We start from the raw sequence: 56,552 nt of genomic DNA, 5'->3' as shown, positions 1-56,552 counted from the left end.
CTTCGGTTTCGGCCACCTTCGCATACTGCAGCGAACTCGACGGTGGCCACGTAGACCACGAGCCCATCCGGACGGATGGTCCGCCTTCGATTTTTGTGGAGGTTGTCGGGAAGCCCATTCCGAGCAAGGGGGGGCCGCCCGCCTCGGGTGGCCCCCTCACTTCACGCGCCGGTGACTCCGCGGTCAGCGCCCCAGCGCTCGGCGGCCGCGGCCCTGCGACAGCACCGGCAGGTTCTTCGCCGGCGCCTGGGAGCGCGTGTCCTCCTCAAGGCGCAGCGCGAGCGCAGGGCAGCGGCGCACCGCACGAATCGCCTTGGCCTCCGCGAACCGTGGCACCTTCGCCTGAGCGACCGTCGGGAAACCGTCCGCACCGAGTTCGAAGACCTCAGGAAGGATGTCCGCGCACAGACCGTGCCCCCGGCACAGCGTCCAGTCGACGTAGATCTTCTGACGGCTGCCGCCACCGTTGTCGTCGGGCTCCCCGCCGCCGGGGATGCCCGTGGGCATCTTGCCGTCCTCGAAGAGCGGCAGAACGCCCTCCACGGGCCGTCCGCAGCCGTTGCCGAGGACATGTGCGGCCAGGTCGTCGGTGAACGCCTTGATCGTCGACTCGAGGAACATCGCGGAACCGTCCGGGTGCGAGCACGCCCCGCGCCGCTTCACGTTCTTCGCGACCTGCTTCAGTGCCTCCAGGGCGGCCGGCCCGCCGCCGTTGAGGATGTCCTCCATGCCGCGCGCGGCCGCCGGCAGACCCAGGTAACACGGACCGCACTGGCCCGCGCTCTCCTCCGCCAGCCACTGGGCGACCCGCAGCGACTCGCCCAGCGGGCACGTCTCCTGTGTGATCGGCAGAATCGCGCCGGCGCCCAGCGCACCCCCCACCGCGTCGAGCGAGTTACGGGAGACGATCGCCTCGTTGACCGTGGCCGCGTCGATCCACTTGCCGTGGTATCCGCCGGTGAGCACACCCTGCGGCACCGGCGGGGCGCCGGCCAGCTGCAGCACGTAGCGCAGCGGCACACCCGTGGGCACCTCGATCACCATGGGGCGGGCGACGGCACCGGAGACCGTCAGCATGACGGTGCCCGGCTCGTCGTACAGGCCAGTGTTGCCGTACCGCTCCGGGCCGATACGGGCGGCGATCGCCAGCTGCGCGAACGTCTCCGCGTTCGACAGCAGCGTCGGCGCGCCGCCGACACCGTTCTGCGACGCACTGGTCTTGCGGCCGGGAGGGATCGCCGGGCCGCCGTCGATCGAGCGGATCAGCGACGCGGCCGCACCGGTGACCATGCGGACCGGATTGCGCTGGACGAACGCCTTCAGCGCCGAGCGGCGGCCGTTGCTCAGGCCGCGTTCGGCGAGCGCCTGCTCCATGGAGCGCTGAGTGGACTCCCGGGTGACGCCGATGACGAGTGTGCGGGCACCCAGAGCCTCGGCGCACAGCAGCGCGCCGTCCAGGATGAGGTGCGGAGCACGGTTGATCAGCACCGTGTCCTTGCGGCAGGCCGGCTCGTCCTCGCTGCCGTTGACGACGACGACCGGCCGCACACCGCGCTTGATCGCCGCTTCGGCGACCGAGCGCAGCTTCTTGTGGAAGGGGAACCCCGCGCCGCCGCGGCCCTTCAGGTTGATGCGTTCGGAGAGCTGCGCGAGCTGCTCCCCGCCCAACGGCTCAAGCGGCCCGTGCACCTTGAGGTGCATGGGCAGATCGAGTCTTTCGACAAGGTCGAAACCCGACGTGAGCTGCGGAAGACCGACCACGCGGACTTCTGGGACGTCGGGCAGGGCCTCGTTCACCTATAGCCTCCGGAAGGCGTGTTCCAAGGTTCGCCCGAACCCGGTGCGTCGAAGGACGACCCGGGCGCTGGTTCGTTGGCGGGACCGCTGTTGTATGTGTCATTCGAGTTGTACGTCCCATAGCGGGCGTTCGTCTCACCCGTGTCGTACACATCACGTCCAGCGGTTCCACCGGCGCCCGAATTGCCATAGACCGGGATGTTGTATCCGGTGTCCTGAAGCGGGTCGTACGCCGACGGCGGCGCTTCGCCGACCGGCGGCGGTGACGGGATCGGCCAGCTGCCCGAGGTGCTCGAGGGGCCGTCCATGCGGGGGACGGGCTGGGTGGACTGGACGTCCAGCCGCTCCATGCGTGCGGTCTGGCCGGCCGCGAACGGCGACTGCTGCTTCCCGGGCGCGTTCGTGGCCCGGTAGGCGGCCGCGAAGCCGGAGGCCGGCTCGGAGACGGGGGCGGCGGAGGGGAAGAGCGGGTTCGACTGCGTGGACATGGTGTCGGCGCGCGGAGCCCTGGGTTCGCGCTCGCGCGGGGTCTCGTAACCGGGCAGCCCGGACTCGCTCATCCGGGCACGGCTCGCGTCGAGATCGTTCATGCGGGACCGGTCCGCGTCCCCGAGGAGTGTGACGAGGCGGTCGGCGAAACGGCGCTTGAACGGGCGGGGGGCGGCACGCAGGACGAGGGCCGCCATGATTCCGGCCAGGCACAGCTCGTACGACACCATGAAGAACGTCTTCGCCGGGCGCCCCGCGAAGAGACCGTGGAGCAGGGCGAAGCACAGGGCCGGGTAGGCCAGCATGTGCATCGCCCGCCAGCGGGCCGCCACCACGGCGGGCGCGGCGAACTGGTTGCGCAGCGCGCCGGTGATGCCCACGAAAATCATCAGGTAGGCGGCCAGGGAGCCCATGCCGACGAGGGTGGCGCTGCCCGGATTCGCGCCGCCGCCTCCGGTGACCAGCCAGCCGAAGGGGATCAGGGCCGCGATCCAGTCGGCGTGGTCCAGCGCGATCTTCACCCCGATGTGCACGAGGAGGAACGCGATCGAGGCGACCGCGGTGACCCGGTGGATGGCCTGGGCCACGATCCGCTGGCGGATGTTGAGGAGGATGCGGTCCTGGGCCACCAGGCCCCAGATGCACGAGCAGGTGAGGCAGACGAGCGCCAGGACGCCCGCACCGAAGTTCAGGAACTGCTGCAGCCAGTCGCCTCCCAGGAGGACGACGACGGGTATCAGCAGCAGGACGACAGCGGACGCCACCCCGTAGGCCGAGCGGCCTGGCTTGGGAAGCGAGCTGTTACTACGACGAGGGTTCATGGGGGCAACTCCGAGCAGTTCGGGAAAGCGGTCCCGGTGCCGCAGCCTAAGTGGCGCCATACCGATCAGTACGAGGTTTGAGTTATTGCGTTGTTACCAAAGAGCGATGCCGTCCTTGCGGTGTCCCTTAGGGGACGGTACGCGAAGTAAATTTTTGAACCTGGTTCAACTCTCGTCCCGATGGTTGCCTTAGACGCACGTGTCAACCGTTGATACGTAAGCGCGTCGCAGCTTGCTCAAGGGCTGCGGTACCCTGACGCCATGCGTGCCGTACGCCTTCTGCTTAGCGGGCCGCGCTGATCAGTCCCGACCGCCGCACAAAGCGGCTGGCCGGCATCGGCGCGGCGTCCCCTCCTGTGTGAGGGGATTTTTCGTTTCTAGAAAGATCGCAGCCGCAGGCAGAGACGACCGATGGAGCTTTGAGGATCATGAGCGAGACGAACCCCGCTGCCACCGCCACGTCGGCGGAGGTCGCGCCGCACCGCTACACGGCTGCTCTGGCGGCCGAGATCGAGGCACGCTGGCAGGACTTCTGGGACGCCGACGGCACCTACGCGGCCCCCAACCCCAAGGGTGACCTGGCCGGCGACCCCGAGCTGGTCGCCAGGCCCAAGAAGTTCATCATGGACATGTTCCCGTATCCGTCCGGTGCGGGCCTGCACGTCGGCCACCCCCTGGGCTACATCGCCACCGACGTCTTCGCCCGCTTCCAGCGGATGAACGGCCACAACGTCCTGCACACGCTGGGCTTCGACGCCTTCGGCCTGCCCGCCGAGCAGTACGCGGTACAGACCGGCACCCACCCGCGGGTGTCCACCGAGGCCAACATCGAGAACATGAAGGCCCAGCTGCGCCGGCTGGGCCTGGGCCACGACAAGCGCCGGTCCTTCGCCACGATCGACCCGGACTACTACAAGTGGACCCAGTGGATCTTCCTGCAGATCTTCAACTCCTGGTACGACGACGAAGCCGAAAAGGCCCGCCCGATCTCCGAACTCATCGCCCAGTTCGAGTCCGGTGAGCGTGCCGTACCGGGGCACACGCGCGCGTGGAACGAGCTGACCGCCGCCGAGCGCGGTGACGTCCTGGGCGAGTTCCGCCTGGCCTACGCCTCCGACGCGCCGGTCAACTGGTGCCCCGGCCTGGGCACCGTGCTGGCCAACGAAGAGGTCACCGCCGACGGCCGCTCCGAGCGCGGCAACTTCCCCGTCTTCAAGGCCAAGCTGCGCCAGTGGAACATGCGCATCACCGCCTACGCCGACCGGCTGCTGGACGACCTGGACGAGCTGGACTGGCCCGAGGCGATCAAGCTGCAGCAGCGCAACTGGATCGGCCGCAGCGAAGGCGCCCGAGTCGATTTCCCGATCGACGGCGAGAAGATCACCGTCTTCACCACGCGCCCGGACACCCTGTTCGGCGCCACTTACATGGTGCTGGCCCCCGAACACCCGCTGGTCGACCGGTTCACTCCGGCTGCCTGGCCCGAAGGCACCCACGAGGCGTGGACCGGCGGGCACGCCACACCGGCCGAGGCCGTCGCCGCGTACCGTGCGCAGGCCGCGTCGAAGTCCGACGTCGAACGCCAGGCCGAGGCCAAGGACAAGACCGGCGTCTTCACCGGCGAGTACGCCACCAACCCGGTCAACGGCGAGCGGGTCCCCGTCTTCATCGCCGACTACGTCCTGATGGGCTACGGCACCGGCGCGATCATGGCGGTTCCGGCCGGCGACCAGCGTGACTTCGAGTTCGCCCGCGCCTTCGAACTGCCGATCGTCTGCATCGTCGAACCGACCGACGGCCGTGGCACCGACACCTCGACGTGGGAGAACGCCTTCGCCTCCTACGACGCGAAAATCATCAACTCGTCGAACGACGAGATCGAACTGGACGGTCTGCCGGTCCCCGAGGCCAAGGCCCGCATCACCGCGTGGCTGGCCCGCAAGGGCATCGGCGAGGGCACCGTCAACTTCCGGCTGCGCGACTGGCTGTTCAGCCGCCAGCGGTACTGGGGCGAGCCGTTCCCGATCGTCTACGACGAGGACGGCGTCGCCCACGCGCTGCCCGAGTCGATGCTGCCGTTGGAACTGCCGGAGGTCGAGGACTACTCGCCGCGCACCTTCGACCCCGAGGACGCCGACACCCAGCCCGAGACTCCGCTGTCACGCAACGCGGAGTGGGTCAACGTCACCCTGGACCTGGGCGACGGACCGAAGAAGTACCGCCGCGAGACCAACACCATGCCCAACTGGGCCGGTTCCTGCTGGTACGAGCTGCGCTACCTGGACCCGCACAACAGCGAGAAGCTGGTCGACCCGCAGGTCGAGCAGTACTGGATGGGCCCCCGCGAAGGCATGCCGCACGGCGGTGTCGACCTGTATGTCGGCGGTGCCGAGCACGCCGTGCTGCACCTGCTGTACGCCCGTTTCTGGTCGAAGGTCCTGTACGACCTGGGCCACGTCTCGTCGGCCGAGCCGTTCCACAAGCTGTTCAACCAGGGCATGATCCAGGCCTACGTCTACCGTGACGGCCGCGGCTTCCCGGTGCCCGCCGCCGAGGTCGAGGAGCAGGACGGCGCCTACTACTACCAGGGCGAGAAGGTCAGCCGGCTGCTGGGCAAGATGGGCAAGTCCCTGAAGAACGCGGTGACGCCGGACGAGATCTGCGCCGAGTACGGTGCCGACACCCTGCGCCTGTACGAGATGGCGATGGGTCCGCTGGACGTCTCCCGGCCGTGGGACACGCGTGCGGTGGTCGGCCAGTTCCGGCTGCTGCAGCGGCTGTGGCGCAACATCGTCGACGAGGCCACCGGTGAGGTGACCGTCACCGACACCGAGCCCGACGAGGAGACACTGCGCGCCCTGCACAAGGCGATCGACGGCGTCCGGCAGGACCTGGAAGGGCTGCGCTTCAACACCGCCATCGCCAAGGTCACCGAACTGAACAACCACCTGACCAAGGCGGGCGGCGCGGTACCGCGTACGGTCGCCGAGCCGCTGGTACTGCTGATCGCGCCCCTGGCTCCGCACATCGCCGAGGAACTGTGGCGCAAGCTGGGCCACACCGACTCGGTCGTGCACCGGGACTTCCCGATCGCCGACCCGAACTACGTCGTCGACGAGACGGTGACCTGCGTCGTGCAGATCAAGGGCAAGGTCAAGGCCCGCCTGGAGGTGTCGCCGGCCATCTCCGACGAGGAACTGGAGAAGGTGGCGCTGGCCGACGAGACGGTCGTGAAGGCGCTGGGCGGTGCCGGGATCCGCAAGGTGATCGTGCGCGCGCCGAAGCTGGTGAACATCGTCACGGGCTGACGTACCGGGCCCCTCCGGGTGGTCCCCTACGGGCAGGTTCGGGGTCTTTCTGGAACTCCGGGCCTGCCCTTTGCGTTTACCGTTGAAGAGCGCGGCGTCCCTGCCGGGCTCGGAGACGGTCGGGGCGGTCGGAGACGGTCGGGAGCGAGGAGGAGCATCGTGGAAGCAGTGATCGCCGTATTCGCCGTGCTGTTCCTGCTCTTCGTCGCCGGCGGGGCGTACATCACCTTCAGGGCGGTCGGCGCGGCCAAACGCGGTGTGGACCGCACGATCACGCAGGCCCGGCGCACGGTCGAGGACCACACACTGCGTGCCAAGTCCATGGTCCAGATCGGCCCGGCGGCCGAGATCGCACAGCTCCGGCTCACCCTGCGCACCTCGATGCGGGCCACCCAGGACGCCTTGCAGGCGGGAGCCGCCGAGGACGAGTCGCTGAAGGAGTCCCTCGGCCTCTTCGAGCGGCTCAGCGCACACGGGCACGAACTGGACGGTGAGCTCAGGCGCCTGGAGACCGAGCCGGACCGGGCCACGCTCGCCACGAGACTGCCCGAACTGCGGCGGCGGGCAAAGCGTGTCACCGAGTCCGCGGACGCGTTGCGCTGGGCGGCCCGCGACCGGGCCCGCCGGTTCGCCGACGACGATCTGGACACCCTGAGCACGCAGATCGGTGTCGAGGCGGACGCCCTACGGCACTGGACCCGGCCAGCCTCCGGGCCCGAGACCCCGCCGTGGCCGGAGGCGGCCCCGGGGCAGGAGGACCGTCAGACCTGGCCGGAGGCACCCCGGTCCGGCGCGGCCGGGGGGCCGACACCGTCCGCGATCACTCCGCCGGCCCCGCCGCGGGTGTACCCGTGGCACAAGAAGCCCCGGCCGGAGAGCACCACTTGACGCGGCCGGCCCCCTTCCGGCTGACCGGGGGCGGGCTGCCGCGCCCGGGCTACGCCAGGTAATCTCCAGCTCATGTCCCGCCATGTCGCGATCGTCACCGATTCAACGGCCTACCTGCCGCCGCGGACGATGGAGCGCCACGGCATCACCGCGGTTCCCCTGACCGTGGTCCTCGGCGACCGGGCGCTCGAAGAGGGCACCGAGATCTCGACCCGGTCCCTGGCCCAGGCGCTGCAGAAACGGCGCTCCGTCACCACGTCGCGGCCCAGCCCCGAGGTGTTCGCCGACACCTACCGGAAGGTCGCGGAGTCGGGGGCCACCGGCATCGTCTCGCTCCACCTGTCCGCCGAACTCTCGGGCACTTTCGACGCGGCGGTCGCCGCGGCCCGTGAAGCACCCGTCCCGGTACGGGTGGTGGACACCGGGATGGTCGCGATGGCGCTCGGTTTCTGCGCGCTCGCGGCGGCCGAGGCCGCCGAGACGGGCGGCACCGTGGACGAGGCCGTCGCGGCGGCCGAGAAGCGGGCCGCGGGCACCTCGGCGTACTTCTACGTCGACACCCTCGACTATCTGCGCCGCGGCGGCCGTATCGGCGCCGCTCAGGCCCTGCTGGGTTCCGCGCTCGCCGTGAAGCCTTTGCTCCAGCTGGACGGCGGCCGGATCGAACTCCTGGAGAAGGTACGGACGGCGTCCCGTGCCATCGCCCGCCTCGAGGAACTCGCGGCCGAGCGTGCGGGCGGCGCCGAGGTGGACATCGCCGTCCACCATCTCGCGGCCCCCGACCGGGCCGCCGCTCTGGCCGATCGGCTGCGGGCACGGGTGCCCGGGCTGGCCGACCTGCATGTGAGCGAGGTCGGCGCGGTCATCGGGGCGCACACCGGACCCGGGCTGCTCGGGGCGGTCGTCTCCGCGCGCTGACCTGTGGACGTGGGGCAGCAGCCTCGTCACGATCACTCGTCCGGGTGGCGAAGTTATCCACAACTGGGGCGTGTTCCACGGAAATCGAGCAAGATCATCGCGGATCGGTGGGAAGGCCGATCCTCGTCGCATGGCACTTCGATCACGCTCACACGAGACACACGCGACCAGCGGCCCGGGCCGGGGCCCCACTTCCGACGGCCGCACGCGACATCGCCGGTCCCCGGTCCGGGCCGGCGCCCGCCACCGTCCGGCCCCGGCGGACGAACTGCGCCGCCGGGCGGAACTCCTCTTCGGCGAGAGAGGAGTCACCGGGCCGAAACGGGAGCAAGCACCTCCGGCGGCGGCGACGGTGGCCGGCACGGGTTCCGCGGCCGGACTGACCGCGGCGACGAGCGTGCTGCGCACGGCCACCACCGGGATGCGCACAGCGGCGGCGGCGCTGTCGACGGCGGCGGCAGTGATGTCGTCCGCCCGCACCCTTGCCGGTGAGACCGGGGCCCGGCGCCGGCCGGCTCTTCCAGGGTTGCGGACCCGGCTGGGGGTAGCCGTCCGGGAACGGGTGCCGGTGTGGCTTCAGACACGCGTCGCCGTGGAACGCCGGGGCGCCGTTGCCCTCGGGGTGGTCCTCGTCGTGGCCGGGGCCCTGGCGCTGCAGCACTTCTGGACCGGCCGGACCGAATCCGTGAGCGCTCCGGAGGTGGTGCGCGCCCGGGCGCCGTACGAGAAGGACGAGCAGGCCGGGAAGGCCGGGAGGAACAACAGGAAGAACGGCCCGGCTGCCGGTGCCGGTACGGCCGCGGCGTCCGGTGGGACCGGTGGGACCGGGACGACGGGCGGGGCCGGCAGCGGCGAGATCGTCGTGGACGTCACCGGGAAGGTCCGGGAGCCGGGGGTCCACACGCTGCCGGCCGGGTCCCGGGTGACCGACGCGCTGCGGGCGGCAGGCGGGGTGCGGCCCGGTGCGGACACCGACGGGCTCAACCGTGCGCGTTTCCTCATGGACGGTGAACAGATCGTCGTCGGGGGGCCTGCCCCACCGGCCGGGGCAGGGCAGGCGGGCCAGGCCGGGCAGGTGGCAGGGGGTGCCGTGGCAGGAGCCGGTCCGTCGGCGCCGGTCTCCCTGAACACGGCGACCGTGGAGCAGCTCGACGCCCTGCCGGGAGTCGGCCCGGTCCTGGCCCAGCACATCGTCGACTACCGCACCCAGCACGTCGGATTCCGCTCGGTCGACGAACTCCGGCAGGTCAAGGGCATCGGTGACCGCCGCTTCTCTGATCTGCGGGACCTGGTACGGCCATGAGCCGGACGACCCGCGGCACCCCGCCGGCAGCCGTGACCGGTCGCCGGGCCGGGCTCGACGGCTCGGTTCGGCGACCGGGGATCGCGCACCCTCGTCAGGAGGGAACCGCCGACCTGCGGCTGGTGCCGCCAGCCCTGGCCGCATGGGCGACGGCGGCGCTGACGCTGGACCTGTCGCCGGGGTGGACGACCGGGATCGTCGTCGGCTGCCTGGCGGCCGGGCTGACCCTGGTGTGGCGCAGCCGGGCCGGGGAACGACCGGGAAACACCGTTGGCAACTCCTCGACCGCCGCCTCCGTCGACCCTCCGGTCACCCCCTCCGTCACCCGGCCCGCCAACCCCGCGCCGTCGCAGCCGACCTGGCGGCGGGCATCCCTCGGTGCCCTGCTGCTCTGCATCGCCGGAGCGGCCGCCTCGGCGGGGCTGCACGGGGCGGACGTGCGCCGGGGGCCGGTGCCGCAACTGGCCCGGGGGTACGCGACCGTGACCGCGGAGGTGGAACTCACCGGTGATCCCTGGGTCAGCAGGCCGCGGGTGCGGGGAGATCACGCCACGTCGGCCGCCGTGCTGGTGCGCGGTGAGGTGAGGCGGGTGGAGCGGGGCGACGGGACGGCGGAGACGACGCGTTCGCCGGTGCTGGTGGTCGTCGATCCGGGCGTGCCCGCGCCGGGTGGTGGCGGTCGGGCGCGGTGGCTCGGGCTGCTGCCCTCCACGCGGTTGCGGGTGACCGCGCGGCTGGCGGCGCCCACGGCCGGCGGGGACCGGGTCGCGGCGATGCTGCGGGTACGGGAGCGTCCTTCCCCGGTGGTGGTGGGTGAGCCGAGCGGACCGCAGCAGCTGGCCGGACGCCTGCGGGCCGGGCTGCGGAAGGCGACCGACGGGCTGCCCGAGGACGCGCGGGCGCTGCTGCCGGGACTGGTCGTCGGAGACACCTCCCGGATCACCCCCGAACTGGACGAGGCTTTCGAGGAGACCGACCTCGCCCACACCCTGGCGGTGTCGGGCAGCAACCTCACCATCCTGCTCGCCCTGCTCATCGGACCGCCGGGGCTGGCGCAGCAGGTCGAGCGGCGTGGGCTCGCCCCGCGTCTCGGGCTGTCGCTGCGGGCGACCGCTCTGTTCTCCTCGGCGCTCACCCTCGGGTTCGTCGTCGTGTGCCGCCCCGATCCCAGTGTGCTGCGGGCGGCTGCCTGCGGCGCCGTCGCCCTGCTGGCTCTGGCGACCGGCCGCCGCAGGTCCCTGATGCCGGCGCTGGCGGCGGCGGTGCTGCTGCTGGTGCTGTACGACCCGTGGCTGGCCCGTAGTTACGGCTTCCTGCTGTCCGTGCTGGCCACCGGATCGCTTCTGGTACTGGCGCCGGGGTGGAGCGAGGCGTTGCGGCGGCGCGGGGTGCCGGAGCGGCTGTCCGAGGGCCTGGCCGCGGCAGCCGCCGCGCAGGCGGTGTGCGGGCCGGTGGTCGCGGTGCTGTCGGCGCGGGTGAGTTTGGTGGCGGTGCCCTGCAACCTGCTGGCGGAGATCGCGGTCGCGCCGGCGACGGTGCTGGGGTTCGCGGCGCTCGCGGCCGCGCCGGTGGCGATGCCGGTGGCCAGGGTGCTGGCCTGGTGCGCGGTCTGGCCCGCCGGCTGGATCGCGGGGATCGCCCGGGCCGGGGCGGGGTTGCCGGGGGCGGGAGTGGACTGGCCGGGGAGCTGGGCGGGGGCGTTTGTGCTGGCCGGGGTCACGGTGGCCGTCGTGCTGCTGGGGCGGCGATTGCTGCGGCATCCGTGGTGGTGCGGGGCGCTGGGAGTGCTGCTGGTGCTGCTGGTGGTCCGGCCCGCGCCGCTGGCCCGGGTGGTCACGGGTTGGCCGCCGCCCGGCTGGCGGCTGGCGATGTGCGATGTCGGACAGGGCGACGCGACGGTGCTCGCGGCCGGCGCGGGCACGGGAGTGGTCGTCGATGCCGGGCCCGATCCGAAGCTGGTCGACCGCTGTCTGCGGGAACTGGGTATCACCCGCGTCCCGCTGGTCGTCCTCACCCACTTCCACGCCGATCACGTGGCCGGGCTGCCCGGGGTGCTGCGGGGACGTGAGGTCGCGCAGATCGAGACGACCGGGTTCGCGGAACCCGCGGACCAGGCGGAGTTCGTCTTCCGGGAGGCGGCCGCTCACCATGTTCCGGTCACGCGGGCGGTCGCCGGGGAGCAGCGCAGGACCGGGTCGCTGGACTGGCAGGTGCTGTGGCCGCCCCCGGATCCGGCACCGGAACCGGACGGCCCGAACGACGCCAGTGTCGCCATGCTGGTCCGCTCGGCCGGGCTGCGGATGCTGCTGCTCGGTGATCTCGAACCACTGGCCCAGCAGGAACTGCTGAGATCACCGGCGGCTGCGGAGCTGCGCCGGGTGGATGTGCTGAAGGTGGCCCATCACGGGTCGGCGTATCAGGATCCGCAGTTGATACGGCTGGTGGCGCCGAGGGTCGCACTCATCTCCTGCGGGGTGGACAACCCGTACGGGCACCCAGCACCGGGCACGGTGGCCGCGCTCGCGAACCTGGGGGCGGTGGTGCTGCGGACCGACCGGGACGGGGCGCTCGCGGTGACCGGTGGCGGCGGGCGGCAGGCGGGGGAGCTGAGAGTGGCGCGAGACTGAGGGCATGAACTCGGTTGACTCCGCCCGGATCGACGCCTACCTCCGCCGCCTCGGGACCGCCCGCCCGGCCCGGCCCACCGCCGAGGCGCTGCGGGAGCTGCATCTGCGGCACCTGCTGGCAGTGCCCTTCGAGAACCTGTCGATCCATCTCGGCGAGGAGATCGTGCTGGAGGAGGACAGGCTGCTGGACAAGGTGGTGGGTGCGGGCCGGGGCGGCTTCTGCTACGAGCTCAACGGCGCCTTCGCCGCCTTGCTCACCGCACTGGGGTTCCGGGTGACGCCGCTGGCAGGGCGGGTGTACGGGGAGGAGGGGCGGCTGGGTGTCCCGTACGGCCATCTCGCGCTGCGGGTGCGGACGGTGGACGGTGGCGAATGGCTGGCGGATGTCGGGTTCGGGACGCACAGCCACTACCCGCTGGCGTTCGCGGAGCGGGGTGAACAGGCCGACCCCGGCGGGACGTTCCGGATCACGGCGGCCGGGCCGGACGCGGCCGGGGTGAGCGGAGCGGGCGGCGCGGCGGGCGGGGGTCCGGACGCGCTGCGGGACGGGGCATCGGGAGATCTGGACGTGTTGCGGGACGGGCGGCCGGAGTACCGGTTGGAGGTCAGGCCGCGGGTGCTCGGGGATTTCACGGCCGGGGCGTGGTGGCACAGCACCTCCCCGGCGTCGCACTTCACGCAGTCGCTGGTCTGTTCCCGGGTCACCGAGGACGGAGGACGGGTCACGCTGGGCGGCCGGACGTTGACGGTGACGGCGGGCGACGGGACGCGTGAGGTGCGGGAGCTGGGTCGGGACGAGGAGGTGCTCGGCGTGTACCGGGAGCGGTTCGGGATCGCGCTGGACCGTGTGCCGACTGTGCGGAACCCGCTGGAGGAAGAGCGGAACGGCTAATTCGCCCTTCGGGGGATGACACGTCTCTACTGCCGCTTAGCGTGCCACTCATGGGTGGTTCCGGCGCATGTGCTGCATTCCCGTGATGTGGCCCCCTGTTGCCTCGAAAGCCGCATCAGTGATCGAATGTCTCTTCGGTAACGGATGGTGGCGAGGCGTACAGGGGTGGCGTGGATGTTCGGCCGCTTGATGGGAAACCGAACGAACCGGGTGCAGCGGACGAGCCCCCTCGCGGCGGTGCAGACTCCGCCGGACGCCGGGGTGTTGAGCTGCCGGGTGCTGGACCCGGTCAACGAACCGGTGACGAACGCGGAGTTCGCGGTCAGCGACACCACGGGGCGCACGGTGGTCAGCGGCGGCGCCGACCCCTACGGGTCGTTCGTGACGACCGTGCCCGCCGGGGAGTACCGGCTGGCGGTGTCCGCCGAGGGGTTCACGCCGTACCGGGCCACCGCGCAGGTCGGCGAGAACTGCCTCGCCTCGCTCGGTGACGTGACCCTCCAGGTCGCCGCGCCGCCGGAGCTGCCTTCGCCGGGGGACTGGGAGATCGAGCCCGCGCATTCCTCGATCGGCTTCACCGCCCGGCACATCGGACTGGCCCGGATCCACGGGCGGTTCAACTCGTTCGCGGGTGTGGTCCGGATCGCCGAGCAGATGGAGCGGTCCGCGATGCACGTGGTGATCGACGCCGCCGCCATTGACACGGGCGTCCGGATGCGGGACGACCATCTGAGGTCGGCGGACTTCCTGGACGTGCAGCGCTTTCCGACCCTGGAGTTCTACAGCGAGCGGTTCGTGCACAGGGGCGGCACGAGGTGGGGTGTCACCGGGGCGCTGTCCCTGCACGGTGTGACGCGGACGGTCACCCTGGACACCGAATACCTCGGGATGGGCAACGGCATGGAGGGCGAGGTGCGGGCGGCCTGCCGGGCCACGACCGAACTGCACCGGGACGACTTCACCGTGAGCTGGCAGACGATGCTGGCGCGTGGGATCGCCGTCGTCGGGCCGAGCATCCGGATCGACCTGGACGTGCAGATCGTGCCCGAGGGCTGAGCCGGCCGTCCGGATCGTCGTGGTGCGCGGCGGTGCCCGACAATGAGGCCGTGAGTGACGTGAGACATGTGCTGGTGCTGCCGGACCGGGACGCGGCGGAGGAGGCGGCCGAGGCGCTCGGGGAGCGGTTCGGGGTCGCCGAGGAGCCACGGCTGGTGCGGGACGCGCTGGCGGGTGAGGACGATGCGGAGGACGCCCAGTGGCTGGTGCTGCTGCGCGACGAGGACGAGCGGCTGGACCCGGCGGCGCTGGACGAGTTCGCGGGGAAGTGGGAGGGCTGGCGGGAGGAGCCGTGAGCTTCCGCTGCCCGCGAAGGCGCCGCTGACGGGCGTCCGGCCGCGCGGCCGCGTGTCAGTGGGCCGTGGGATGCTTGGCGCGATGGCCAAGAAGACTGCTGATGACGATCCGCTCGCCCCGGTGACCCTTGCCGTGGGGCAGGAGGACCTGCTGCTCGACCGTGCCGTGCAGCAGGTGGTGGCCGCCGCCCGGGCCGCCGACGCCGACACGGACGTACGGGACCTGACCCCGGACCAGTTGCAGCCCGGCACTCTCGCGGAGCTGACCAGCCCGTCGCTGTTCGCCGAGCGCAAGGTCGTGGTCGTACGCAACGCGCAGGATCTGTCCGCCGACACGGTCAAGGACGTGAAGGCGTATCTGGGGGCGCCCGCCGAGGAGATCACGCTCGTGCTGCTGCACGCGGGCGGGGCCAAGGGCAAGGGGTTGCTGGACGCGGCACGCAAGGCGGGGGCGCGGGAGGTCGCGTGCCCGAAGATGACCAAGCCGGCCGATCGGCTCGCGTTCGTCAGGGGCGAGTTCAGGGCGCTGGGGCGGTCCGCCACGCCCGAGGCGTGTCAGGCGCTCGTCGACGCCATCGGCAGTGATCTGCGGGAGCTGGCGTCCGCCGCGTCCCAGCTCACCGCGGACGTCGAGGGCACCGTCGACGAGGCGGTCGTCGGCCGGTACTACACCGGGCGGGCCGAGGCGTCCAGCTTCACCGTCGCCGACCGGGCCGTGGAGGGGCGTACGGCGGAGGCGCTGGAGGCGTTGCGCTGGTCGCTGGCGACCGGGGTCGCACCGGTGATGATCACGAGCGCGCTCGCGCAGGGCGTGCGGGCGATCGGGAAGCTGTCCGGGGCGAGGGGCGGCCGGCCCGCCGATCTCGCGCGGGAACTCGGGATGCCGCCGTGGAAGATCGACCGGGTGCGGCAGCAGATGCGCGGCTGGACGCCGGACGGGGTCGCGGTCGCGCTGCGGGCCGTCGCCGAGGCGGACGCGGGCGTCAAGGGCGGCGGGGACGATCCCGAGTACGCCCTGGAGAAGGCCGTGGTGACCATCGCGCGGGCTGCGCGGTCACGAGGGCGTGGCTAGGGCCTGTTGCGGAAGCCTCGCCTGTCGCGAGAGTCCTGCAGGCCGGCCGTGGAAGTCCCGTGTGTCGCGCGACGCCATGCACGCACTCTCGTCCCGCGGCGCGGGCCGGCAGGTGCCGGGGACGCGCATGACGAAGGCCCCGTCCGTCGCCCTGGGGAAGGGCGGGGGCGGGGCCTTGTCTCACAGCTGTCGAGTCCGTTCCCGCGTGGCGAACGCAGGCCGCGAACAGACTCTGGGTGCCGGTCGGGAGCGGATGAGAGAGGGCCCGCTCTGGGTCCTTCCGGCGGTCAGATCAGGGAAGAGGTTCAGCCCTGGAGGGAAGCGACCTTGGAAGCAAGCGCCGACTTCTTGTTGGCGGCCTGGTTCTTGTGGATGACGCCCTTGGAGACGGCCTTGTCGAGCTGACGCGCGGCAGCGCGCTGGAGCTCGGTGGCCTTCTGGACGTCGCCTGCGGCAGCGGCCTCACGGGCCTTGCGGATCGCGGTCTTCAGGGACGACTTGACGGCCTTGTTGCGCAGCCGAGCCTTCTCGTTGGTCTTGATCCGCTTGATCTGGGACTTGATGTTCGCCACGAATGAGCCTTTTCAGGTTCTGGTACGGGCCAGGAGTTCTCCGCACGACGAAGGCGTGGAGATGTCCGGATCCCTTACCGGTGTGTTTTCTGATTGACGTGCCTCGTGCTGAGAGGGCATGAGACACAGCTGCCCAGACTAGCAGTGGGGCGGCGGCCAGCCCAAACCGTGCCCCGGTCGCTCTCCATGGGACCATGGAGGCTACGTATCGATCCGACCCGAGGCATAAGGCGCCTCAAGAGACAGGACCCTGCGTGCCCGCGACCCCTAACAATGTGCCCGAGCCGAGCCGTACCGACCCGGCTCTGATCCGCAATTTCTGCATCATCGCGCACATCGACCACGGCAAGTCCACGCTCGCCGACCGGATGCTCCAGCTGACCGGTGTGGTCGAGCAGCGGCAGATGCGTGCTCAGTACCTCGACCGGATGGACATCGAGCGCGAGCGCGGCATCACGATCAAGTCCCAGGCGGTGCGTCTGCCCTGGGCCCCCACCGAGGGCCCGGACCAGGGCAGCACGCACATCCTCAACATGATCGACACCCCGGGGCACGTCGACTTCACCTACGAGGTGTCGCGGTCGCTGGCGGCCTGCGAGGGGACCATCCTCCTCGTCGACGCCGCCCAGGGCATCGAGGCGCAGACCCTCGCCAACCTCTACCTGGCGATGGAGAACGACCTCACGATCATCCCCGTGCTCAACAAGATCGACCTGCCGGCCGCGCAGCCGGAGAAGTTCGCCGAGGAACTGGCGAACCTGGTCGGCTGCGAGCCCGGCGACGTGCTGCGGGTCTCCGCGAAGACCGGTGTCGGCGTCGACGCGCTGCTGAACAAGGTCGTCAAGGAGATCCCGGCGCCGGTCGGTGTCGCCGACGCGCCCGCCCGCGCCATGATCTTCGACTCGGTCTACGACTCCTACCGCGGTGTCGTGACGTACGTCCGTGTCATCGACGGCCAGCTCAACAAGCGCGAGCGCATCAAGATGATGTCGACCGGTGCCACGCACGAGCTGCTGGAGATCGGGACCAACTCGCCGGAGATGCTGGCCGCGGACGGGCTGGGCGTCGGTGAGGTCGGTTACCTGATCACCGGTGTGAAGGACGTGCGGCAGTCCAAGGTCGGTGACACCGTCACCAGCCAGAACAAGGGCGCCACCGAGGCTCTGGGCGGCTACAAGGACCCGAAGCCCATGGTCTTCTCCGGTCTGTATCCGCTCGACGGCTCCGACTACCCGGAGCTGCGCGAGGCCCTGGACAAGCTCCAGCTCAACGACGCCGCGCTCGTCTACGAACCGGAGACCTCCGCCGCCCTCGGCTTCGGCTTCCGCGTCGGCTTCCTCGGTCTGCTGCACCTGGACGTGATCCGGGAGCGGCTGGAGCGCGAGTTCGGTCTCGACCTCATCGCCACCGCGCCCAACGTGGTCTACCGCGTGGTCATGGAGGACCAGACCGAGTACACGGTCACCAATCCGAGCGAGTTCCCCGAGGGGAAGATCAACGAGGTGTACGAGCCCGTCGTACGGGCCACGATCCTCGCGCCGACCGAGTTCATCGGCTCGATCATGGAACTCTGCCAGACCCGGCGCGGCACCCTGCTCGGCATGGACTACCTGTCCGAGGACCGGGTCGAGATCCGGTACACCCTGCCCCTCGCGGAGATCGTCTTCGACTTCTTCGACCAGTTGAAGTCGAAGACGCGCGGTTACGCGTCGCTGGACTACGAGCCCACCGGTGAGCAGACCTCCAGCCTGGTCAAGGTCGACATCCTGCTGCACGGCGACAAGGTCGACGCGTTCTCGGCGATCACGCACAAGGACGCGGCCTACGCGTACGGTGTGCGGCTCGTCGCCAAGCTGCGCGAGCTCATTCCGCGGCAGGCCTTCGAGGTGCCCATCCAGGCCGCCATCGGCTCCCGGGTCATCGCCCGCGAGACCATCCGCGCCATCCGCAAGGACGTCCTCGCCAAGTGCTACGGCGGTGACATCTCCCGGAAGCGCAAGCTGCTGGAGAAGCAGAAGGAAGGCAAGAAGCGGATGAAGATGGTGGGTTCCGTGGAGGTTCCGCAGGAGGCCTTCATCGCCGTCCTCAGCAGCGATGACAGCACGGGATCGGCCAAGAGCAAGAAGTAACCGCGGGTAACGATCGGCCGCGGCCGCAAAACAGGTGCAACAGGGGTCCGCCGTACGAAAGTGCGGCGGGCCCCTACGCGCCCGTAGGGTCGCTCTGCGTGGAAGATGCGGGGAAACAGACAGGCCGATGCCCCTTACGCACAGCCCGGCCGCGGCTTACTCTGATCCCTGCTCGATAGTTACTCGCGAGTTAAACAACCAGCGCGAGCCCCACCGTGAGTAAACCCAGCCGCACTGAGCCAGCCGCACCGTCGCGGGTCCCGGAGGATGTCGTGAGCGACACACAGACACTGATCGAGAACCGACCGCCGTCCGTGGCGGCCCTCTTCCTTGATCGGGTGACGGCCACACCGGACGCCGAGGCCTACCGCTACCCGGTACCCGCGGCCTCCGGCCAGGGCCCCGACGACTGGAAGTCGCTCAGCTGGGCGCAGGCCGCCGAACGTGTCTACGCCATCGCGGCCGGTCTCATCGAACTGGGCATCCAGCCCGAGCAGCGGGTCGCGCTGGCCTCCTCCACCCGCGTCGAGTGGATCCTCGCCGACCTCGGCATCCTGTGCGCCGGCGCGGCCACCACGACCGTCTACCCGCAGACCAACGCCGAGGAGTCGGCGTTCATCCTCTCCGACTCCGGCAGCCGGGTGCTGATCGCGGAGGACGCGGCGCAGCTCGCCAAGGCCGTCGAGAAGCGCGCCGGACTGCCCGAGCTCACGCAGGTCGTCGTCATCGACCCGGCCGGCGTCGAGACCGGTGACTGGGTGATCACCCTGCCCGAACTGGAAGCGCGCGGCGCCAAGTACCTGCAGACGCACCCCGAGCTGATCAAGGAGCGGGTCGGCGCGATCACCAAGGACCAGCTCGCCACGCTCATCTACACCTCCGGCACCACCGGCCGTCCCAAGGGTGTGCGGCTGCCGCAGGACAACTGGTCGTACATGGCGAAGGCGATCGCCGCGACCGGGCTGATCGGCAGCGAGGACGTGCAGTACCTGTGGCTGCCGCTCGCCCACGTCTTCGGCAAGGTGCTCACCTCCGGGCAGATCGAGGTCGGTCACGTGACCGCCGTCGACGGCCGTGTCGACAAGATCATCGAGAATCTCCCAGTCGTGCAGCCGACCTACATGGCCGCCGTGCCGCGCATCTTCGAGAAGGTCTACAACGGCGTCGCGGCGAAGGCGCGCGCGGGCGGTGCGGCCAAGTACAAGATCTTCCAGTGGGCGGCCGAGGTCGCCCGCGAGTACGCCAAGGTCACCCAGGACAACTTCCGCCGCACCGGCGCGGCGACCGCCCCCTTCGGGCTCGCCGCCAAGCACAAGGTCGCCGACGGCCTGGTCTACTCAAAGCTGCGTGAGGCGTTCGGCGGACGGCTGCGGGCCTGTGTCTCCGGTTCCGCCGCGCTCGCGCCCGAGATCGGCTACTTCTTCGCCGGCGCCGGCGTGCACATCCTGGAGGGCTACGGCCTCACGGAGTCCTCGGCGGCGTCCTTCGTCAACCCCGGCGAGGCCTACCGCACGGGCACGGTCGGCAAGCCGCTGCCCGGCGGCGAGGTGCGGATCGCCGACGACGGTGAGATCCTGCTGCGCGGCCCCGGCATCATGCAGGGTTACCACGGGCTGCCCGAGAAGACGGCCGAGGTCCTGGAGAGCGACGGCTGGTTCCACACCGGTGACATCGGTGAGCTGTCGCCCGACGGCTATCTGCGGATCACCGACCGCAAGAAGGACCTCATCAAGACGTCCGGTGGCAAGTACATCGCGCCGGCCGAGGTCGAGGGACAGTTCAAGGCGGTCTGCCCCTACGTGTCCAACATCCTGGTGCACGGCGCCGACCGGAACTTCTGCACCGCGCTGATCGCCCTCGACGAGCCCGCGATCCTGGAATGGGCCAAGGAAAACGGCCTGGACGGCAAGTCCTACGCCGAGGTCGTGGCCGCGCCGGTCACCGTCGAGATGGTCGACGGATACATCAGGCAGCTCAACGAAGGTCTCCAGAAGTGGCAGACCATCAAGAAGTTCCGGCTGCTGCCGCGGGATCTCGATGTGGAACACGGGGAGATCACGCCGAGCCTGAAACTGAAGAGGCCGGTTGTGGAGCGGGAGTACAAGCACCTCATCGACGAGATGTACGCCGGGACCCGGGAGGCCTAGTCCCAGGTGTCAGGAGGGGCGCGGTTCCCCGCGTCCCTCCACGGCGGGCGGTTCCCCGCGTCCCTTCGCGTCAGTGCGACTTGTTCTTGCTCAACAACTGCCGAAGTTTCCCGGCTTCTTCTCTTAGCGTCGCTACATCGACGGGTTCCTCTGACAACCGGTCCTCCATGACCGCCAACCGCCTGCTCAACTCGCCGAAATCGGCCTGTTCCCGTGCCAGCAGTGCCTCCAGCTGCTGGTTCTTGCGGTGCAGTTCCAGGAAGACGTTCACCTTCGCCCGCAGCACCCACGGGTCGAACGGCTTCGTCACGTAGTCCGCCGCGCCCGTCGCATAACCGCGGAACGCGTACCCCGTGTCCTCGTCCGCTCCCGTCAGGAAGATGATCGGGACGTCCTTCGTCCGGTCGAGGCGTTTGATGTTCGCGGCTGTCTCGAAGCCGTCCATGCCCGGCATGCGGATGTCGAGGAGGACCACGGCGAAACGACGGAGCAGAAGAGCCTTCACCGCCTCCTCGCCGGACCGCGCCCGGACCATCGGCTCGTTCAACGAGCCCAGGACGGCTTCCAGCGCGGTCAGGTTGTCCTCCATGTCGTCGACGAGGAGGATGCCGGCCCGCTCGTCAGCGATCATCGCTCCATCCGTTCGGTCGTCGGCCGTGCCGCCGCTCCCCGTGCCGTCGGGGCGTTCGTCCGGGGCGGTCAGGGCCCGCCGGCTCCCGTCTCCCGCGCCGCGTTGCGGTGTCGAAGTGAACGCCAGGCCCTGATCGCCCCGTGCGGCGGGCGCCGTGGCGAGCGGAGGGCGTCCTTCGGATGCTCGGAGTTGTTCCGGTTTCTGTCCGTCTTCGAGCACACGCGTAGCACTGTTCTCACTCATGGCGGCCCACTTCGGTAACTCGGTGCTTATGGGCGCAGCCAGTCTGTCACTCTGTCCGCATCCGTCGGGATGTATTCGTCCGAACTGCTCGGGGAGCTGGACATGGGGGCCATACCCACGCAACGGGAGACCGTCTCCCGGGTCCGCGAGGCGCCTGCGCGCGACGAGGCGCCCGCCGCCGCGGAAGCGCACGACAGTGCGGTCCCGCGCGCGCAGGGGTGCGCGACCCTTTCCGGAAGCCCCCTCGCGCCCGGTTCCGCCCGTGCGCTGGTGCGCGCCTCCCTGGACGAGTGGAGTGCCTGCGGACTGCTCGGCCGGGAACAGCAGCGGGTCGCCGAGGACGCCATGGTCGTCGTCAGCGAACTCGTCACTAATGCCGTGGTGCACGCGGGCACCGACGTGGAGATCGACTGGTGGCTCGAGCAGTCCGTCCTCGATGGGCGTGAGCTGCGCGAACGGCAGGAAGAGATCGCGTTCGTCGTCGAGGTGACCGATCACCATCCCTCCCGCGCCCCCCGCGACCACGCGGGCGAGACGCCGTACGAGACGCCGGAGTACGGGCGGGGGCTGCGGCTGGTCGCCACGCTCGCCGAGTCCTGGGGGGTGACGTACCGCACCGGTGCGAAGTCCGTGTGGGCGCGGCTGACCGGCCGTGGCGGCACCCTGCCCGACGAGCAGGAGCTGAGGGTCGCCGAGATCCTCGCCCCCGAGCCCCCCGCGCCGTCGGCCGCGCTCGACCGGGGGTGCCCGCACCGCCCCGAGCGGGACCGCAACTGGCTGAACCGGGGCGCCCTGACCTTTCTCGCGGAGGCCTCCGACCTGCTCGCCGGGCAGCTCGACGAGAACCTGGTGGCGGCCCTCACCGGCCAGCTGATCGTGCCCAGGCTCGCCGACTGGTGCGCGGTGTGGCTGGAGGACGAGGCGACCGTACGCGGCGGCTGGAACGACCCCACGGGAGCCGGCGGACCGCGGCTGGCACGCGTCTGGCACGGCAGTGAGAACCGCATCGAGGAACTGCGCCGGGCCCTGGAGAAGGATCCGCCGGGCGCGAAGGACGGCTTGCGGTCGAGGCCCGAGCCCTTCCCCTGGCCCGGCACGGCGCTCGGCCCGCAGGACGCCCACGGCGCGGCGCTCGCCTACCGGCTGATCGCGGGCGGCCGGCCGCTCGGCACGCTCGTCATCGGACGCTCAGGACCGGACGGTTTCCCCGACGAGATCACCGGGCTGGTCGAGGACTTCGGCCGCCGGGTCGCGCTGGCCATCGGCGCGGCCCGCCAGTACGCCCGGCAGGCCACCATCAGCGCCGTCCTGCAGCGGGGGCTGCTGCCCGGCGCGGTCGCCGAGATCCCCGGCGTCGCCAGTGCGCTCGTCTATGAGCCCTGTGACAAGGGCGGCCCCAGCGGCGACTTCTACGACCTCTTCCCGGCGAGTGACGGCCGCTGGTGCTTCGCCGTGGGCGACGTCCAGGGCAAGGGCCCCGAGGCGGCCGTCGTCATCGGCCTGGCGCGGCCCTGGCTGCGTCTGCTCGCCCGCGAGGGCTACCGGGTCGCCGACGTCCTGGACCGGCTCAACCAGCTGCTCCTCGACGACGCCACCGAGGCCGCCGACGCCGCCGCCCGTGCCCTGGTCGCCGGCGGCGGCCACCCGCTGCCGCCCGGTGACGGCCCGCAGACCCGGTTCCTGTCCCTGCTGTACGGCGAGCTGACCCCTCTGGAAGGCGGCGGTGTCCGCTGCACCCTCGCCTCCGCAGGGCATCCGCTGCCGCTGCTGCTCGGCCCCGACGGACAGGTGCGTACCGCCGCCGGGCCGCAGACCCTGCTCGGGGTCGTCGAGGACGAGACGTACACCAGCGAGACCATCGAGCTCGCGCCGGGCGACAGCCTGCTGTGCGTGACGGACGGGGTCACGGAGCGCCGCTCCGGATCCCGGCAGTTCGACGACGGGGACGGGCTCGCCCAGGCGCTGGCCGGCTGTGCGGGGCTGAGCGCCGAGCTGATCGCCGAGCGGATCAGACGGCTCGTCCACGAGTTCGGCGGCGGCCAGCCCGAGGACGACCTGGCGCTGCTGGTGCTCCAGGCGCAGTGACCGGACGGACGAGTGGTGCCGGTGCGGGACAATGGGGGACATGCCTTCCGCACTTCCCGACGGTGAACCGGTCCCGGACGACGGCGCGCTCCCGGCGTCCGCGCTGGTCGGTGCCGCCACCCGCCCCCTCGGGTTCTACCTGCACGTCCCCTACTGCGCGACCCGCTGCGGCTACTGCGACTTCAACACGTACACGGCGACCGAGCTGCGCGGCACCGGTGGGGTGCTCGCCTCCCGCGACAACTACGCGGACACGCTGGTCGACGAGGTCAGGCTGGCCCGGAAGGTCCTCGGTGACGACCCGCGCGAGGTGCGGACCGTGTTCGTCGGGGGCGGTACGCCGACGCTGCTGGCCGCCGGTGATCTCGTGCGGATGCTGGGCGCGATCCGGGACGAGTTCGGGCTCGCGGCGGACGCCGAGGTCACCACGGAGGCGAACCCGGAGTCCGTCGGCCCGGCGTATCTGGCGGCCCTGCGGGAGGGCGGCTTCAACCGGATCTCCTTCGGCATGCAGAGCGCGCGGCAGCACGTCCTGCGGGTGCTGGACCGCACCCACACGCCGGGCCGCCCCGAGGCGTGCGTGGCCGAGGCCCGCGCGGCCGGTTTCGAGCACGTCAACCTGGATCTGATCTACGGCACGCCCGGTGAGTCCGACGACGACTGGCGGGCCTCCCTGGACGCGGCGATCGGGGCCGGTCCCGACCATGTGTCGGCATACGCGCTGATCGTCGAGGAGGGCACGCAGCTGGCGCGGCGGATCCGCCGGGGCGAGGTGCCGATGACCGACGACGACGTGCACGCCGACCGGTACCTGATCGCCGACTCGGTGCTGGCCGAGGCGGGTTTCGACTGGTACGAGGTGTCCAACTGGGCGACCTCGCAAGAGGGCCGCTGTCTGCACAACGAGCTGTACTGGCGGGGCGCCGACTGGTGGGGTGCCGGGCCGGGGGCGCACTCGCACGTGGGCGGGGTGCGCTGGTGGAACGTCAAGCATCCGGGGGCGTACGCGGCGGCGCTGGCGTCGGGGCGGTCGCCGGGGGCCGGACGCGAGGTGCTGTCGGACGAGGACCGGCGGGTGGAGCGGATCCTGCTGGAGCTGCGGCTGCGGGAGGGGGTGCCGCTGGCGCTGCTGAAGGGGGAGGGGCTCGCGGCGTCGCGGCGGGCGCTGGGGCAGGGGCTGCTTCAGAGCGGTGCGTACGACGGGGGACGGGCCGTGCTGACGCTGCGGGGGCGGTTGCTGGCGGACGCGGTGGTGCGGGACCTGGTGGACTGATCGCGAGGACGTCAGGCGTCACCGCTGCCCGTGACGAAGTCGATCAGCTCCTCCACGCGGCCCAGCAGTTCCGGCTCCAGGTCCTTGTAGGAGCTCACGCGCGCGAGGATCGCCTGCCACACCGCGCCGGTGTTGTCCGAGGGCCAGCCCAGCGCCCGGCACACGCCCGTCTTCCAGTCCTGGCCGTGCGGGACGCGGGGCCAGCCGTCGATCCCCAGGGACGCCGGTTTCACCGCCTCCCAGATGTCGATGTACGGGTGGCCGACCACCAGGGCGTGCTCCCCGGTCACCGACTGGGCGATGCGCCACTCCTTCGTGCCCGGCACCAGGTGGTCCACCAGCACACCCAGCCGGGCGTCCGGGCCCGGTGCGAACTCGGTCACGATCGACGGCAGGTCGTCGACGCCCCCCAGGTACTCCACGACCACGCCCTCGATGCGCAGGTCGTCGCCCCACACCTTCTCGACCAGTTCCGCGTCGTGGCGGCCCTCCACGTAGATGCGGCCGACGCGGGCGACACGCGCGCGTGCGCCGGGGACCGCGACCGAGCCGGAGGCGGTACGCGAGGGGCGCGCCGGGCCCCCGGAGGCGGGCCGTACGAGGGTGACCACCCGGCCCTCCAGGAGGAAGCCGCGCGGCTCCAGCGGGAAGACGCGGTGCTTGCCGAAGCGGTCCTCCAGGGTGACCGTGCCCGCCTCGCAGCGGATCACCGCGCCGCAGAAGCCCGTGCCGGGTTCCTCCACCACCAGGCCGGGTTCGGCGGCCACCTCGGGCACCGGCTTCGGCTTCTTCCACGGCGGGGTCAGGTCGGGGGAGTACTGGCGCATTCGGATGACGATAGGAGAAGCGGATCCGGTGCGCCTACGACACGCCGAAACGCGCCGCCAGGGCGTCGCGTTGGGCCCGTACGAACGCCGCGTCGACCACCGCTCCGTGACCGGGGACGTACAGGGCGCGTTCGCCGCCGAGGGTCAGGAGGCGGTCCAGGGCCGCGGGCCACTGCGAGGGTACGGCGTCGGGGCCGGCCTGCGGGTCGCCGGACTCCTCCACCAGGTCGCCGCAGAACACCACCTCGGGGTCGCCGGGGACGAGGACCACGAGATCGTGGGCGGTGTGGCCGGGGCCCACGTTGGCGAGCAGGGCCTGGCGGCCGTCGCCGAGGTCGAGGGTCCACTCGCCGGAGACCAGGTGGCGGGGCGCGGGGAGGGCGTCGGCCGCCTCCTCGGCCTCCGAGGCCGGCAGGCCGTTGCGGACCGCGTCCAGGCGCAGCCCCTCACGGTCGTGCGCGAGGACGGCCTCCGCGCCCACCGCCGCGTACAGGTCCGCGCCCGCGAACGCCGCCGCCCCGAGGACGTGATCGAAATGGGGATGGGTGAGCGCGAGATGGGTCACACGACGGTCGGCGAGCGCCTGCGCCTGGGTGCGCAACCGCGCGCCCTCCGCGAGACTCGACCCGGCGTCCACCATGAGGGCCGGGCCCGCCCCGAGGACCAGCCCCGCCGTGCAGTCCCAGCCGGGCAGTCGGCACCGGCCGACCCCCTCGGCCAGTCGCTCCCAGCCCAGCTCTTCCCAAGTCACTGTCATACCGCGACGCTAGCCGCAGAACGCGACGGGTCCGCCTCGTCCCCGTACCGACCTTGCCCAGTCAGTACCCGTCGGCCGTACACTGGGCCGGGGATGCTGGCACTCGGGCTCGCAGAGTGCCAGACGAAAGACCCGAAAGGCCGCGGGGACGACTTTCTGGAGGTGTGGCGCGGGATGCTGAGTGAACGCAGACTCCAGGTGTTGCGCGCCATCGTCCAGGACTACGTCGGCACCGAGGAGCCGGTGGGTTCGAAGGCCCTGACCGAACGGCACAACCTCGGTGTCTCGCCGGCGACCGTCCGCAACGACATGGCCGCCCTGGAGGACGAGGGGTACATCGCCCAGCCGCACACCAGCGCGGGGCGGATCCCCACCGACAAGGGCTACCGGCTGTTCGTCGACAAGCTGGCCGGTGTCAAGCCGATGACCGCGCCCGAGCGGCGGGCCATCCAGAGCTTCCTGGACGGCGCCGTCGACCTCGACGACGTCGTGGCGCGCACGGTCCGGCTGCTGGCCCAGCTGACGCGGCAGGTGGCCGTGGTGCAGTACCCCTCGCTGACCCGGTCGACCGTGCGGCACGTGGAACTGCTCGCGCTCGCCCCCGCGCGGCTGATGCTGGTGCTGATCACCGATACCGGGCGGGTCGAGCAGCGGCTGGTCGACTGTCCGGCGCCGTTCGGGGAGGCGTCCCTGGCGGATCTGCGGGCGCGGCTGAACAGCCGGGTCGCGGGCCGCCGGTTCTCGGACGTGCCCCGGCTGGTGGAGGACCTGCCGGACGCCTTCGAGGCCGAGGACCGCGGTACGGTCACGGCGGTGCTCTCCACCCTGCTGGAGACGCTCGTCGAGGAGAACGAGGAGCGGCTGGTGATCGGCGGTACCGCCAATCTCACCCGCTTCGGACATGACTTTCCCCTCATGATCCGGCCCGTCCTGGAGGCTCTGGAGGAACATGTCGTCCTCCTCAAACTCATGGGCGAGGCGGGGGATTCGGGCATGACCGTACGCATCGGTCACGAGAACGCCTATGAGGGACTCAACTCCACGTCCGTGGTGTCGGTCGGTTACGGTTCGGGCGGCGAGGCACTCGCCAAGCTCGGCGTGGTCGGACCGACCCGCATGGATTACCCGGGAACGATGGGAGCGGTACGAGCGGTGGCACGGTACGTCGGACAGATCCTGGCGGAGTCGTAAGTGGCCACGGACTACTACGCCGTTCTCGGCGTGCGCCGCGACGCGTCGCAGGAAGAGATCAAGAAGGCCTTCCGTCGGCTCGCGCGCGAGCTGCACCCGGACGTCAACCCGGATCCGAAGACCCAGGAGCGGTTCAAGGAGATCAACGCCGCCTACGAGGTGCTCTCCGACCCGCAGAAGAAGCAGGTCTACGACCTCGGCGGGGACCCGCTGTCGCAGAGCGGCGGCGGGGGCGCGGGCGGCTTCGGCGCCGGTGGGTTCGGGAACTTCTCGGACATCATGGACGCGTTCTTCGGTACGGCGTCGCAGCGTGGGCCGAGGTCGCGGACGCGGCGCGGTCAGGACGCGATGATCCGGATCGAGGTCGAGCTCGACGAGGCGGCCTTCGGCACGACCAAGGACATCCAGGTCGACACGGCGGTCGTCTGCAACACCTGCAACGGTGAGGGCGCGGCGCCGGGCACCACCGCCCAGACGTGTGACATGTGCCGGGGCCGCGGTGAGGTCTCGCAGGTGACGCGGTCGTTCCTGGGTCAGGTCATGACCTCGCGGCCGTGTCCGCAGTGCCAGGGGTTCGGGACGGTCGTACCGACGCCGTGCCCCGAGTGCGCCGGTGACGGACGGGTGCGGTCGCGGCGGACGCTGACCGTGAAGATCCCGGCGGGTGTCGACAACGGCACCCGGATCCAGCTCGCCGGTGAGGGCGAGGTCGGCCCGGGTGGCGGTCCCGCCGGTGACCTGTACGTCGAGATCCACGAGCTGCCGCACTCCACGTTCCAGCGGCGCGGGGACGACCTGCACTGCACGGTGACGATCCCGATGACGGCGGCCTCGCTCGGTACGAAGGTGCCGCTGGAGACGCTGGACGGGCTGGAGGAGGTCGACATCCGGCCGGGCACGCAGTCCGGGCAGTCGATTCCGCTGCACGGCCGCGGGGTCACGCACCTGCGGGGCGGCGGCCGGGGCGACCTGATCGTCCACGTCGAGGTGACGACGCCCACCAAGCTCGACCCGGAGCAGGAGCGGCTGCTGCGGGAGCTGGCGAAGCTGCGCGGGGAGGAGCGGCCGACGGGGCAGTTCCAGCCGGGGCAGCAGGGATTGTTCAGCCGGCTGAAGGACGCGTTCAACGGCCGCTGACGGGCCGCGACATTTCTGGCATGTGCCAAAGCGGCGGCCGATTCGGTCTTGTTCGGAGGACGTGACAACATGCCGTCATGTCCTCCGCACTGACCGATCTCTGCCGCTTTCCGATCGTGCAGGCCCCCATGGCGGGCGGGGCCTCCGGTCCGCAGCTCGCCGCCGCCGTGTCCGAGGCGGGCGGACTGGGGTTCCTGGCCGCCGGGTACAAGACCGCCGACGGGATGTACCAGGAGATCAAGCAGCTGCGGGGACTGACCGGCCGCCCTTTCGGCGTGAACCTCTTCATGCCGCAGCCGGAGTATGCGGAGTCGGGGGCCGTGGACCTCTACGCGCACCAGCTGGCCGGTGAGGCCGCCTGGTACCGGATCGAGCTCGGAGACCCGGACAGCGGCCGGGACGACGGGTACGACGCGAAACTCGCCGTCCTCCTCGACAACCCGGTGGCCGTGGCCTCCTTCCACTTCGGTGTGCCGAGCCGCGAGGCCCTGGACTCCCTGCGCCGGGCCGGCACCTTCACCCTCGTCACCGCGACCACGGCCGAGGAGGCCCTCGCCGTCGAGCGGGCCGGCGCGGACGCGGTGATCGCGCAGGGCGTCGAGGCCGGCGGTCACCAGGGCACCCACCGGGACGTCCCCGAGAACGACGGCTCCGGGATCGGGCTGCTCGCGCTGGTCGCCCAGATCCGGGAGACCGTGAGCCTGCCCGTCGTCGCCGCGGGCGGGATCATGCGCGGCAGCCAGATCGCGGCCGTCCTCGCGGCGGGCGCGAGCGCCGCCCAGCTGGGCACGGCCTTCCTGGCCACCCCCGAGTCCGGCGCCGCCGACCTGCACAAGCAGGCGCTGACCGACCCGCTGTTCACCCGGACCGAGCTGACCCGGGCGTTCTCCGGGCGGCCCGCCCGGGGCCTGGTCAACCGTTTCGTGCGCGAGCACGGCCCGTACGCGCCCGCCGCCTACCCGGAGGTCCACCACCTCACCGCCCCGCTGCGCAAGGCCGCCGTCCGGGCCGGGGACGCGCAGGGCATGGCGCTGTGGGCGGGGCAGGGCCACCGGCTGGCCCGGGAGCTGCCCGCCGGGCGGCTCGTGGAGACCCTCGTGGCGGAACTCGCGGCAGCGTCGACAGCGTTGTCGACGCTGCCGACCAAGGACAAGGAGGAGGGGCGATGACAGCGCCCGTGTTCGTCGTCGAGCGGTTCCCCGCCGAGGGCGGCGGCCCGTACGTCCTGGACGGCCCCGAGGGGCGGCACGCGGTCTCCGTGAAGCGGCTGGAGGCCGGTGAGGAGATCGTGCTCACCGACGGCGCCGGACGCCACGCCGTGTGCGAGGTGATCGCCGCCGAGGGCAAGGACCGGCTGGTGGTGCGCCTGGGCACGGTTGCCGAGGAGCCCGCGCCCGCGCCCCGGATCACCGTGGTGCAGGCGCTGCCCAAGGGCGACCGCGGGGAGGTCGCCGTGGAGACCATGACCGAGGTCGGCGTCGACGGGATCGTGCCCTGGCAGGCCGCCCGCTGCATCACCCAGTGGAAGGGCGACCGGGGGCTCAGGTCGCTCGCCAAGTGGCGGGCGACCGCCCGCGAGGCCGGCAAGCAGTCCCGCCGGGTGCGCTTCCCCGAGGTCGCGGACACGGCCACCACCAAGCAGGTCGCGGCGCTGCTCGCGGGCGCCGACTTCGCCGCCGTGCTCCACTCCGACTTCGAGCACGACAGCGCGCCCCTCGCCACCGCCGAACTGCCCGCCGACGGTGCGATCGTGCTGGTTGTCGGGCCCGAAGGGGGCGTGGCCCGGGACGAGTTGGCGCTGTTCGAGGAGGCGGGTGCGCGGGCGTACACCCTGGGGCCTACGGTGATGCGTACGTCGACCGCCGGCACCGCGGCCGCGGCCCTGCTGCTGGGCCGCACCGGCCGGTGGTCCTGACCCGTACGACACCCGCACCGCACCCGCATGACCTCCTGGGGGAACGCGCCGTGGAACTCGCCCAAGTCCGGCTCCTGGTCACCGACTTCGCCGCCTGCTACCGCTTCTACTCCGAAGTGCTGGGGCTGAAGCCGCAGTCGGGGGCGAGTGAGGGGCCGTACGAGAAGTTCAGCCCGCACGCCGGGTCCGCGGGGATCGCCCTGCAGGACCGGGCGATGATGGCCGAGACGCTGGGCGAACTGGGGGACCCGGCGACCGGGCACCGTTCGCTGGTGGTGCTGCGCGTCGACGACCTCGACGCCTACTGCGAGCAGATCACCGGACGCGGCGCGGTCCTGGTGCACGGGCCGGCACCGATGACGCAGCGGATGCGGGTCGCCCACCTGAAGGACCCGGAGGGGAACCTGGTGGAGCTCCAGGAGTGGCTGCTGCTGCGCACCTGAAGGGTGACGGCTGCGAACACGTGAGTGGCCGTAAGCCCCCTACCGCCACGGCCGGGACGGTGGCAGGCTGCCCTCCATGGGGGCATTGAGGCTGATTTGGCGCCGGCCGCGCGGCAGCAGGGCGGCGGCCGTGGCAGGGCTCGCGGTGGTCGCCTTCGGCGGCCTGGTGGGCTGCCGGCCGAGCGACCTGAACACCGCGACCGTCGCGTACACCACCGACCAGACGGCCACCGCCGAGCTGAAACGGCAGCACGTCGACGTCAGTTGGCTCACCTGCACCGGCAGCTACGGCACGTCCGGGTCGTCCGGCTCGTCGGCGAAGACGCCCTCGGCGTCCGAGACCACCGTCGTCTCCGTCGACTGCAAGGGCAGGACCAAGGACGGGCGGGCCATCACCGTCACCGGGCGGGTCACCAAGGCCGTCAGCGGTGCCTGTGTGCGCGGGAGCCTCGTCGCGAAGGTCGGCGGCAAGGAGTGGTTCCGGGTGAACGGCCTGGGAAACTGCGATGCCACGCCCGGACCCGCGTACAGCACCTACCGGCCGCCCACCTACGGGCAGCGGCCCGGCCCCACCGTGACCGTGACCAGGACGATCTGGTGCCAGGGTGACCCCAAGTGCTGGCCCGTGCAGGGAAAGTGATCGCAAGCGGGCACCGGAAACACTCCCCGGTGCATAGGCTGAGCGGGTGACTCAGGGTGCAGCGACAGGACCGCGGTCCTACCTCCGATTTCCCCATGTTCACGGCGACCTGATCGCCTTCACCGCCGAGGACGACGTGTGGCTCGCGCCCCTCGACGGCGGCCGGGCCTGGCGCATCAGCGCCGACAACACGCCGGTGACCCATCCGCGCATCTCACCCGACGGGACCACGGTCGCCTGGACCTCCACCCGCGACGGCGCCCCCGAGATCCACACCGCCCCCGTCGACGGCGGCCCCGCCACCCGCCTGACACACTGGGGGAGTTCCCGCACCCAGGTGCGCGGCTGGACCGAGGGCGGGCAGGTCCTCGCGATCACCAGCTACGGCCAGGCCAGTCTCCGGCGCAGCTGGGCCCGTACCGTCCCGCTCGACGGCGGACCGTCCACCGTCCTGCCGTACGGCCCGGTCGGGCATGTCGCCCACGGGCCCGCCACCGTGCTGCTGTCCGCGCCGATGGGCCGCGAGGCGGCCTGGTGGAAGCGGTACCGGGGCGGTACGGCCGGGAAGCTGTGGATCGACCGGGACGGCGACGGCGAGTTCGTACGGCTGCACGCCGAGCTGGACGGGAACCTGGAGTACCCGGAGTGGGTCGGCGACCGGATCGCGTTCCTCTCCGACCACGAGGGCACCGGAGCGCTGTACTCCTCCCTCGCCGACGGCTCCGACCTGCGCAGGCACACCCCCCTTGGGGGCACCCCCCGCTCGAGCGAAGCCGAGAGTGGGGGAGGTTTCTACGCCCGGCACGCGGCGAGCGACGGCACCCGGGTCGTCTACGCCTCGGCCGGTGAACTCTGGCTCCTGGACGACCTGGAGGGTGCCGAGCCGCGCCTGCTGGACGTCCGGCTCGGCGGCCCCCGGGTGGACCGGCAGCCGTACCCGGTCAACGCGGCCCGCTGGATCGGTTCCGCCTCGCCCGACCACACCGCGCGCGGCAGCGCCGTCCTGGTGCGCGGCGGTGTGCACTGGGTGACCCACCGCTCCGGTCCGGCGCGCGCCCTCGCCGTCCGGCCCGGGGTGCGGGCCAGGCTGCCCGTCACGTTCCGGGCCGACGCGGAGGAGTGGGTGGTGTGGGTGACGGACGCCGAGGGCGAGGACGCCCTGGAGTTCGCGCCCGCCACCGGTCCCGCCCCCGGCTCCACCCCGCGCCGGCTCGCCGCCGGGCAGCTCGGCCGGGTCCTGGGCCTGGCCGTCGCCCCCGACGGCGGCCGGGTCGCGGTCGCCGCGCACGACGGACGGCTGCTCCTCGTCGAACGCGAGACCGGCGAGGTCCGCGAGGTCGACCGCAGCGAGGACGGCGACGTGTCCGGGCTGGCGTTCTCCCCCGACTCCGGCTGGCTCGCCTGGTCGCACCCCGGCGCCGGCGGACTGGCCCAGCTGCGCGTCGCCCACACCACCGACCTCACCGTCACCGAGGCCACCCCGCTGCGGTTCCGGGACTACGATCCCGTCTTCACCCGCGACGGCAAACACCTCGCCTTCCTCTCCACCCGCTCCTTCGACCCGGTCTACGACGAGCACGTCTTCGACCTGGCCTTCGTGGTCGGCGACCGCCCGCACCTGATCACCCTCGCGGCCACCACCCCCTCGCCGTTCGGCCCGCAGCGGCACGGCCGGCCCTTCGAGACCCCCGACAAGGACGAGACCCCGGACGCCGAGGGCACCCCCGCCACCCGGATCGACCTGGAGGGCCTCGCCGACCGGATCGTGCCGTTCCCCGTCGAGGCCGGCCGCTACTCCGGGCTGCGCGCTGCCAAGGACGGCGTCCTGTGGCTGCGGCACCCGGTGCGCGGTGTCCTCGGCGCCTCCCGCGCCCACCCCGAGGACACCGACCCCAAGACCGAGCTGGAGCGCTACGACCTCGCCCAGCAGCGCATCGAGTACCTCTCCGCCGACGCCGACCACTTCGAGGTCAGCGGCGACGGCAAGCGCGTCCTGCTGTGGTCCGACGGCAAGCTGAAGGTCGTACCCAGCGACCGCCGCGCCTCGGGCGACGAGGACAGCGACAGCAACATCACCGTCGATCTGACCCGGCTCCGGGCGACCGTCGACCCGGCCGCCGAGTGGCGGCAGATGTTCGACGAGACCGGCCGCATCATGCGCGACCAGTTCTGGCGCCCCGACCTGGGCGGCGTCGACTGGACCGGCGTCCTCGACCGCTACCGCCCGCTCGTCGACCGCTGCGCCACCCACGGCGACCTGGTGGACCTGCTCTGGGAGGTGCAGGGCGAACTCGGCACCTCGCACGCCTACGTCACCCCGCGCGGCGGCCACGGCCACGGCGCCCGCCAGGGCCTGCTCGGCGCCGACATCTCCCGGCACGAGGACGGCAGCTGGCGCATCGACCGGATCCTGCCCGCCGAGACCTCCGACCCCGGCGCCCGCTCCCCCCTCGCCGCACCCGGCGCCGCGGTGCGGCCCGGCGACGCGATCGTGGCGGTCGCCGGCCGCCCCGTCGACCCGGTGGCCGGCCCCGGCCCGCTCCTCGTCGGCACCGCGGGCAAGGCGATCGAACTGACCGTGTCCCCGGCCGGCGGCGGCGAACTGCGCCACCCCGTCGTCGTACCGGTCGCCGACGAGGAACCCCTGCGCTACCACGCCTGGGTCGCCGACCGCCGTGCCCACGTCCACACGTCGTCCGGGGGCCGCCTCGGCTACCTCCACGTCCCCGACATGCAGGCCCCCGGCTGGGCCCAGATCCACCGGGACCTGAGCGTGGAGATGGCCCGCGAGGGCATCGTCGTGGACGTCCGCGAGAACCGCGGCGGCCACACCTCCCAGCTCGTGGTGGAGAAACTGGCCCGTCGCATCGTCGGCTGGGACCTGCCGCGCGGCATGCGCCCGCACAGCTACCCGAAGGACGCGCCCCGGGGGCCGGTGGTCGTCGTCGCCAACGAGTTCTCCGGCTCGGACGGCGACATCGTCAACGCGGCGATCAAGGCGCTGGGGATCGGCCCCGTGGTCGGCACCCGCACCTGGGGCGGCGTCATCGGCATCGACAGCCGCTACCGCCTGGTCGACGGCACCCTGGTCACCCAGCCGAAGTACGCGTTCTGGTTGGAGGGCTACGGCTGGGGAGTGGAGAACCACGGCGTCGACCCGGACGTGGAGGTCGTCCAGACCCCCCAGGACTGGGGCGCGGGGAGGGACCCCCAACTGGACGAGGCCGTCCGCCTCGCGCTGGAGGCGCTGGAGAACGGTCCGGCGAAGACACCGCCGGCTCTGCCGGCGCTCTAGGGGCGCGGGGCTGCATTGGGCATGCGGCTCCGCCGCGGGGCGCGACAAGCCCCCACCGGTCCGCAGCCGAACCGACTACGATGCCCCCGAAGCTGATCACCGGTGAGGAGAAAACATGCCAGGGGAACCCCAGGACGACTGCCTCTTCTGCAAGATCGTCGCAGGTCACGTCCCCGCGACGATCGTCCGGGAGACTGACACCACCGTCGCCTTCCGGGACATCAACCCGCAGGCCCCCACCCACGTCCTGGTGATCCCCAAGGTCCACTACAAGAACGCGGCCGAACTCGCCGCAGGCGAACCCACGATCGCCGCCGACATACTGCGCGAGGCCCAGGCGGTCGCCGACGACGAGAAGCTGGACAGCTACCGCGTCGTCTTCAACACCGGCACTGGCGCCGGCCAGACCGTCTGGCACACCCACGCCCACGTCATCGGCGGCCGCGGCCTGCAGTGGCCGCCCGGATAGGTCACCGTGTCCGTACGTGAACTGGTGGTCCTCGGCACGGCCAGCCAGGTGCCCACCCGGCACCGCAACCACAACGGCTACCTGCTGCGCTGGGACGGCGAGGGCATCCTCTTCGACCCCGGCGAGGGCACCCAGCGGCAGATGCTGCGCGCCGGGGTCGCCGCCCACGACCTGAACCGGATCTGCGTCACCCACTTCCACGGCGACCACTCCCTCGGCCTCGCCGGGGTCATCCAGCGCATCAACCTCGACAGGGTCCCGCACCCGGTCACCGCGCACTACCCGCGCTCGGGGCAGCGCTTCTTCGACCGGCTGCGGTACGCCACCGCCTACCGCGAGACGGTCGGCGTCACCGAGGCCCCGGTCGAGGCGGACGGCGACCTCGCGGTCACCGGTTCGTACCGGCTCGAGGCCCGCCGCCTCTCCCACCCCGTCGAGTCCTACGGCTACCGGCTCACCGAGCCCGACGGCCTGCGCATGCTGCCCGAACGGCTCGCCGCGCACGGCATCACCGGCCCCGACGTGGGCCGGCTCCAGCGCGAGGGCGTCCTCGGGGACGTCACGATCGACCAGGTCAGCGAGGTGCGGCGCGGCCAGCGGTTCGCGTTCGTCATGGACACCCGGCTCTGCGACGGCGTACCCGCCCTCGCCGAGGGCTGCGACCTGCTCGTCATCGAGTCGACCTTCCTCGACGAGGACGCCCCACTCGCCGCGGAACACGGCCACCTGACGGCCGGACAGGCGGCGGCCGTCGCCCGCGACGCCGGCGTACGGCACCTGGTCCTGACCCACTTCAGCCAGCGCTACGCCGACCCCGAGGAGTTCGGACGGCAGGCGCGGGCCGCCGGCTTCGACGGCGAGCTGACCGTCGCGCACGACCTGCTCCGAGTGCCGGTCCCGAAGCGCAGGTGAAACGGCCGTACGATGCTCGGATGCCCCTCCCGAAAGCAGAACTGCACCTCCACATCGAAGGCACCCTGGAGCCCGAGCTGGCGTTCATGCTGGCCGCGCGCAACGGCGTCGAGCTGCCGTACCCGGACACCGAAGCGCTGCGCAAGGCGTACCAGTTCGAGGACCTGCAGTCCTTCCTGAACCTGTACTACGAGCTGATGGCCGTCCTGCGCACCGAGCAGGACTTCGACGACCTCGCCGACGCGTACCTCTCGCGGGCCGCCGCGCAGGGCGTGCGGCACGCGGAGATCTTCTTCGACCCGCAGGCGCACCTCGCCCGGGGGGTGTCCATGGGCACGGTCGTGGAGGGCCTGTGGCGGGCGCTCGGCCGGAGTGTCCACAGCCACGGGATCTCCACCCGCCTCATCATGTGCTTCCTGCGCGACGATTCCGCCGAGTCGGCGATGGCCACGCTGGAGGCCGCGAAGCCGTACCTGGACCGGATCACCGGTATCGGGCTGGACTCGGCCGAGGTCGGGCATCCGCCGGTCAAGTTCCGCGAGGTGTACGAGGCCGCCGCCGGACTCGGGCTGCGGCGCGTGGCCCACGCCGGTGAGGAGGGGCCGCCGGAGTACATCACCGAGGCGCTGGACCTGCTCGGCGTGGAGCGTGTCGACCACGGGCTGCGCTGCATGGAGGACCCGGAACTGGTGGAGCGGCTGGTGCGGGAGCGGATCCCGCTGACGCTGTGCCCGCTGTCGAACGTCCGGCTGCGCGCGGTCGACGTGCTCGCCGACCATCCGCTTCCGGCCATGATCGAGGCCGGGCTGCTGTGCACGGTCAACTCCGACGACCCGGCGTACTTCGGCGGGTACGTCGCCGACAACTACCACGCCGTGCGCGACACCCTGGGCCTGTCCCGGGAGCAGATGCGGGAACTGGCCCGCAACTCCTTCCTCGCGTCCTTCCTGGAGGACGACGAGGAACTGCGGGCCCGCTACCTCGCCGAGGTGGCGGCCTACGAGTTCGGTTAGGCGGCCACGTCCAGCCGTACCGTCTCGTCGCTGAGCGCGGGGTGTGCCGCGACGGTGGTGGTCCTGCGGCGCAGCGCCACCGCCGTCAGCGGTACCGCGACCGCCAGCAGGCCCACCGCCAGGACCGTCCCCATCGCCGGGAAACCCGCCCGGGCCGCCAGCAGGCTGCCGGTCATCGGGCCGACGGCGGTGCCCAGCGACGACGCCGACCCGACCAGCACCGCCCAGCGGCCCCGCGAATCCAGGGCGGCGGCCAGGCCGATGACGTACGACAGGACGACCGGGTAGAGCAGGTTCCAGGCGATCTCGCCGGCCGCGAACGTCGTCAGGTCGGTGGCGGACGCGCTGACCGCGATGCAGCCCGCGATCAGCACCGTGCCGAGCCCGATCGGCAGGGCCTGGCCGAGCCGCGGGCCGAGCACGCCCGCGCCGACCACGCCCAGCAGGCCGGCGCCGAGCGCCACGGCGAACACCGCGCCGACGGTCACCTCGCCGAGGTGCGCCTGGGTCAGGCCGATCCGGCCGCTCACGCCCCACAGCGAGTTCTGCGCGGCCGACCAGCAGGGCATCGCGGCGGCCAGCAGCAGGCCCGAGCGCAGGTGCGGCAGCCGTGGGCCGGCGGTGACGGCGACGGTCCCGGCGGTACGGGGGGTCAGCCGCGCGGTGAGCGGCCAGACCGCGAGCGCGGTGAGCGCGATCGCGGCGAGGGGCTGCGCGTGGCCCGGGCCGAGGTGCGGGACCGTCAGGTAGACGGCGCCGGCGAGGGCGGAGACGCCGAGCAGGCCGAGGGTGGTGACGCGGTGCGGGTCGCGCTGTGCGGCGATGTTGGTGGCGGCGACCGCGGTGACCGTGCCGGAGCCGAAGCCGCCGACGACCGCGCCGGCCACGACCGCCGGGATGTGCGCGGTGAGGGCCGCGCCGCCGTAGCCGAGGGCGGCGAGGAGCAGGCCGAGGCGGGCGAGCGTGCGGGGGCCGAAGCGGTCCACGCGGGAGGCGAGCAGGAAGCCGGCCGCCGCGGAACTCAGCAGCAGGGCGCTGCCGATGGCGCCGGCCTCGGTGGGGGTGAGGGGGAGCCCGGAGTCGAGTCTGCCGACGGTGGTCGGCAGGAGGTACGGGGCGAGGTACCCGGCCGTGAAAAGGGCGACGAGGGGCCAGGGGGTGGTGCGGGGGGCGGACACGGGCGTTCCCAGGGCATGCGAAAGGAGCGGTGGAGAAAGGGGGTTGGGCGCAGGCCGTCGAGGGACAGGAACGCGCGGGCAATTTGTATCAAGCGACGGGGGATCGAAGAAGCGCGGGGGGTGTGATGTGGGTCATGTTCGGTTTCGGAGGTGGAGCCGGGGGTAGGCGCGCCGCGCGCCGTGGGGGAGCGGTGCGTCGGCGGGTGCGGCCCGGTTGTGGTTGCTCGCGCAGTTCCTCGCGCCCCTGGCGGGGCGCTTGCTGCTAACGCCAGTCGACTGTGCCGCCTGTTGTCGCCGACTCGATCCTGGTGCGGGTCTCCTGCATCACCTCGACGATGCGGGCCTCGTGTTCCGGTGTCAGGCGGGCCACCGGTACCGAGCAGCTGATGGCGTCCTGGGCGGGGGTGTCGTAGCGGAGGGCGAAGCCGAAGCCGGCGATGCCGGTGACGCCCTCCTCGCGGTCGACCGAGTAGCCGCGGGCGCGGACCTGGGCCAGGTCGGCGGCGAGGTCGGCGCGGGTCGTGCGGGTGTTGGGGGTCAGCGGCTCGTACGGGCCGTCGGGGAGCTCGCCGTCGGGGCGTTCCGCGAGGAGGGCCTTGCCCAGGGCGCCCGCGTGGGCCGGGAGGTGGCGGCCCACCCTGCTGATCGTGCGCAGGTATTCGTGGGACTCCCGGGTCGCCAGATAGGCCACGTTCGCGCCGTCCAGGCGGCCCAGGTGGATCGTCTCGCCGAGCGCCTCGGACGCCTCGTCGAGGTAGGGGCGCACGAGGCGGACGCGCGGGTCGGAGTCCAGGTAGCTGGTGCCGGTCAGCAGGGTGCGGATGCCGATGCCGTAGAGGGAGCCGGTGGCGTCGGTGCGGACCCAGCCGCGGGCGATCAGCGTCTGCAGCAGGGCGTACATCGAGCTGCGCGGGACGCCGAGTTCGTCCGCGAGTTCCTGGAGGCGGGCCGGGCGGTCGGCGCGGGCCGCCAGCAGCTCCAGCAGCTCCACCGTGCGCGCCGCGGACTTCACCTCGCGGACGCCAGCTGTCTCGGACATGTGCAGATCGTACGGGGGCGGGGGTGCGGGTGCCGTTGACGAGGGTGCGTTCGCATATCTAGTCTCTGTCTTCATACGTAGATGGCATCCAGGTGGGGAGACGGTTTCGATGGGCGGACAGCCGGAGAGCGTGGTGCGCAGGCTGCGGGACGGGATGGCGGGCGGGGTGCTGTCGTTCCCGCTCACCTCCTTCCACCCCGACGGGTCCCTCGACATCGAGGGATTCAGGACGTACGTCGCCGGTCAGCTGGCCGCCGGGCCCGGGGCCCTCTTCCCGGCCTGCGGCACCGGCGAGTTCTTCTCCCTGGCCGAGGACGAGTACCGGCAGGTCGTGGCCGTGGCGGTCGAGGAGGCCGGCGGCCGGGTACCGGTGGTCGCGGGCGTGGGGTACGGCTGGGCGCAGGCCGCCCGGTTCGCGCGCATCGCCGAGGAGGCGGGCGCCGACGCCCTGCTCGTGCTGCCGCACTACCTCGTCGCCGCCCCGCAGGACGGACTGGTCGCGCAGCTGGAGCAGCTCGCGGCCCGGACGACCCTCCCGCTCATCGCCTACCAGCGCGGTCAGGTCGCCTACACGGCCGCCTCGTTGACGCGGATCGCCCGCATCCCCGGCGTCGTCGGGCTCAAGGACGGGCACAGCGACCTCGACCGGCTCCAGCGGCTCACCCTCGCCGCCCCGGACGGCTTCCTCTTCTTCAACGGCGCCGCCACCGCCGAGATCCAGGCCCGCGCCTACGCCACCGTCGGCGTCCCCGCCTACTCCTCCGCCGTGCACGCCTTCGCCCCGGAGATCGCCGACGCGTTCTTCGCCGCCCTGCGCGGCGGCGACCACGGCGCGGTCGACAAGCTGCTGCGCGACTTCTACGTGCCGCTCGTCGAACTCCGCGACCGCGTCCCCGGGTACGCCGTGTCCCTCGTCAAGGCGGCGGCCCGGCTGCGCGGCCGCCCGGTGGGACCCGTGCGCGCCCCGCTCACCGACCCCTCGCCCGCCGACCTCGCCGACCTCGGGGCGCTGCTGACCACCGGACTCGACCTCGTAGGAGCCTCCCTGTGAACCTCACGATCACCGACGTCCGCCTGACGCCGATCCTGGTCGCCGACCCGCCGCTGCTGAACACGCAGGGCGTCCACCAGCCGTACACGCCCCGGCTGATCGTGGAGGTGGAGACCGCCGACGGGGCGGTCGGCGTCGGCGAGACCTACGGCGACACCAAGTACCTCGAACTGGCCCGGCCGTTCGCCGAACGGCTGCGCGGGCGGCAGGTCAGTGACCTGAACGGGCTGTTCACCGTCGCCGACGAGGTCGCCGTGGACGCGGCCCGGGTCTCCGGGCAGGTCGACGTCGGCGGGCTGCGCGGCGTGCAGACCGCCGACAAACTGCGGCTGTCCGTGGTCTCCGGCTTCGAGGTGGCCTGCCTGGACGCCCTCGGCAAGACGCTCGGACTGCCCGTGCACGCGCTGCTCGGCGGCAAGGTGCGGGACTCGGTCGAGTACAGCGCGTACCTGTTCTACAAGTGGGCCGCGCATCCCGCGGGGGTACCGGCCGAGACCGACGACTGGGGCGCCGCGCTCGACCCGGCCGGGGTCGTGGCACAGGCCCGCCGCTTCACCGAGCGCTACGGCTTCACCTCCTTCAAGCTCAAGGGCGGGGTCTTCCCGCCCGACGAGGAGATCGCCGCCGTACGGGCGCTCGCCGAGGCGTTCCCCGGCCACCCGCTGCGCCTCGACCCCAACGGCGCCTGGTCGGTGGAGACCTCGCTGAAGGTCGCGAAGGAACTCGGCGACGTCCTCGAGTACCTGGAGGACCCGGCGCTCGGCACCCCGGCGATGGCCGAGGTGGCCGCCGGCACGGACGTCCCGCTCGCCACCAACATGTGCGTGACCACGTTCGGGGAGGTCCAGGAGGCGTTCACCAAGGGCGCCGTCCAGGTCGTCCTCTCCGACCACCACTACTGGGGCGGGCTGCGCAACACCCGGGAACTCGCCGCGGTCTGCCGGACCTTCGGCGTCGGCGTCTCCATGCACTCCAACACCCACCTCGGGATCAGCCTCGCCGCGATGACCCACGTGGCCGCGACCGTCCCCGACCTCCACCACGCCTGCGACTCCCACTACCCCTGGCAGACCGAGGACGTCCTCACCGAACGCCTCACCTTCGACGCCGGCCGGGTCACCGTCTCCGACGCCCCCGGCCTGGGCGTCGAACTCGACCACGAGAAGGTACGACGGCTGCACCGGCGCTGGCTCGACGACGACGGGACGCTCCGCGACCGCGACGACGCGGCGGCGATGCGGGTGGCCGAACCGGGCTGGACGACACCGGCCGTACCCCGCTGGTAGCGACCGGGCCCGGGGTGCCCGTTCGGGCGGTCGTACGACGCGAGCGGCCGCCGCTCCCGTGACATGGTGCACACTGGCCGGATCCGCACCACGTCAGGGAGCGCACCGTGACCGCGTCCAACGCGTTCGCCGGAGAGGAACCGGAATACCTCGACGACGACAGGGCAGCAACGACACCGCACTGCGCCGCACAGGTCGACCCGCTGGCCGGCCTGCGCGCGCCCGGCGACCCGCCCTGGGACGTCTACCTCACCGGCACCGTCTTCCTCGACATCATCTTCACCGGCCTCGGCTCCGCCCCCGTCCGGGGCACCGAGTCCTGGGCCCGGGGCATGGGCTCCAGCCCCGGCGGCATCGCCAACATGGCCACCGCCCTCGCCCGTCTCGGCCTGAGAACCTCCCTCGCGGCGGCCTTCGGCGACGACCACTACGGCGAGTACTGCTGGGACACGCTCGCGCGGGGCGAGGGCATCGACCTCTCCCCGTCCCGCACCGTGCCCGGCTGGCACTCGCCGGTGACCGTCTCCATGGCGTACGAGGGGGAGCGGACCATGGTCTCGCACGGGCACGAACCGCCCGCCGACACCCTGTTCCGCCAGCAGAACGCGCCCGGCCACCCCGCGCACGCGCGCGCCGCGGTGGCCTCCCTCACACCCGGCAAACGCAACCCGTGGATCGCCCGCGCCGCCGCCGAGGGCACCCTGATCTTCGGTGACGTCGGCTGGGACGACACCGGGGCGTGGGACCTGGCCAACCTCGCCGACCTGGAGTACTGCGAGGCGTTCCTGCCGAACGCGGAGGAGGCCAGGCGGTACACCGGCGCCGACTGCCCCCGCGCCGCCGCGCACGCCCTCGCCGAGCACGTGCCCCTCGCGGTCGTCACCCTCGGCGGGGAGGGGGCGTACGCGGTCGACGGCCGTACCGGCGAGTCCGCCGAGGTCCCCGCCATCGCGGTGGAGGCCCTCGACCCGACGGGCGCGGGGGACGTCTTCGTCGCCGGGTTCGTCACCGGCACGCTCGCGAACTGGCCCCTCGCCGACCGCCTCGCCTTCGCGGGGCTCACGGCGGCGCTGTCCGTCCAGGAGTTCGGCGGCTCCCTGTCCGCGCCGGGCTGGTCGGAGATCGGGGCGTGGTGGCGCGAGGTCCAGTCGGTGGCGGGCCAGGACCCGGCGGCGCTGCGACGCTACGCGTTCCTGGAGAGCCTGGTACCGGACGAGGACCAGGTGAGGCCCTGGCCCCTGCGCAGAGCGGTACCGACGATCGGGTTCGGCGGGACGGGGTGAGTGGGGGCGAAAGTTCGACTGGGCAGCGCGCCCCTCAGGGGCGCTGGGGGTACCCGCCGAGTGACGACCGCACCGCCCCTGCCTACTCTCCCCGCACCCTCGCCACCTGCTCGCGCACCAGCTCCCGAACCCCCTCCGAAACCCCGGACAGCTCCCCGGCGAACAGTTCCTCCACCCCGCCCCCGCCGGCGGCCCCCGCACTCCCCCCGCTCACCACGTACCCCTCCCGCACCGCGACCCGCAGCACCCCCTCCGCGTCCACCCCCGCGGCGACAATCGTCGGAACCTCTCCCCCCGCCGGGTCGGCGACCTTGACGTAGGCGCCCCGCACCGGCTCCCGCCAGCGCAGCGCCAGCAGCACCGGCGACTTGGCCACCACCTCCGCCAGCTCCACCTCGTACACCCCGTCCGCGGTGAGCACGTCGGCCCGCGCGTCCAGCACCATCGCCGCCGGCAGCAGGTCCCGCAGGCTGGACCCGGCGATGTTCCCGCCCACCGTCGCCGCCCGGCGCACCGCCCCCGTACCGACGCCCTTCGCCGCCAGCCGCAGCACCTCCGGCACCCGGTCGTCCACCTGGCCCAGCAGCACCGCGCCGCCCAGCACCCCGTCCCCGACCGCCGTCGCCTCCGGCACCTTCCGCAGGGACACCGCCTGTTCCGGGAAGCCGTCCCGCTGCCACGCGGCCCACACGAGGGTGGCACCGCCGACGGGTGTCGCCCCCTCCGCCAGGCACTCCCGGGCCTCGGACACCGACGTGGGCAGTCGCAGCTGCACGGCTCCCTGCTTTCTGAAGAACGCTGAAGAATGCTGAAGAACGCTGAAGGACGTGGAAGGACGTGGAAGGACGTGGAAGAACAACCGGCGAATACCGAAGGACTCTGTAAGGACATACGGACGACCGTTCGGATTCTGCCCCGGCCCACCGGAGCGCATACAGGGCTCACCGCGGCAACGGGGGCGCCCTTCCCGGTGAAAAGGCCTACGGCGTTGTCAGTCCCGCGTCGTAGGCTTGATAACGCGAGGCCGCCCTCAGCTACGCGGCCGTGATGAGGAGGAACCGCAGGCCTTAAGCGCCGGCCCATGACTCAGACACCCACAGCTCACACTCCCGCGCAGCAGCAGGCCCGAGCTCAGTTCGAGGTTCCCGCCCAGCACCCGATGGTCACCCTGCTGGGATCCGGCGACTCCCTCCTGCGCGTGATCGAGAAGGCCTTCCCGGCGGCCGACATACACGTCCGGGGCAATGAGATCAGCGCGGTCGGCGAGGCGCACGAAGTCGCTCTCGTCCAGCGCCTGTTCGACGAGATGATGCTGGTGCTCCGCACCGGGCAGCCGATGACGGAGGACGCAGTGGAACGCTCGATCGCCATGCTGCGGGCGAGTGAGAACGGGGAGGGCGCGGAGGAGACCCCGGCCCAGGTTCTGACCCAGAACATCCTGTCCTCGCGCGGCCGCACCATCCGCCCCAAGACCCTCAACCAGAAGCGGTACGTCGACGCGATCGACAAGCACACGATCGTCTTCGGCATCGGCCCCGCCGGTACCGGCAAGACGTACCTGGCCATGGCGAAGGCGGTGCAGGCCCTGCAGTCCAAGCAGGTCAACCGCATCATCCTGACCCGGCCCGCGGTGGAGGCGGGGGAGCGGCTCGGCTTCCTGCCGGGCACGCTCTACGAGAAGATCGACCCCTACCTGCGCCCGCTGTACGACGCGCTGCACGACATGCTCGACCCGGACTCGATCCCGCGCCTGATGGCGGCCGGGACCATCGAGGTGGCGCCGCTCGCCTACATGCGCGGACGCACCCTCAACGACGCCTTCATCATTCTCGACGAGGCCCAGAACACCTCGCCGGAGCAGATGAAGATGTTCCTGACCCGGCTCGGCTTCGATTCGAAGATCGTGATCACGGGTGACGTCACCCAGGTCGACCTGCCGAACGGCACCAAGTCCGGTCTGCGCCAGGTGCAGGACATCCTGGAGGGGCTGGACGACGTGCACTTCTCCCGCCTCACGTCCCACGATGTCGTACGGCACAAGCTGGTGGGCCGTATCGTCGACGCGTACGAGAAGTACGACAGCAAGCACGGCACGGAGAACGGCGCGCAGCAGGGCGGCCGCTCGAAGTCCGGGCACAAGGGGAAGTAGACAAGCACCGCGCCATGTCGATCGACGTCAACAACGAGTCCGGAACCGAGGTCGACGAGCAGGCGATCCTCGACATCGCCCGCTACGCACTCGCACGGATGCGCATCCACCCGCTCTCCGAGCTCTCGGTGATCGTCGTGGACGCCGACGCCATGGAGCAGCTGCACATCCAGTGGATGGACCTGCCGGGTCCGACCGACGTGATGTCGTTCCCGATGGACGAGCTGCGGCCGCCGTCGAAGGACGACGACGAGCCGCCGCAGGGGCTGCTCGGCGACATCGTGCTGTGCCCGGAGGTCGCCGCCAAGCAGGGGGCCGAGGCCGAGACCCAGCACTCCATGGACGAGGAGCTCCAGCTGCTCACCGTCCACGGGGTGCTGCACCTGCTGGGCTACGACCACGAGGAGCCCGACGAGAAGGCCGAGATGTTCGGTCTGCAGGCGGCCATCGTGGACGGCTGGCGCGCGGAGCAGGGCCTGACCGGCCCGTCCCCGGCGCCGACCGTCTCCTGACCGGGGGCCGGGTCGTATCCGTATGAGTCCGCAGATCGTCCTCGGAGCGATCGCGCTGGTCGTCGTCGCCTGGCTGGCCGCCTGCGCGGAGGCCGGCATCGCCCGTGTCTCCAGCTTCCGCGCCGAGGAGGCGGTGAAGTCCGGGCGGCGCGGCAGCGCCAGGCTCGCCCAGGTCGCCGCCGACCCCACCCGCTATCTCAACGTGGCCCTGCTGGTCCGGGTCGCCTGCGAGATGGCGGCGGCGGCCCTGGTCACCTACGCCTGCCTCCAGGAGATCCCCGCCACCTGGCAGGCGCTGCTCGCCGCGATCGGCGTGATGGTCCTGGTGTCGTACGTCGCCGTCGGCGTCTCGCCGCGCACCATCGGCCGCCAGCACCCGCTGAACACGGCCACGGCCGCCGCGTACGTGCTGCTGCCGCTGGCCAGGATCATGGGCCCGATTCCGTATCTCCTCATCCTCCTCGGCAACGCGCTCACCCCCGGCAAGGGGTTCCGGCGCGGCCCGTTCGCCTCCGAGGCAGAACTGCGGGCGCTGGTCGACCTCGCCGAGAAGGAGTCGCTGATCGAGGACGAGGAGCGCCGGATGGTGCACTCGGTCTTCGAGCTCGGGGACACTCTGGTGCGGGAGGTCATGGTGCCGCGCACCGACCTCGTCGTCATCGAGCGGTACAAGACGATCCGGCAGGCCCTCACCCTCGCCCTCAGGTCCGGTTTCTCGCGGATTCCGGTCACCGGGGAGAGCGAGGACGACATCGTCGGGATCGTGTACCTGAAGGACCTGGTCCGCAAGACGCACATCAGCCGGGACGCCGAGTCCGACCTGGTCTCCACCGCGATGCGGCCCGCGTTCTTCGTCCCCGACACCAAGAACGCCGGTGACCTGCTGCGCGAGATGCAGAAGGAACGCAACCACGTCGCCGTCGTCATCGACGAGTACGGCGGCACGGCCGGGATCGTCACCATCGAGGACATCCTGGAGGAGATCGTCGGCGAGATCACCGACGAGTACGACCGTGAGCTCCCGCCCGTCACCGCCCTCGGCGACGACCGCCACCGGGTCACCGCCCGCCTCGACATCACCGACCTCGGCGAGCTGTACGGCCTCGACGAGTACGACGACGAGGACGTGGAGACCGTCGGCGGGCTGCTCGCCAAGGCGCTCGGCCGGGTCCCCATCGCCGGTGCCTCCGCCCAGGTCGAACTCCCCGACGGACGCAAGCTGGCGCTGACCGCCGAGTCGGCCGCCGGCCGCCGGAACAAGATCGTGACGGTGCTGGTGGAGCCGGTGCCGGCGGCCGACGCCTCGGAGGGGGACGGTACCGAGTGACCCCGGACCAGCTGCGCGCCCACTGTCTGTCCTTCAACGCGGCCGAGGAGGACTTCCCCTTCAACCCGGACATCTCCGTGTTCAAGGTGCTCGGGAAGATGTTCGCGCTGAGCTGGATCGACGCGAAGCCCCTCAAGGTCAACCTCAAGTGCGACCCCGAGGACGCGGTACGGCTGCGCGCCGACCACGAGGGACTGATCACTCCCGGCTACCACATGAACAAACGGCACTGGAACACCGTGACCGTGGACGGCGGCCTCCCCGACCGGCTGGTGCGAGAGCTGATCGAGGACTCGTACGACCTTGTCGTGGCCGGGCTGCCGAGGGCCGAGCGGCTGCGTCTCGACCGGCCGTGAGACCGGGTCGGTCCGGGGCGGTCCGGGTTGACCGGGTCAAGCGTGGGGTTCGTATGCTCGGGGCATGACCGAGAGCAACGCGCTTGACCCCGAGGACCGCAAGATCGTCACTCTGGCCCGCTCGGCCCGGGCCCGCAACGGGGTGCCCGAGGGGGCGGCGGTACGGGACTCCACGGGCCGTACGTACGTGGCGGGGACCGTGGAGCTGCCCTCGCTGAAGCTGAGTGCGCTGCGGACGGCGGTGGCGATGGCGGTGGCGTCGGGGGCCGAGTCGCTGGAGGCGGCGGCGGTCGTCTCGGGGGGCGCGGAGGTCGGCGCGGAGGACCTGGCGGCGGTGCGGGATCTCGGGGGTGCGGGGACGCCGGTGCTGCTGGCGGGGGCCGACGGGTCGGTGCGGGTCACTGTCCTCGCCTGATCTTCGCTCATCCGCACACCGACTCGGTCCGTCGAGCAGCGAGGTCTCGGCTGACTCCGTCCGGGGAGGGGCGGGACTTCGTTGACTCGGGTGGGTGAGGCCGGGCCGGGCCGGGCGGGGCCGGGGGAGGAACTGCGCGACCAGCCCCCGCCCACCCGCAGCCGCCCCACCGCCGCAACCACCCCTTCGCGTCGGCGCCCCGACCCCCTTCGGCCGCGCCCCGACAAAGGTCGGCCGGAATTCAACCTTGTCGGGTCCTGGCTCCGGGGCATCAATGGGGACCGTACGTTCCGACGGACCGTCAGATCCGGGCGGGGCGTCGGACAGGACCTCCCGCGGTGTGCCCGCATCCACCCGAATCGGGGGCGTCACCATCCCCACATGGCATTCCCATGCACCGTGCAACGGGAAGGGAGCACTGCCCCATGAAGCGAATCACCACAGGTGCGGCACTCGCGGCGGGAGCACTCGCCGCCACGGCACTGGCCTTCGCGCCCTCGGCCGCCGCCGTCACCCCGACCACCGCCACCGTCACCGCCAGCTGCGGCATCTTCGGCGGCGGAACGGCCACCCTCACCGCGACCCAGACCGGCACCGCGGCCACCCTCACGCTCACCTCCAGCGCGATCACCACCCCGCTCGCCCTGTCGGCGAACTCCATCGCCTCCACGCTCACGATGTCCAACTCCACCGGCGCCAACCGGGTCTTCAGCGGCACCGTGAACCCGGCCATGGCCGCCGGCTCCCCGGTCACCGTCGGCCCGCTCCCCGGCACCGTGGCCGCCGGTGACAGCCTGGACTTCTACAAGGGCTCGCTGAAGATGGTCATCTTCGGCGTGACCGTCACCTGTACGTCGAGCGCGGCCCAGTCACCCGGGCCGTTCGTCTTCTGAGCCCGCTGACGGGTTCGTTCCGGATGCCGCAGAAGCTGATGAACCGTCAGCTTTCTGCGGCATCTCCATTGACTTCTCACGCGCCCTCCTCATCAATGGCCCCCTGTCGGCGCAGAGGAGCCGCTGCGCCCGCAACCCTCAGGAGGGGGCAAAGATGGGTTCACCCCCAGGATCACGAAGATCCCGACGGTGGCGCTGGATCTCACTGTTCGGGGCGACCGCCCTGGCGGTCACGACGGGCGGCGCGCTGGCCTGTCCGGCCGGTGCCGCCGGCACGAACGTCGACTTCGCCACGCACTGCATCCCGCCCGCCGTCGCGGGCCTCCCGCCGATCGACGGCACCACCACCGCGAACATCTCGGTGGACAACACCGCCCCGAAGGTCGGCGACACGGTCACCGTGACCTACACCGTGGTCACGCCCGCCGCCAACAACCCCACCGCCCTCGCCCTGCCGGCCGACATCATGACGCCGACCGGGAAGGTGACCCTGGGCGGCGCGCAGACGGGTGACGTGACGGTGACCGGGCCGAAGAAGAACGACCCGGTGCCGGGCTACGGGACCTTCCCGTCGTTCTCGATGACCGGCACGTTCACCGTGACCTCGCCGGGTGCCATCACGCTCTCGCCCGGTGACTACAACATCCACACCAGCTACATCCTGGAGCTGGACACCCCGTGCACGGTCACCAACCCGCCCGCCCCGGTGTCGGAGACCGTCACGGCGACCTCCTCGACCCCGGTCAACAACCGTGCCATCAGCCTTGGTTCGGCCTCCGGGAACCCCGGTGACAGCGTGACCGTCAGCGGGCAGAACTTCACCCCGGGCGCCACCGTGACGCTCGCCGGGCGGTCCGGCTCCAGCCAGACCGCGGACACGGCGACCGCCACCGCGGGCAGCGACGGCAGCTTCAGCGCTCCCCTCGTCGTCAACGACAGGACGACGACCGGGATCGTGGCGTACGAGGGCAGTGCGTGGAGCGACGCCCTGGGGGCCGGACCGGCCGCCTACGTCGTGAACGACACCACCCCGGTGCCGCCCGGCAGCCAGAAGCTGACCACCACCGTCAAGGCGGGGACGCTGTCCATGTCCCAGGCCGGGGACTCCGTCGCGCTGTCGGCGGTCGACTTCGGTCAGGGCGGGGCGTCCACGGGCGCGCTGCAGACCGTCACCGTCAAGGACTTCCGCGGCGGGCCGGCCGGCTGGTCGCTCACCGGCAAGGTCACCGACTTCACCGGTCCCGGCGCCAAGATCGACGCGGGCAGGCTCAGCTGGACGCCCGCCTGCGCGACCAAGGCGGGCAGCCCCAGCACCTGCGCGGCCGGTTCGGCGGGCACCGTCGGCAGCTCCGGAGCGACCCTCGCGTCGACCCCGGACGGCACCCTCACCGGCGGACAGTTCACGGTCGACGCCGGACTCTCCCTGGACGTACCGGCGTTCACGCCTCCGGGGTCGTACTCCGGAGTCCTCACCCTGACGCTCACCTGAGCCGACTCCACCCCGTGGTGGCCGGACGTGCACACGGCCGGCCACCACACGACCGTGCACAGCCCTCTCCGACCGCTTCCGACCGGGGGTCCGCACCCATGCGTCGTCGCGCCCAGCCGTATGTCCTCCTCCTGAGCCTGCTCCTCGGCGCCCTCCTCACGGCGTCTCCCGCGCGCGCCGCCGACAACGGCAGCTGGTCCGTCTACCCGGTCGCCTCGAAGATCGCCGCGCGGCCGTACTTCTACCTCTCCCTCGACCCGGGGCAGACCCTCACCGACAAGGTGGCCGTCGCCAACAAGACCGGCAGGCCGCTGACCTTCCGGCTGTACGCGGCCGACGCCTACAACACCGCGCGGGACGGTGGCTTCGCCGTCCGGACGGTGGCGGAGAAGATGCGGGGGGTGGGGGCCTGGGCGAAGCTCTCCAAGCCGCGGGTCACCGTGCCCCCGCACCGGACGGTGACGGTTCCCTTCACGCTGCGGGTGCCGCAGGGGGCCGAGCCCGGTGACCATCCGGGGGCGATCGTGGCCCTGGACGAGCACGTCGACCCGGGCGCGGGCGCCCTGGCGCTCGGCGTGCAGCGGGCCGTCGGTGCCCGGGTCTACCTGCGGGTGAGCGGCCCGACGCTGCCCGCCGTCGCCGTCGAGAACGTGCACATCAGCCATCACCAGCCGCTCGTCCCCGGCCTCGGCGACAGCACCGCCACCATCACGTACACCCTGCACAACACCGGGAACATCACCCTGAACCCGCGGGTACGGCTGCGCGCGCAGGGGCTGTTCGGCCGTACGCTGCTCAGCCGCACCCTCACCGGGATCCCCTCCGAACTGCTGCCGGGGGAACAGGTCCGGCTCACCGCACGCTGGCGGGACGCACCCCAGCTCGACCGGGGCGATGTGACGCTGACGGCCAGCGCGACCGGCACCAGTGAGTCGGCGAGCGCCTCGTTCCTCGCCCTGCCGTGGCTGGTGCTGGCGCTGGTCTTCGTCGCCGGGGTGGCGGGCGGGGCGCTGTTCGCCCGGCTGCGCCGGGGCCGCGGCCTGCCGTCGCCGGCCCGGTATCTCAGAGCGCGTCGGGGCCGCGTTCGCCCGTCCGGACCCGTACGACCGTCTCCACCGGCAGTGCCCACACCTTCCCGTCCCCGATCTTCCCCGTCTGCGCGGCCCTGACCACCGCCTCGATGACCGGCTCGGCGTCGGCGTCCTCGACGACCACCTCGATGCGGACCTTGGGCACCAGGTCGACCCGGTACTCGGCGCCGCGGTACACCTCGGTGTGGCCGCGCTGCCGGCCGTACCCGCTGGCCTCGGTCACGGTCAGGCCGTGCACCCCGAGCTCCTGGAGCGCGGTCTTCACCGCGTCGAGGCGGTAGGGCTTGACGATCGCGGTGATGAGCTTCATGGCTGGGTCTTGACCTTCTGGGCGGTGGGGAGGACGGAGTGCGCGACCGGGGCGCCATGGCCCAGGACCCCGTGATCGTAAGCCGTCTCGGCGTGCACCGTAAGGTCGAGACCGGTGTGCTCCTGCTCCTCGCTGGCCCGGAAGCCCATCACCCTGTCGAGCAGCTTGCCGATGCCGTACGTCATGGTGAAGGCGTACGCCGCGACGGCCGCGACCGCCACCGCCTGCCTGCCGAGCTGGGCGAGCCCGCCGCCGTACAGGAGACCCTCGGTGCCGCCGGTCATGGCCTTCTCGGCGAACAGGCCGATGAGGAGGGTGCCGATGACTCCGCCGACCAGGTGCACGCCGACCACGTCGAGCGAGTCGTCGTAGTCCAGCTTGAACTTCCAGGAGACGGCGTACGAGCAGACCACGCCCGCGGCGAGGCCGACGGCGAGCGCGCCGAGCAGGGAGACCGAACCGCAGGACGGGGTGATCGCGACCAGGCCGGCGACCGCGCCGGAGGCCGCGCCCAGGGTGGTGGGGTGGCCGTCGCGCTTCTGCTCCACGAACAGCCAGCCCAGCAGGCCCGTGCAGCCTGCCGCCATGGTGTTGAGGAAGACGGCGGCGGCGAGACCGTTGGCGCCGAGCGCGCTGCCCGCGTTGAAGCCGAACCAGCCGAACCAGAGCAGACCGGCGCCCAGGATCACCATCGGCAGGTTGTGCGGGCGCATCGCGTCCTTCTTGAACCCGAGCCGCGGGCCGAGGACCAGGCACAGCGCGAGGCCGGAGGCGCCCGAGGTGATCTCCACGGGCAGCCCGCCGGCGAAGTCCAGGGCGCCCAGGTCGTGCAGGATCCAGCCAGCCGGACCCCACACCCAGTGCGCGACCGGAACGTATACGAGCACCGTCCACACCGGCACGAACACCAGCCATGCCCCGAACTTCGCCCGGTCCGCGACCGCGCCGCTGACCAGCGCGGCCGTGACGATGGCGAAGGTGAGCTGGAAGGTCGCGAAGAGCAGGGTGGGGACGCTGCCCTGGACGCTGTCCGGTCCGAGACCGCTCATGCCCGCGTGCTCCAGGCCGCCGACCAGACCCGCCCAGGCGTCGTCCCCGAAGGCCAGCGAGTAGCCGCCCGCCAGCCACACCACCGTGACCAGCGCGATCGACACGAAGCTCATCATCAGCATGTTGAGGACGCTCTTGGTGCGGACCATACCGCCGTAGAACAGGGCCAGGCCGGGCGTCATCAGCAGGACCAGGGCAGTGGCGGCGAGCAGCCAGGCGGTGTCACCGGTGTCGGCATGCGCGGCGGCGAGGTACACGGGCGTCTCCAACGTCGTGGGGGCTCGTCAGAGGGTCACCGGTCCCCGTTTCCGGTCGCGTACGGCTGTGTTTCCGTGACGTTTCGTTGCGTCGGGGTTACCGAAAACTCACCGGTGCGGTGGGGTGTCGTGGATCAGGGAGAATGGGGGGCATGAGCGTTCGCAGCCAGTCAACCGAGCCGTCGGAATCGTCGGAGGCCGTCCACCGGGCGGGCTTCGCCTGTTTCGTCGGGCGCCCCAACGCGGGCAAGTCCACCCTCACGAACGCTCTGGTCGGGCAGAAGGTGGCGATCACCGCGAACCAGCCGCAGACCACGCGGCACACGGTACGGGGGATCGTGCACCGGGAGGACGCCCAGCTGATCCTCGTGGACACCCCTGGCCTGCACAAGCCGCGCACGCTGCTCGGCGAGCGGCTGAACGACGTGGTCCGCACCACCTGGGCCGAGGTCGACGTGATCGGCTTCTGCCTGCCGGCGAACGAGAAGCTCGGCCCCGGTGACCGGTTCATCGCCAAGGAACTCGCGGGGATCAGGAAGACCCCCAAGGTCGCCGTCGTCACCAAGACCGACCTCGTCGACTCCAAGACCCTCGCCGAGCAGCTGATCGCGATCGACCAGCTCGGCAAGGAGCTGGGCTTCGAGTGGGCGGAGATCGTCCCCGTCTCGGCGGTCGGCGACAAGCAGGTGGGGCTGCTGGCCGACCTGCTCGTCCCGCTCCTCCCCGAGGGGCCCGCCCTCTACCCCGAGGGCGACCTCACCGACGAGCCGGAACAGGTCATGATCGCGGAGCTGATCCGCGAGGCCGCCCTCGAAGGCGTCCGCGACGAACTCCCGCACTCCATCGCCGTCGTCGTCGAGGAGATGCTCCCGCGCGAGGACCGCCCCGCCGACAAGCCCCTCCTGGACATCCACGCCAACCTGTTCATCGAGCGCCCCAGCCAGAAGGGCATCATCATCGGCCCCAAGGGCAAGCGACTGAAGGAGGTCGGCATCAAGAGCCGCAAGCAGATCGAGGCGCTGCTCGGCACGCCGGTCTTCCTCGACCTCCACGTGAAGGTCGCCAAGGACTGGCAGCGCGACCCGAAGCAGCTGCGGCGCCTCGGGTTCTGACACCCGGCGCGCCCGGCTAGTCCACTCCTCTTATCCGCCCGACCAGCCCCGCTCCCGCCAGGCCGATCACCGCCGACACCAGGTACAGCATCCGGTAGCCGCCCAGGTACGTCACGATCGGTGCGGCGAGGACGGGCGCCGCCACCTGGGGCAGGGCGTTGGCGACGTTGATGACGCCGAGGTCCTTGCCCCGGTCCAGGGCCTTCGGCAGGACGTCCGTCATCAGCGCGAAGTCCACCGAGGTGAACACGCCGAAGCCGATGCCGAGCAGTGCGGCGGCGACGATCGCGCCCGGCCAGGTCTGCCACACCGCCAGCAGCGCGGTCGCCGCCGCCATCAGCATCCCGGACCAGACCACGAACGGCTTGCGCCGCCCCACCCGGTCCGACCAGACCCCGCCGACCACCACCGTCGCCATCAGCGTCAGCCCGTTCACCGCCGTCAGGACCAGCACCCCCTGCTCGGGGTCGTGGTGGTGGAGCCGGTCCCGCAGGTAGTACAGGAGGTACAGCAGCACCAGCGCGTTGCTCAGGTTGATCAGGAAACGGGTCAGCCACGCCCACCCCAGGTCCGGATGGCGGCGCGGACTCAGCCAGAACCCCGCCAGGAAGCCCCGCCAGGACCAGGGCGGCCGGTCCGCGGGCCGCAGCCGCAGATCCGGATGGCGCAGCACGTACGGCAGTACGCCCACCGCGGTGAACACCGCGCACGCCACGTAGCCCGCCCCGACGCCCCCGGCGGCCGTCGCCAGCCCGGTGCCGCCGACCACGCCGAGGATCTGCGCGGCCCCCAGCCAGCCGCCCACCGAGCCCCGCTGGAGCCGCGGCACCCGGTCCGGCACCGCGGCCGTCACCGCCGCGAACGACGCGTTCAGCGTCAGCTGGACCAGGCACCAGCCCAGCGTCATCGTCCCCATGCCGCGGGCGCCCGCGAGCAGCAGGAGGGACAGCGCCCCGCCCGCCGTACCGGCGACGATCCACGGCGTACGGCGGCCCCACCGGGACGTCGTCCGGTCCGACAGCGCCCCGAACAAGGGGTTCGCCAGCAGGGAGACCGCGGCGCCGGCGCCCGTCACCCAGGCCAGCATCGTCTCCTTGGACATCCCGGAGCCGGGCGCGAAGTCCTTCGCCTGGGAGGCCAGCAGGATCTGCAGGGGGCCGTACCAGCCCACCCAGATCGCCCCGTTGGCGAGGCACAGCGCCCAGGTCCAGCCCCGGCCGACCCGGGCGGACGGCTCCGCCAGGGCGGCGGGCTCCCCGGCCGGGTCGCGGGTCGTCGTCATCTCTGCGCCCGCAGCGCGTCCCGGAACCAGCCGTACGACGACTTCGGCGTCCGCGTCTGGGTCGCGTAGTCGACGTGGACCAGGCCGAAGCGGCGCTCGTACCCCTCCGCCCACTCGAAGTTGTCGAGGAGCGACCAGACGAAGTAGCCGCGCACGTCCACCCCTGCCTCGACGGCCCGGTGCAGGGCGCGGATGTGCCCGTCGAGGTAGGCGATGCGGTCCCGGTCGTCGAGACCCTCGTACGAGCAGCCGTTCTCGGTGATGACGACCGGCGGGAGCCGGTCGCCGTAGCGGTCACGGAAGCCGGTGAGGAGTTCGGTGAGGCCCTCCGGGACGACCGGCCAGCCGAAGTCCGTCACCGGTACGCCCTCGATGTCCTGCACGGAGAAGGGGAGTTCGGCGGGCAGGGTGAGACCGCCGAACTCGATCTCGGCACCCTGCGGGGCGCCGACCTTCGTGGGGGCGTAGTAGTTGACGCCGTACCAGTCCAGCGGTTCGGCGATCACCTTCAGGTCGGCCGCGACGTCGCCGGGCATCAGGTCGCCCATCCCGTCCGGGTACGCGCCGAGCAGGACCGGCTCGGCGAACAGGCGGTTGAGGAGGAGGTCGTAGAAGGCGGCCGCCTCCAGGTCCGGCTGTTCCTGCGAGGCGGGCCAGGTCGGGCCGTGCGAGTTGGCGATGCCGACGTCGCTCGCGCCGGCCGCGCGCAGCGCCCGCACGGCCAGGCCGTGGGCGAGGAGCTGGTGGTGGGCGGCCGGGAGCGCGTCGAACATCAGCTGCTTGCCGGGGGCGTGGGCGCCGAGCGCGTGGCCGAACAGCGTGTGTTCGGCGGGTTCGTTGAGGGTGATCCACTTGTGCACCCGGTCGCCCAGCCGGTCCGCGACCGTCGAGACGTGGTCGGCGAAGCGGGCGGCGGTGTCCCGTTCCAGCCAGCCGCCCTTCTCCTGGAGGGCGGTCGGCAGGTCCCAGTGGAAGAGGGTGGGGACCGGCCGTACGCCCGCCGCGCACAGTTCGTCGACGAGCCGGTCGTAGAAGTCGAGTCCGCCCGTCGAGCGCACCCTCGGCCAGGAGACCGAGAAGCGGTACGCGTCCACGCCGAGGCCGGCCAGCAGCGCCACGTCCTCGGGGTACCGGCGCAGGTGGTCGCAGGCCACCGCCGCCGTGGAGCCGTCCTTGACGCGGCCCGGTTCCGCCTCGAAGACGTCCCACACGGACTGCTCGCGTTTGTCGGCCGCGCCCTCGATCTGATGGGCCGAGGTCGAGACACCCCAGAGGAAGCCGTCGGGGAAACGGGGGAGAGGGGGGTGCGGACGGGCCGCTCCATTC

At 71.8% G+C, this 56,552-nt stretch carries 48 protein-coding genes; 35 read left to right on the top strand and 13 right to left on the bottom strand.

The genetic code is table 11. The features are described 5' to 3' along the window. Positions 1 to 183: 183 nt before the first annotated feature. Both ABZ646_RS01375 and ABZ646_RS01370 read right to left on the bottom strand, forming a co-directional pair. On the bottom strand, positions 184 to 1,797 hold the full coding sequence (locus tag ABZ646_RS01375) for an NADH-quinone oxidoreductase subunit NuoF family protein (protein ID WP_132886795.1): 1,614 nt from the start codon (positions 1,795 to 1,797) through the stop codon (positions 184 to 186). Continuing rightward, a complete protein-coding gene (locus ABZ646_RS01370) occupies positions 1,794 to 3,107 on the bottom strand; it encodes a cytochrome b/b6 domain-containing protein (protein WP_360511731.1) in 1,314 nt (437 codons plus the stop codon). Before ABZ646_RS01370 ends, ABZ646_RS01375 begins: the two co-directional genes overlap by 4 nt. A gap of 428 nt (positions 3,108 to 3,535) precedes the next feature. Between ABZ646_RS01370 and leuS the strand changes: the two genes are divergently transcribed. The 9 genes from leuS (at position 3,536) to holA (ending at position 15,467) form a co-directional block, all read left to right on the top strand. Then, positions 3,536 to 6,415 (top strand): leucine--tRNA ligase, encoded by a 2,880-nt coding sequence (gene leuS / locus ABZ646_RS01365; RefSeq protein WP_360511727.1) that lies wholly within the window; start codon positions 3,536 to 3,538, stop codon positions 6,413 to 6,415. Positions 6,416 to 6,574: 159 nt separating this feature from the next. Beyond that, complete coding sequence (locus ABZ646_RS01360) at positions 6,575 to 7,303, top strand: hypothetical protein (protein WP_360511725.1); 729 nt, start codon at positions 6,575 to 6,577, stop codon at positions 7,301 to 7,303. Positions 7,304 to 7,375: 72 nt separating this feature from the next. Next, positions 7,376 to 8,221: a DegV family protein gene (locus ABZ646_RS01355; protein ID WP_360511723.1), complete on the top strand. Its 846-nt coding sequence runs from the start codon at positions 7,376 to 7,378 to the stop codon at positions 8,219 to 8,221. 130 nt (positions 8,222 to 8,351) lie between these two features. Beyond that, positions 8,352 to 9,524, top strand: coding sequence for a ComEA family DNA-binding protein (locus ABZ646_RS01350; protein WP_360511721.1), 1,173 nt, complete (start codon positions 8,352 to 8,354; stop codon positions 9,522 to 9,524). Continuing rightward, on the top strand, positions 9,521 to 12,151 hold the full coding sequence (locus tag ABZ646_RS01345; RefSeq protein ID WP_360511719.1) for a ComEC/Rec2 family competence protein: 2,631 nt from the start codon (positions 9,521 to 9,523) through the stop codon (positions 12,149 to 12,151). The genes ABZ646_RS01350 and ABZ646_RS01345 overlap by 4 nt, the downstream gene beginning before the upstream one ends. 4 nt (positions 12,152 to 12,155) lie before the next feature. After that, the gene (locus ABZ646_RS01340; RefSeq protein ID WP_360511717.1) at positions 12,156 to 13,043 is read left to right on the top strand and encodes an arylamine N-acetyltransferase; all 888 of its coding nucleotides are present in this window, start codon (positions 12,156 to 12,158) and stop codon (positions 13,041 to 13,043) included. Between the two features lie 174 nt (positions 13,044 to 13,217). Beyond that, positions 13,218 to 14,099 (top strand): YceI family protein, encoded by an 882-nt coding sequence (locus tag ABZ646_RS01335; RefSeq protein ID WP_360511715.1) that lies wholly within the window; start codon positions 13,218 to 13,220, stop codon positions 14,097 to 14,099. A gap of 50 nt (positions 14,100 to 14,149) precedes the next feature. Continuing rightward, complete coding sequence (locus ABZ646_RS01330) at positions 14,150 to 14,395, top strand: hypothetical protein (protein ID WP_360511713.1); 246 nt, start codon at positions 14,150 to 14,152, stop codon at positions 14,393 to 14,395. An 82-nt stretch (positions 14,396 to 14,477) separates the two neighbouring features. Continuing rightward, positions 14,478 to 15,467 (top strand): DNA polymerase III subunit delta, encoded by a 990-nt coding sequence (gene holA / locus ABZ646_RS01325; protein ID WP_360511711.1) that lies wholly within the window; start codon positions 14,478 to 14,480, stop codon positions 15,465 to 15,467. Between the two features lie 305 nt (positions 15,468 to 15,772). Here the strand turns inward: holA and rpsT are convergent, their stop codons facing one another. After that, positions 15,773 to 16,039 (bottom strand): 30S ribosomal protein S20, encoded by a 267-nt coding sequence (gene rpsT / locus ABZ646_RS01320; protein WP_046733201.1) that lies wholly within the window; start codon positions 16,037 to 16,039, stop codon positions 15,773 to 15,775. Positions 16,040 to 16,293: 254 nt separating this feature from the next. On the opposite strand from rpsT, the gene lepA reads away from it, so the two are divergent. Both lepA and ABZ646_RS01310 read left to right on the top strand, forming a co-directional pair. Further along, positions 16,294 to 18,168, top strand: coding sequence for a translation elongation factor 4 (gene lepA, locus ABZ646_RS01315; protein ID WP_360511709.1), 1,875 nt, complete (start codon positions 16,294 to 16,296; stop codon positions 18,166 to 18,168). Between the two features lie 272 nt (positions 18,169 to 18,440). After that, complete coding sequence (locus tag ABZ646_RS01310; protein WP_360511707.1) at positions 18,441 to 20,315, top strand: AMP-dependent synthetase/ligase; 1,875 nt, start codon at positions 18,441 to 18,443, stop codon at positions 20,313 to 20,315. A gap of 70 nt (positions 20,316 to 20,385) precedes the next feature. On the opposite strand, the gene ABZ646_RS01305 is transcribed toward ABZ646_RS01310, so the two are convergent. Continuing rightward, on the bottom strand, positions 20,386 to 20,946 hold the full coding sequence (locus tag ABZ646_RS01305) for a response regulator (RefSeq protein ID WP_360511705.1): 561 nt from the start codon (positions 20,944 to 20,946) through the stop codon (positions 20,386 to 20,388). A 345-nt stretch (positions 20,947 to 21,291) separates the two neighbouring features. Between ABZ646_RS01305 and ABZ646_RS01300 the strand changes: the two genes are divergently transcribed. Together ABZ646_RS01300 and hemW are read left to right on the top strand one after the other, a co-directional pair. Then, positions 21,292 to 23,274 carry a SpoIIE family protein phosphatase gene (locus ABZ646_RS01300; RefSeq protein WP_360511703.1) on the top strand — a complete coding sequence of 661 codons (1,983 nt, stop codon included), beginning with the start codon at positions 21,292 to 21,294 and terminating at the stop codon, positions 23,272 to 23,274. Positions 23,275 to 23,314: 40 nt separating this feature from the next. Further along, positions 23,315 to 24,547, top strand: coding sequence for a radical SAM family heme chaperone HemW (hemW, locus tag ABZ646_RS01295; RefSeq protein ID WP_360511701.1), 1,233 nt, complete (start codon positions 23,315 to 23,317; stop codon positions 24,545 to 24,547). A gap of 11 nt (positions 24,548 to 24,558) precedes the next feature. Here hemW and ABZ646_RS01290 read toward each other — a convergent pair whose 3' ends face one another. Continuing rightward, on the bottom strand, positions 24,559 to 25,374 hold the full coding sequence (locus tag ABZ646_RS01290) for a DUF3097 domain-containing protein (protein WP_360511699.1): 816 nt from the start codon (positions 25,372 to 25,374) through the stop codon (positions 24,559 to 24,561). Positions 25,375 to 25,408: 34 nt separating this feature from the next. Next, positions 25,409 to 26,131 carry an MBL fold metallo-hydrolase gene (locus ABZ646_RS01285; protein ID WP_360511697.1) on the bottom strand — a complete coding sequence of 241 codons (723 nt, stop codon included), beginning with the start codon at positions 26,129 to 26,131 and terminating at the stop codon, positions 25,409 to 25,411. A 174-nt stretch (positions 26,132 to 26,305) separates the two neighbouring features. Between ABZ646_RS01285 and hrcA the strand changes: the two genes are divergently transcribed. From hrcA to ABZ646_RS01235, 10 genes are all read left to right on the top strand, one after another. After that, positions 26,306 to 27,322 (top strand): heat-inducible transcriptional repressor HrcA, encoded by a 1,017-nt coding sequence (gene hrcA, locus ABZ646_RS01280; protein ID WP_360511695.1) that lies wholly within the window; start codon positions 26,306 to 26,308, stop codon positions 27,320 to 27,322. Further along, positions 27,323 to 28,459, top strand: coding sequence for a molecular chaperone DnaJ (dnaJ, locus tag ABZ646_RS01275; RefSeq protein ID WP_046733194.1), 1,137 nt, complete (start codon positions 27,323 to 27,325; stop codon positions 28,457 to 28,459). Positions 28,460 to 28,536: 77 nt separating this feature from the next. Next, positions 28,537 to 29,628 carry a nitronate monooxygenase gene (locus tag ABZ646_RS01270; protein WP_360511692.1) on the top strand — a complete coding sequence of 364 codons (1,092 nt, stop codon included), beginning with the start codon at positions 28,537 to 28,539 and terminating at the stop codon, positions 29,626 to 29,628. Next, positions 29,625 to 30,374: a 16S rRNA (uracil(1498)-N(3))-methyltransferase gene (locus ABZ646_RS01265; protein ID WP_360511691.1), complete on the top strand. Its 750-nt coding sequence runs from the start codon at positions 29,625 to 29,627 to the stop codon at positions 30,372 to 30,374. The genes ABZ646_RS01270 and ABZ646_RS01265 overlap by 4 nt, the downstream gene beginning before the upstream one ends. A gap of 50 nt (positions 30,375 to 30,424) precedes the next feature. Continuing rightward, complete coding sequence (locus ABZ646_RS01260) at positions 30,425 to 30,817, top strand: VOC family protein (protein WP_360511689.1); 393 nt, start codon at positions 30,425 to 30,427, stop codon at positions 30,815 to 30,817. Positions 30,818 to 30,893: 76 nt separating this feature from the next. Further along, positions 30,894 to 31,457 carry a hypothetical protein gene (locus ABZ646_RS01255; RefSeq protein ID WP_360511687.1) on the top strand — a complete coding sequence of 188 codons (564 nt, stop codon included), beginning with the start codon at positions 30,894 to 30,896 and terminating at the stop codon, positions 31,455 to 31,457. Positions 31,458 to 31,503: 46 nt separating this feature from the next. Next, complete coding sequence (locus ABZ646_RS01250; protein WP_360511685.1) at positions 31,504 to 34,752, top strand: S41 family peptidase; 3,249 nt, start codon at positions 31,504 to 31,506, stop codon at positions 34,750 to 34,752. A 115-nt stretch (positions 34,753 to 34,867) separates the two neighbouring features. Next, on the top strand, positions 34,868 to 35,221 hold the full coding sequence (locus tag ABZ646_RS01245) for a histidine triad nucleotide-binding protein (protein WP_360511683.1): 354 nt from the start codon (positions 34,868 to 34,870) through the stop codon (positions 35,219 to 35,221). Positions 35,222 to 35,227: 6 nt separating this feature from the next. Then, positions 35,228 to 36,133, top strand: a complete 906-nt coding sequence (locus ABZ646_RS01240; RefSeq protein ID WP_360511681.1) for a ribonuclease Z — start codon at positions 35,228 to 35,230, stop codon at positions 36,131 to 36,133. 20 nt (positions 36,134 to 36,153) lie between these two features. Next, positions 36,154 to 37,146: an adenosine deaminase gene (locus tag ABZ646_RS01235; protein ID WP_360511679.1), complete on the top strand. Its 993-nt coding sequence runs from the start codon at positions 36,154 to 36,156 to the stop codon at positions 37,144 to 37,146. Here ABZ646_RS01235 and ABZ646_RS01230 read toward each other — a convergent pair. Continuing rightward, on the bottom strand, positions 37,143 to 38,324 hold the full coding sequence (locus ABZ646_RS01230; RefSeq protein ID WP_360511677.1) for an MFS transporter: 1,182 nt from the start codon (positions 38,322 to 38,324) through the stop codon (positions 37,143 to 37,145). The two genes, ABZ646_RS01235 and ABZ646_RS01230, sit on opposite strands and share 4 nt — an antisense overlap. Before the next feature lie 262 nt (positions 38,325 to 38,586). Continuing rightward, the gene (locus ABZ646_RS01225) at positions 38,587 to 39,363 is read right to left on the bottom strand and encodes an IclR family transcriptional regulator (protein ID WP_360511675.1); all 777 of its coding nucleotides are present in this window, start codon (positions 39,361 to 39,363) and stop codon (positions 38,587 to 38,589) included. A gap of 109 nt (positions 39,364 to 39,472) precedes the next feature. On the opposite strand from ABZ646_RS01225, the gene ABZ646_RS01220 reads away from it, so the two are divergent. The 3 genes from ABZ646_RS01220 (at position 39,473) to ABZ646_RS01210 (ending at position 42,983) form a co-directional block, all read left to right on the top strand. After that, positions 39,473 to 40,414, top strand: coding sequence for a 5-dehydro-4-deoxyglucarate dehydratase (locus tag ABZ646_RS01220; RefSeq protein ID WP_360511673.1), 942 nt, complete (start codon positions 39,473 to 39,475; stop codon positions 40,412 to 40,414). Then, the gene (locus tag ABZ646_RS01215) at positions 40,411 to 41,700 is read left to right on the top strand and encodes a glucarate dehydratase family protein (protein WP_360511671.1); all 1,290 of its coding nucleotides are present in this window, start codon (positions 40,411 to 40,413) and stop codon (positions 41,698 to 41,700) included. Before ABZ646_RS01220 ends, ABZ646_RS01215 begins: the two co-directional genes overlap by 4 nt. Before the next feature lie 203 nt (positions 41,701 to 41,903). Further along, a complete protein-coding gene (locus ABZ646_RS01210) occupies positions 41,904 to 42,983 on the top strand; it encodes a PfkB family carbohydrate kinase (protein WP_360511729.1) in 1,080 nt (359 codons plus the stop codon). A gap of 82 nt (positions 42,984 to 43,065) precedes the next feature. On the opposite strand, the gene ABZ646_RS01205 is transcribed toward ABZ646_RS01210, so the two are convergent. Beyond that, positions 43,066 to 43,758, bottom strand: a complete 693-nt coding sequence (locus ABZ646_RS01205; protein ID WP_360511669.1) for an FAD binding domain-containing protein — start codon at positions 43,756 to 43,758, stop codon at positions 43,066 to 43,068. Positions 43,759 to 44,064: 306 nt separating this feature from the next. On the opposite strand from ABZ646_RS01205, the gene ABZ646_RS01200 reads away from it, so the two are divergent. From ABZ646_RS01200 to ABZ646_RS01165, 8 genes are all read left to right on the top strand, one after another. Beyond that, positions 44,065 to 45,132, top strand: a complete 1,068-nt coding sequence (locus ABZ646_RS01200) for a PhoH family protein (protein WP_360511667.1) — start codon at positions 44,065 to 44,067, stop codon at positions 45,130 to 45,132. Positions 45,133 to 45,146: 14 nt separating this feature from the next. Then, positions 45,147 to 45,644: an rRNA maturation RNase YbeY gene (ybeY, locus tag ABZ646_RS01195; RefSeq protein ID WP_132886709.1), complete on the top strand. Its 498-nt coding sequence runs from the start codon at positions 45,147 to 45,149 to the stop codon at positions 45,642 to 45,644. Between the two features lie 22 nt (positions 45,645 to 45,666). Further along, the gene (locus ABZ646_RS01190) at positions 45,667 to 46,971 is read left to right on the top strand and encodes a hemolysin family protein (protein ID WP_360511665.1); all 1,305 of its coding nucleotides are present in this window, start codon (positions 45,667 to 45,669) and stop codon (positions 46,969 to 46,971) included. Then, positions 46,968 to 47,327 (top strand): MmcQ/YjbR family DNA-binding protein, encoded by a 360-nt coding sequence (locus ABZ646_RS01185; RefSeq protein ID WP_360511663.1) that lies wholly within the window; start codon positions 46,968 to 46,970, stop codon positions 47,325 to 47,327. The genes ABZ646_RS01190 and ABZ646_RS01185 overlap by 4 nt, the downstream gene beginning before the upstream one ends. Positions 47,328 to 47,391: 64 nt before the next feature. Further along, entirely contained in the window at positions 47,392 to 47,742 is a 351-nt protein-coding gene (locus ABZ646_RS01180; RefSeq protein ID WP_360511661.1) for a cytidine deaminase, read from the top strand. 425 nt (positions 47,743 to 48,167) lie between these two features. After that, complete coding sequence (locus ABZ646_RS01175; RefSeq protein ID WP_360511659.1) at positions 48,168 to 48,635, top strand: hypothetical protein; 468 nt, start codon at positions 48,168 to 48,170, stop codon at positions 48,633 to 48,635. A 154-nt stretch (positions 48,636 to 48,789) separates the two neighbouring features. Then, the gene (locus ABZ646_RS01170) at positions 48,790 to 50,124 is read left to right on the top strand and encodes a beta-xylosidase (protein WP_360511657.1); all 1,335 of its coding nucleotides are present in this window, start codon (positions 48,790 to 48,792) and stop codon (positions 50,122 to 50,124) included. A 98-nt stretch (positions 50,125 to 50,222) separates the two neighbouring features. Beyond that, positions 50,223 to 51,293: a DUF916 domain-containing protein gene (locus ABZ646_RS01165; protein ID WP_360511655.1), complete on the top strand. Its 1,071-nt coding sequence runs from the start codon at positions 50,223 to 50,225 to the stop codon at positions 51,291 to 51,293. Here the strand turns inward: ABZ646_RS01165 and ABZ646_RS01160 are convergent. Both ABZ646_RS01160 and ABZ646_RS01155 read right to left on the bottom strand, forming a co-directional pair. Continuing rightward, positions 51,187 to 51,525: a P-II family nitrogen regulator gene (locus tag ABZ646_RS01160; protein WP_046729838.1), complete on the bottom strand. Its 339-nt coding sequence runs from the start codon at positions 51,523 to 51,525 to the stop codon at positions 51,187 to 51,189. The genes ABZ646_RS01165 and ABZ646_RS01160 overlap by 107 nt on opposite strands. Continuing rightward, entirely contained in the window at positions 51,522 to 52,844 is a 1,323-nt protein-coding gene (locus ABZ646_RS01155; RefSeq protein WP_360511653.1) for an ammonium transporter, read from the bottom strand. The genes ABZ646_RS01160 and ABZ646_RS01155 overlap by 4 nt, the downstream gene beginning before the upstream one ends. A gap of 131 nt (positions 52,845 to 52,975) precedes the next feature. Between ABZ646_RS01155 and era the strand changes: the two genes are divergently transcribed. After that, the gene (gene era, locus ABZ646_RS01150) at positions 52,976 to 53,944 is read left to right on the top strand and encodes a GTPase Era (RefSeq protein ID WP_360511651.1); all 969 of its coding nucleotides are present in this window, start codon (positions 52,976 to 52,978) and stop codon (positions 53,942 to 53,944) included. A 16-nt stretch (positions 53,945 to 53,960) separates the two neighbouring features. On the opposite strand, the gene ABZ646_RS01145 is transcribed toward era, so the two are convergent. After that, positions 53,961 to 55,226: an MFS transporter gene (locus ABZ646_RS01145; RefSeq protein WP_360511649.1), complete on the bottom strand. Its 1,266-nt coding sequence runs from the start codon at positions 55,224 to 55,226 to the stop codon at positions 53,961 to 53,963. Continuing rightward, on the bottom strand, positions 55,223 to 56,552 hold a 1,330-nt coding region (locus ABZ646_RS01140), incomplete at its 5' end, for a GH1 family beta-glucosidase (RefSeq protein WP_360511647.1). The genes ABZ646_RS01145 and ABZ646_RS01140, both read right to left, overlap by 4 nt.

The organism is Streptomyces sp. NPDC007162 (assembly GCF_040634175.1).
Lineage (GTDB): Bacteria > Actinomycetota > Actinomycetes > Streptomycetales > Streptomycetaceae > Streptomyces.
Note: the sequence above shows the minus strand (reverse complement) of the source record. Positions and strands in the feature narration are given on the sequence as shown.

Bases quoted from the DNA above. Each gene is read 5' to 3' on its own strand.
- holA (WP_360511711.1), top strand. From the start codon at position 14,478: ATGGCCAAGAAGACTGCTGATGACGATCCGCTCGCCCCGGTGACCCTT.
- ABZ646_RS01160 (WP_046729838.1), bottom strand. From the start codon at position 51,525: ATGAAGCTCATCACCGCGATCGTCAAGCCCTACCGCCTCGACGCGGTG.
- ABZ646_RS01235 (WP_360511679.1), top strand. From the start codon at position 36,154: ATGCCCCTCCCGAAAGCAGAACTGCACCTCCACATCGAAGGCACCCTG.
- ABZ646_RS01355 (WP_360511723.1), top strand. From the start codon at position 7,376: ATGTCCCGCCATGTCGCGATCGTCACCGATTCAACGGCCTACCTGCCG.
- ABZ646_RS01165 (WP_360511655.1), top strand. From the start codon at position 50,223: ATGCGTCGTCGCGCCCAGCCGTATGTCCTCCTCCTGAGCCTGCTCCTC.
- ABZ646_RS01180 (WP_360511661.1), top strand. From the start codon at position 47,392: ATGACCGAGAGCAACGCGCTTGACCCCGAGGACCGCAAGATCGTCACT.
- ABZ646_RS01285 (WP_360511697.1), bottom strand. From the start codon at position 26,131: ATGACAGTGACTTGGGAAGAGCTGGGCTGGGAGCGACTGGCCGAGGGG.
- ABZ646_RS01290 (WP_360511699.1), bottom strand. From the start codon at position 25,374: ATGCGCCAGTACTCCCCCGACCTGACCCCGCCGTGGAAGAAGCCGAAG.
- leuS (WP_360511727.1), top strand. From the start codon at position 3,536: ATGAGCGAGACGAACCCCGCTGCCACCGCCACGTCGGCGGAGGTCGCG.
- ABZ646_RS01170 (WP_360511657.1), top strand. From the start codon at position 48,790: ATGGGTTCACCCCCAGGATCACGAAGATCCCGACGGTGGCGCTGGATC.
- era (WP_360511651.1), top strand. From the start codon at position 52,976: ATGGGGGGCATGAGCGTTCGCAGCCAGTCAACCGAGCCGTCGGAATCG.
- ABZ646_RS01245 (WP_360511683.1), top strand. From the start codon at position 34,868: ATGCCAGGGGAACCCCAGGACGACTGCCTCTTCTGCAAGATCGTCGCA.
- ABZ646_RS01225 (WP_360511675.1), bottom strand. From the start codon at position 39,363: ATGTCCGAGACAGCTGGCGTCCGCGAGGTGAAGTCCGCGGCGCGCACG.
- hrcA (WP_360511695.1), top strand. From the start codon at position 26,306: ATGCTGAGTGAACGCAGACTCCAGGTGTTGCGCGCCATCGTCCAGGAC.
- ABZ646_RS01265 (WP_360511691.1), top strand. From the start codon at position 29,625: ATGACAGCGCCCGTGTTCGTCGTCGAGCGGTTCCCCGCCGAGGGCGGC.
- ABZ646_RS01370 (WP_360511731.1), bottom strand. From the start codon at position 3,107: ATGAACCCTCGTCGTAGTAACAGCTCGCTTCCCAAGCCAGGCCGCTCG.
- ABZ646_RS01350 (WP_360511721.1), top strand. From the start codon at position 8,352: ATGGCACTTCGATCACGCTCACACGAGACACACGCGACCAGCGGCCCG.
- ABZ646_RS01335 (WP_360511715.1), top strand. From the start codon at position 13,218: ATGTTCGGCCGCTTGATGGGAAACCGAACGAACCGGGTGCAGCGGACG.
- hemW (WP_360511701.1), top strand. From the start codon at position 23,315: ATGCCTTCCGCACTTCCCGACGGTGAACCGGTCCCGGACGACGGCGCG.
- ABZ646_RS01220 (WP_360511673.1), top strand. From the start codon at position 39,473: ATGGGCGGACAGCCGGAGAGCGTGGTGCGCAGGCTGCGGGACGGGATG.
- ABZ646_RS01200 (WP_360511667.1), top strand. From the start codon at position 44,065: ATGACTCAGACACCCACAGCTCACACTCCCGCGCAGCAGCAGGCCCGA.
- ybeY (WP_132886709.1), top strand. From the start codon at position 45,147: ATGTCGATCGACGTCAACAACGAGTCCGGAACCGAGGTCGACGAGCAG.
- ABZ646_RS01305 (WP_360511705.1), bottom strand. From the start codon at position 20,946: ATGATCGCTGACGAGCGGGCCGGCATCCTCCTCGTCGACGACATGGAG.
- ABZ646_RS01175 (WP_360511659.1), top strand. From the start codon at position 48,168: ATGAAGCGAATCACCACAGGTGCGGCACTCGCGGCGGGAGCACTCGCC.
- ABZ646_RS01145 (WP_360511649.1), bottom strand. From the start codon at position 55,226: ATGACGACGACCCGCGACCCGGCCGGGGAGCCCGCCGCCCTGGCGGAG.
- ABZ646_RS01300 (WP_360511703.1), top strand. From the start codon at position 21,292: ATGGGGGCCATACCCACGCAACGGGAGACCGTCTCCCGGGTCCGCGAG.
- ABZ646_RS01340 (WP_360511717.1), top strand. From the start codon at position 12,156: ATGAACTCGGTTGACTCCGCCCGGATCGACGCCTACCTCCGCCGCCTC.
- ABZ646_RS01255 (WP_360511687.1), top strand. From the start codon at position 30,894: ATGGGGGCATTGAGGCTGATTTGGCGCCGGCCGCGCGGCAGCAGGGCG.
- ABZ646_RS01190 (WP_360511665.1), top strand. From the start codon at position 45,667: ATGAGTCCGCAGATCGTCCTCGGAGCGATCGCGCTGGTCGTCGTCGCC.
- ABZ646_RS01345 (WP_360511719.1), top strand. From the start codon at position 9,521: ATGAGCCGGACGACCCGCGGCACCCCGCCGGCAGCCGTGACCGGTCGC.
- ABZ646_RS01270 (WP_360511692.1), top strand. From the start codon at position 28,537: ATGTCCTCCGCACTGACCGATCTCTGCCGCTTTCCGATCGTGCAGGCC.